At 64.8% G+C, this 56,702-nt stretch carries 51 protein-coding genes and 1 tRNA gene (2 of these 52 cut by a window edge); 9 read left to right on the plus strand and 43 right to left on the minus strand.

Annotation, left to right across the window (positions count from 1 at the left end; translation table 11 throughout):
• The 4 genes from FJ940_RS00570 to FJ940_RS00585 all read right to left on the minus strand — a co-directional run.
• Nucleotides 1-120, minus strand: partial view of a branched-chain amino acid ABC transporter permease LivH gene (locus FJ940_RS00570; RefSeq protein ID WP_140493067.1) — the 5' portion only. The gene continues 783 nt to the left of window position 1, outside the view; 120 of the gene's 903 nt are visible here — the first part of the coding sequence; its start codon is at nt 118-120; its stop codon lies beyond the left edge, outside the window.
• A 335-nt stretch (nt 121-455) separates the two neighbouring features.
• Complete coding sequence (locus FJ940_RS00575; protein WP_140654830.1) at nt 456-1,457, minus strand: 4-hydroxyproline epimerase; 1,002 nt, start codon at nt 1,455-1,457, stop codon at nt 456-458.
• Nucleotides 1,458-1,473: 16 nt separating this feature from the next.
• Nucleotides 1,474-2,787, minus strand: a complete 1,314-nt coding sequence (locus tag FJ940_RS00580) for an FAD-binding oxidoreductase (protein WP_246670970.1) — start codon at nt 2,785-2,787, stop codon at nt 1,474-1,476.
• Between the two features lie 27 nt (nt 2,788-2,814).
• On the minus strand, nt 2,815-3,708 hold the full coding sequence (locus tag FJ940_RS00585) for a dihydrodipicolinate synthase family protein (protein WP_140654832.1): 894 nt from the start codon (nt 3,706-3,708) through the stop codon (nt 2,815-2,817).
• Nucleotides 3,709-3,824: 116 nt separating this feature from the next.
• Between FJ940_RS00585 and FJ940_RS00590 the strand changes: the two genes are divergently transcribed.
• Entirely contained in the window at nt 3,825-4,469 is a 645-nt protein-coding gene (locus tag FJ940_RS00590; RefSeq protein WP_224518934.1) for a GntR family transcriptional regulator, read from the plus strand.
• 85 nt (nt 4,470-4,554) lie between these two features.
• Here the strand turns inward: FJ940_RS00590 and FJ940_RS00595 are convergent, their stop codons facing one another.
• Together FJ940_RS00595 and FJ940_RS00600 are read right to left on the minus strand one after the other, a co-directional pair.
• The gene (locus FJ940_RS00595; RefSeq protein WP_140517526.1) at nt 4,555-4,854 is read right to left on the minus strand and encodes a hypothetical protein; all 300 of its coding nucleotides are present in this window, start codon (nt 4,852-4,854) and stop codon (nt 4,555-4,557) included.
• A gap of 346 nt (nt 4,855-5,200) precedes the next feature.
• On the minus strand, nt 5,201-6,697 hold the full coding sequence (locus tag FJ940_RS00600; protein WP_140654835.1) for a CoA-acylating methylmalonate-semialdehyde dehydrogenase: 1,497 nt from the start codon (nt 6,695-6,697) through the stop codon (nt 5,201-5,203).
• 351 nt (nt 6,698-7,048) lie between these two features.
• Here FJ940_RS00600 and FJ940_RS00605 point away from each other — a divergent pair, with 351 nt between their 5' ends.
• Entirely contained in the window at nt 7,049-7,930 is an 882-nt protein-coding gene (locus FJ940_RS00605; RefSeq protein WP_140525022.1) for a LysR family transcriptional regulator, read from the plus strand.
• A 224-nt stretch (nt 7,931-8,154) separates the two neighbouring features.
• On the opposite strand, the gene FJ940_RS00610 is transcribed toward FJ940_RS00605, so the two are convergent.
• From FJ940_RS00610 to rsfS, 10 genes are all read right to left on the minus strand, one after another.
• A complete protein-coding gene (locus FJ940_RS00610; RefSeq protein WP_140525021.1) occupies nt 8,155-9,411 on the minus strand; it encodes a D-amino acid dehydrogenase in 1,257 nt (418 codons plus the stop codon).
• Between the two features lie 123 nt (nt 9,412-9,534).
• Nucleotides 9,535-10,122 carry a nucleoside-diphosphate kinase gene (locus tag FJ940_RS00615; RefSeq protein ID WP_224704299.1) on the minus strand — a complete coding sequence of 196 codons (588 nt, stop codon included), beginning with the start codon at nt 10,120-10,122 and terminating at the stop codon, nt 9,535-9,537.
• Nucleotides 10,091-10,513, minus strand: a complete 423-nt coding sequence (rnk, locus tag FJ940_RS00620) for a nucleoside diphosphate kinase regulator (RefSeq protein WP_140493045.1) — start codon at nt 10,511-10,513, stop codon at nt 10,091-10,093. Before rnk ends, FJ940_RS00615 begins: the two co-directional genes overlap by 32 nt.
• Before the next feature lie 275 nt (nt 10,514-10,788).
• Nucleotides 10,789-11,928: an alanine racemase gene (gene alr, locus FJ940_RS00625; RefSeq protein ID WP_140628077.1), complete on the minus strand. Its 1,140-nt coding sequence runs from the start codon at nt 11,926-11,928 to the stop codon at nt 10,789-10,791.
• A 92-nt stretch (nt 11,929-12,020) separates the two neighbouring features.
• A complete protein-coding gene (locus tag FJ940_RS00630; protein WP_140493512.1) occupies nt 12,021-12,542 on the minus strand; it encodes an RNA pyrophosphohydrolase in 522 nt (173 codons plus the stop codon).
• A 30-nt stretch (nt 12,543-12,572) separates the two neighbouring features.
• Nucleotides 12,573-13,748, minus strand: coding sequence for a divergent polysaccharide deacetylase family protein (locus FJ940_RS00635; RefSeq protein ID WP_140525019.1), 1,176 nt, complete (start codon nt 13,746-13,748; stop codon nt 12,573-12,575).
• A gap of 198 nt (nt 13,749-13,946) precedes the next feature.
• Nucleotides 13,947-15,278 (minus strand): S41 family peptidase, encoded by a 1,332-nt coding sequence (locus FJ940_RS00640; protein WP_181165202.1) that lies wholly within the window; start codon nt 15,276-15,278, stop codon nt 13,947-13,949.
• A gap of 1 nt (nt 15,279) precedes the next feature.
• On the minus strand, nt 15,280-16,659 hold the full coding sequence (locus FJ940_RS00645; RefSeq protein ID WP_140654837.1) for a murein hydrolase activator EnvC: 1,380 nt from the start codon (nt 16,657-16,659) through the stop codon (nt 15,280-15,282).
• 167 nt (nt 16,660-16,826) lie between these two features.
• Entirely contained in the window at nt 16,827-17,309 is a 483-nt protein-coding gene (gene rlmH, locus FJ940_RS00650) for a 23S rRNA (pseudouridine(1915)-N(3))-methyltransferase RlmH (RefSeq protein WP_140517517.1), read from the minus strand.
• 84 nt (nt 17,310-17,393) lie between these two features.
• Nucleotides 17,394-17,771: a ribosome silencing factor gene (rsfS, locus tag FJ940_RS00655; RefSeq protein ID WP_135902362.1), complete on the minus strand. Its 378-nt coding sequence runs from the start codon at nt 17,769-17,771 to the stop codon at nt 17,394-17,396.
• Between the two features lie 242 nt (nt 17,772-18,013).
• Here rsfS and FJ940_RS00660 point away from each other — a divergent pair, with 242 nt between their 5' ends.
• Nucleotides 18,014-18,865 carry a mechanosensitive ion channel domain-containing protein gene (locus tag FJ940_RS00660; RefSeq protein ID WP_140525015.1) on the plus strand — a complete coding sequence of 284 codons (852 nt, stop codon included), beginning with the start codon at nt 18,014-18,016 and terminating at the stop codon, nt 18,863-18,865.
• Here FJ940_RS00660 and FJ940_RS00665 read toward each other — a convergent pair whose 3' ends face one another.
• The 5 genes from FJ940_RS00665 to obgE form a co-directional block, all read right to left on the minus strand.
• Nucleotides 18,866-20,164 carry an MFS transporter gene (locus FJ940_RS00665; RefSeq protein WP_140654840.1) on the minus strand — a complete coding sequence of 433 codons (1,299 nt, stop codon included), beginning with the start codon at nt 20,162-20,164 and terminating at the stop codon, nt 18,866-18,868.
• A 101-nt stretch (nt 20,165-20,265) separates the two neighbouring features.
• Nucleotides 20,266-20,853 (minus strand): nicotinate-nucleotide adenylyltransferase, encoded by a 588-nt coding sequence (locus FJ940_RS00670; protein WP_140493506.1) that lies wholly within the window; start codon nt 20,851-20,853, stop codon nt 20,266-20,268.
• Between the two features lie 248 nt (nt 20,854-21,101).
• Nucleotides 21,102-22,388, minus strand: a complete 1,287-nt coding sequence (locus tag FJ940_RS00675) for a glutamate-5-semialdehyde dehydrogenase (RefSeq protein ID WP_140624961.1) — start codon at nt 22,386-22,388, stop codon at nt 21,102-21,104.
• Between the two features lie 3 nt (nt 22,389-22,391).
• Entirely contained in the window at nt 22,392-23,531 is a 1,140-nt protein-coding gene (gene proB / locus FJ940_RS00680) for a glutamate 5-kinase (protein WP_140493503.1), read from the minus strand.
• Nucleotides 23,532-23,538: 7 nt separating this feature from the next.
• Nucleotides 23,539-24,570, minus strand: coding sequence for a GTPase ObgE (obgE, locus tag FJ940_RS00685; protein ID WP_140493021.1), 1,032 nt, complete (start codon nt 24,568-24,570; stop codon nt 23,539-23,541).
• A gap of 129 nt (nt 24,571-24,699) precedes the next feature.
• Between obgE and FJ940_RS00690 the strand changes: the two genes are divergently transcribed.
• Nucleotides 24,700-25,569 (plus strand): endonuclease/exonuclease/phosphatase family protein, encoded by an 870-nt coding sequence (locus FJ940_RS00690; RefSeq protein ID WP_140525012.1) that lies wholly within the window; start codon nt 24,700-24,702, stop codon nt 25,567-25,569.
• Between the two features lie 194 nt (nt 25,570-25,763).
• Here the strand turns inward: FJ940_RS00690 and FJ940_RS00695 are convergent, their stop codons facing one another.
• From FJ940_RS00695 to FJ940_RS00705, 3 genes are all read right to left on the minus strand, one after another.
• Nucleotides 25,764-26,351, minus strand: a complete 588-nt coding sequence (locus FJ940_RS00695; protein WP_181171730.1) for a GNAT family protein — start codon at nt 26,349-26,351, stop codon at nt 25,764-25,766.
• Nucleotides 26,352-26,488: 137 nt separating this feature from the next.
• Nucleotides 26,489-26,758, minus strand: a complete 270-nt coding sequence (rpmA, locus tag FJ940_RS00700; protein ID WP_140493012.1) for a 50S ribosomal protein L27 — start codon at nt 26,756-26,758, stop codon at nt 26,489-26,491.
• A gap of 100 nt (nt 26,759-26,858) precedes the next feature.
• A complete protein-coding gene (locus FJ940_RS00705) occupies nt 26,859-27,515 on the minus strand; it encodes a 50S ribosomal protein L21 (RefSeq protein WP_140566774.1) in 657 nt (218 codons plus the stop codon).
• Nucleotides 27,516-28,089: 574 nt separating this feature from the next.
• Between FJ940_RS00705 and FJ940_RS00710 the strand changes: the two genes are divergently transcribed.
• Nucleotides 28,090-28,179, plus strand: a tRNA-Ser gene (locus FJ940_RS00710).
• 1,384 nt (nt 28,180-29,563) lie between these two features.
• On the opposite strand, the gene recQ is transcribed toward FJ940_RS00710, so the two are convergent.
• Nucleotides 29,564-31,405: a DNA helicase RecQ gene (recQ, locus tag FJ940_RS00715; protein WP_140654845.1), complete on the minus strand. Its 1,842-nt coding sequence runs from the start codon at nt 31,403-31,405 to the stop codon at nt 29,564-29,566.
• Between the two features lie 189 nt (nt 31,406-31,594).
• On the opposite strand from recQ, the gene FJ940_RS00720 reads away from it, so the two are divergent.
• Nucleotides 31,595-33,016: a coniferyl aldehyde dehydrogenase gene (locus tag FJ940_RS00720; RefSeq protein ID WP_140654847.1), complete on the plus strand. Its 1,422-nt coding sequence runs from the start codon at nt 31,595-31,597 to the stop codon at nt 33,014-33,016.
• A 230-nt stretch (nt 33,017-33,246) separates the two neighbouring features.
• Here FJ940_RS00720 and FJ940_RS00725 read toward each other — a convergent pair whose 3' ends face one another.
• The 7 genes from FJ940_RS00725 to FJ940_RS00755 all read right to left on the minus strand — a co-directional run bounded on the left by FJ940_RS00725 (nt 33,247) and on the right by FJ940_RS00755 (nt 38,918).
• Nucleotides 33,247-33,585 carry a cupin domain-containing protein gene (locus tag FJ940_RS00725; protein ID WP_140654850.1) on the minus strand — a complete coding sequence of 113 codons (339 nt, stop codon included), beginning with the start codon at nt 33,583-33,585 and terminating at the stop codon, nt 33,247-33,249.
• 26 nt (nt 33,586-33,611) lie between these two features.
• Nucleotides 33,612-34,376, minus strand: coding sequence for a 2-dehydro-3-deoxy-D-gluconate 5-dehydrogenase KduD (kduD, locus tag FJ940_RS00730; protein ID WP_140649929.1), 765 nt, complete (start codon nt 34,374-34,376; stop codon nt 33,612-33,614).
• Nucleotides 34,373-35,224, minus strand: coding sequence for a 5-dehydro-4-deoxy-D-glucuronate isomerase (kduI, locus tag FJ940_RS00735; protein ID WP_140649928.1), 852 nt, complete (start codon nt 35,222-35,224; stop codon nt 34,373-34,375). Before kduI ends, kduD begins: the two co-directional genes overlap by 4 nt.
• A 22-nt stretch (nt 35,225-35,246) precedes the next feature.
• Complete coding sequence (locus FJ940_RS00740; RefSeq protein WP_140649927.1) at nt 35,247-36,020, minus strand: FadR/GntR family transcriptional regulator; 774 nt, start codon at nt 36,018-36,020, stop codon at nt 35,247-35,249.
• Nucleotides 36,021-36,028: 8 nt separating this feature from the next.
• Nucleotides 36,029-37,309, minus strand: a complete 1,281-nt coding sequence (locus tag FJ940_RS00745; RefSeq protein ID WP_140560745.1) for a TRAP transporter large permease — start codon at nt 37,307-37,309, stop codon at nt 36,029-36,031.
• On the minus strand, nt 37,310-37,861 hold the full coding sequence (locus FJ940_RS00750) for a TRAP transporter small permease (protein WP_140550947.1): 552 nt from the start codon (nt 37,859-37,861) through the stop codon (nt 37,310-37,312).
• 79 nt (nt 37,862-37,940) lie between these two features.
• Entirely contained in the window at nt 37,941-38,918 is a 978-nt protein-coding gene (locus tag FJ940_RS00755; protein ID WP_140654851.1) for a TRAP transporter substrate-binding protein, read from the minus strand.
• 364 nt (nt 38,919-39,282) lie between these two features.
• Here FJ940_RS00755 and FJ940_RS00760 point away from each other — a divergent pair, with 364 nt between their 5' ends.
• Nucleotides 39,283-40,773: a mannitol dehydrogenase family protein gene (locus FJ940_RS00760; protein ID WP_140654854.1), complete on the plus strand. Its 1,491-nt coding sequence runs from the start codon at nt 39,283-39,285 to the stop codon at nt 40,771-40,773.
• Between the two features lie 53 nt (nt 40,774-40,826).
• Here the strand turns inward: FJ940_RS00760 and FJ940_RS00765 are convergent, their stop codons facing one another.
• The 7 genes from FJ940_RS00765 to FJ940_RS00795 form a co-directional block, all read right to left on the minus strand.
• Nucleotides 40,827-41,234: a F0F1 ATP synthase subunit epsilon gene (locus FJ940_RS00765; protein WP_140492977.1), complete on the minus strand. Its 408-nt coding sequence runs from the start codon at nt 41,232-41,234 to the stop codon at nt 40,827-40,829.
• A gap of 112 nt (nt 41,235-41,346) precedes the next feature.
• Entirely contained in the window at nt 41,347-42,933 is a 1,587-nt protein-coding gene (atpD, locus tag FJ940_RS00770) for a F0F1 ATP synthase subunit beta (RefSeq protein WP_181165201.1), read from the minus strand.
• Between the two features lie 70 nt (nt 42,934-43,003).
• Entirely contained in the window at nt 43,004-43,888 is an 885-nt protein-coding gene (locus FJ940_RS00775) for a F0F1 ATP synthase subunit gamma (protein ID WP_140492974.1), read from the minus strand.
• A 46-nt stretch (nt 43,889-43,934) separates the two neighbouring features.
• The gene (gene atpA, locus FJ940_RS00780; protein ID WP_140492971.1) at nt 43,935-45,464 is read right to left on the minus strand and encodes a F0F1 ATP synthase subunit alpha; all 1,530 of its coding nucleotides are present in this window, start codon (nt 45,462-45,464) and stop codon (nt 43,935-43,937) included.
• Nucleotides 45,464-46,024: a F0F1 ATP synthase subunit delta gene (locus FJ940_RS00785; protein ID WP_140654857.1), complete on the minus strand. Its 561-nt coding sequence runs from the start codon at nt 46,022-46,024 to the stop codon at nt 45,464-45,466. Before FJ940_RS00785 ends, atpA begins: the two co-directional genes overlap by 1 nt.
• A gap of 235 nt (nt 46,025-46,259) precedes the next feature.
• On the minus strand, nt 46,260-46,655 hold the full coding sequence (locus FJ940_RS00790) for a DUF4345 family protein (RefSeq protein WP_140518245.1): 396 nt from the start codon (nt 46,653-46,655) through the stop codon (nt 46,260-46,262).
• Nucleotides 46,656-46,750: 95 nt separating this feature from the next.
• Nucleotides 46,751-47,446, minus strand: coding sequence for an aspartate/glutamate racemase family protein (locus tag FJ940_RS00795; protein ID WP_140525000.1), 696 nt, complete (start codon nt 47,444-47,446; stop codon nt 46,751-46,753).
• Nucleotides 47,447-47,508: 62 nt separating this feature from the next.
• On the opposite strand from FJ940_RS00795, the gene FJ940_RS00800 reads away from it, so the two are divergent.
• Nucleotides 47,509-47,715 (plus strand): type II toxin-antitoxin system prevent-host-death family antitoxin, encoded by a 207-nt coding sequence (locus tag FJ940_RS00800; protein WP_140492958.1) that lies wholly within the window; start codon nt 47,509-47,511, stop codon nt 47,713-47,715.
• A 6-nt stretch (nt 47,716-47,721) separates the two neighbouring features.
• Here FJ940_RS00800 and FJ940_RS00805 read toward each other — a convergent pair whose 3' ends face one another.
• Complete coding sequence (locus FJ940_RS00805) at nt 47,722-49,905, minus strand: primosomal protein N' (RefSeq protein WP_140654860.1); 2,184 nt, start codon at nt 49,903-49,905, stop codon at nt 47,722-47,724.
• Between the two features lie 90 nt (nt 49,906-49,995).
• On the opposite strand from FJ940_RS00805, the gene fsa reads away from it, so the two are divergent.
• The gene (gene fsa, locus FJ940_RS00810; RefSeq protein WP_140518241.1) at nt 49,996-50,652 is read left to right on the plus strand and encodes a fructose-6-phosphate aldolase; all 657 of its coding nucleotides are present in this window, start codon (nt 49,996-49,998) and stop codon (nt 50,650-50,652) included.
• A gap of 73 nt (nt 50,653-50,725) precedes the next feature.
• On the opposite strand, the gene FJ940_RS00815 is transcribed toward fsa, so the two are convergent.
• The 3 genes from FJ940_RS00815 to leuS form a co-directional block, all read right to left on the minus strand.
• Entirely contained in the window at nt 50,726-53,287 is a 2,562-nt protein-coding gene (locus FJ940_RS00815) for a DNA translocase FtsK (protein ID WP_140654863.1), read from the minus strand.
• Nucleotides 53,288-53,550: 263 nt separating this feature from the next.
• The gene (gene lptE / locus FJ940_RS00820) at nt 53,551-54,129 is read right to left on the minus strand and encodes an LPS assembly lipoprotein LptE (protein WP_140628125.1); all 579 of its coding nucleotides are present in this window, start codon (nt 54,127-54,129) and stop codon (nt 53,551-53,553) included.
• On the minus strand, nt 54,116-56,702 hold the 3' portion of the coding sequence (leuS, locus tag FJ940_RS00825; RefSeq protein ID WP_140518238.1) for a leucine--tRNA ligase. The gene runs 38 nt beyond the window's last position; 2,587 of the gene's 2,625 nt are visible here — the last part of the coding sequence; its start codon lies off the right edge, out of view; its stop codon occupies nt 54,116-54,118. The genes lptE and leuS overlap by 14 nt, the downstream gene beginning before the upstream one ends.

Consider the following 56,702-nt stretch of genomic DNA (forward strand, 5'->3'; position numbering starts at 1 on the left):
GCCATGAGCAAAGTTGATCATGCCGATAATGCCGTAGACCATCGTGTAGCCGATCGCGATCAGCCCATAGATCGATCCCAGCGTCAGCCCATTGATAAGCTGCTGGACAAAATACTGCATGTGTACATGGCTCCCCTGGAATGTCGCCCATGCAGACGCATTCCTTTTCGTATTTCCCCTAGTCGTAAAGTTTCGAGACGGGATTGCAACGTCATTTTTTGATCGTCATGCGTGTTTCCGACTGCACGCCGTTCGATTGCCCGTTTTTTCGCATCCGCCCCCTGGACTATCGCGGACCCTATCATTGGCATAACGCAATGTCTTTGACGATTAAGCGTCATCATGCGCTCTATTTCGAAGAAATCGCCGTCAAAATAAGTTGATGAGACGATTTGTTGCGCTCGTGACAGCAATCCTTTTTGTCCTTCCCGACCTTCCGCAGCGTGATGAATCGCCTATTTGACGACGAAGCCGTGCGCGAACGGATCGCGGTCATCGATGAAGATCGTGTTGAGCCCGGTCATGCGCGCCCAGCCGCCGATCGAGGGAATGATCGCCGGCTTGCCTGCGACCGTGACGTCGTTTTCAACCTTGCCCTTGAACAGCGAGCCGATGATCGATTCATGGACGAACGCATCGCCGGCCTTGAGCTTGCCCTTGGCATGGAGCTGCGCCATGCGCGCCGAGGTGCCCGTGCCGCACGGTGAGCGGTCGATCGCCTTGTCGCCGTAGAAGACCGCGTTGCGCGCGTCCGCACCCGCCACCGTCGGCTCGCCGGTCCACAGCATGTGCGACAGCCGGTTGATGCTCGGATTCTCCGGATGCACGAAAGAGTATTTCTCGCTAAGCCGCTGCCGCACCACCGGGCTCCAGGCGATGAGGTCGCCCGCCGAATGGTCTGCCATGTCGCGATAGTTTTTCTGCGGCTCGACGATGGCGTAGAAATTGCCGCCATAGGCGACGTCGACGACGATCTCGCCGAGCCCGGGGCATTCGACCGTCAGGCCCTCGGCATGGAGGAAGGAGGGCACGTTGGTGATGCGCACGTCTTCGACATATTCGCCGACCTGTTTGTATTCGGCGATGACCAGGCCGGCCGGTGTGTCGAGCCTGAGCACGCCGGGCGTCGTCGGCTTGATCAGCCCGTGCTCGATGGCCATCGTCACCGTGCCGATGGTGCCGTGGCCGCACATTGGCAGGCAGCCCGAGGTCTCGATGAACAGGATGGCGATGTCGCAATCCTCGCGCGTCGGCGGGTAGAGGATCGAGCCGGACATGACATCGTGGCCGCGCGGCTCGAACATCAGGCCGGTGCGGATCCAGTCATATTCGGCCAGGAAATGCGCGCGCCGCTCCATCATCGTCGAACCCTGGAGCAGCGGGCCGCCGCCGGCGACCAGCCGCACCGGGTTGCCGCAGGTGTGGCCGTCGATGCAGAAGAAGGATTTCCTGGCCATGATGCTCCTCGAAAATTCAAAACCGTTGTGGACTGAAGGGGGCCACGTCGATCGGCGGAGTCTGCCCCAGGACAAGCTCGCGGATCAACCGTCCCGTCGCAGCAGCCTGGGTCAGGCCAAGATGGCCGTGGCCGAAAGCGTAGACCACCGGCCGGCTTCCCGATGCGCGGCCCACGACAGGCAATGAATCCGGCAGCGAGGGACGAAACCCCATCCATTCGCGTCCGCCCGAAGGATCGAGGCCCGGCAGGAAGTCTTGCGCCTTGCGCAGCAGCGCCTTCGAGCGCGCGTAGTTGGGCGGCCGCTCGATGCCGCCGAGCTCAACCGCGCCGCCGATGCGCAGGCCCGTGTCGAGCGGCGTGATCACGAAGCCTTGGCCGGAGAAGATCAGCATCCGCTTCACGTCGAAGGCGGCCTTTGGCAACGTCGTGTTGTAGCCGCGCTCGGTTTCGAGCAGAATGCGGTCGCCGAGCTGCCGCGCCAGCAGATGCGACCAGGCGCCGGCGGTGACGACCAGGTGCCGGGCTTGCCGCGTCGTGCCGTCGGCCAGGGTCAACGTCGCGCCGTTCCCGTCCGCGGCGACGCCGGCGATGCGGGCCTTCTCGAACCGCGCGCCCTTGGATTGCGCATAGTCCCAGATCGCCTTGCCGAGCAGTTTTGGATCGGCGATTGTCTTCCAGCCCGGCACGAACGTGCCTTTGCCGAAGCGCGGCGACAGGCCGGGCTGCAGCTCCGCCAGCTCCTCGCCGCCGACATGGCGGAAGCCGATGCCGAAGCGCTGGCGCGCCGCCCAGCCGGACAGCGAGGCCTGGAATTCGGCCTCGCTTTCGTAGAGTTCGAGCGAGCCATCCTCGCGCAGCATCCGCCTCGTGCCGGAGCGGTCGAGCAGGCCCATCCATTCGGCCTCGGCGAGCGCCATCATTGCGGCCTGCGCCACCAGGCCAGCCTCGTAGTGCTTCGCCGAGCCGGCACGCCAGAAGCGGATCAGCCAGGGCAGCAGCTTCGGCAGGTAGGCGGGCGGGATGGCGAGTGGGCCGAGCGGATCGGCCAGCCATTTCGGCAATTGCCGGAGCATGCCCTTGTGCGCCAGTGGCAGCACGTCGGAAAAGGCGAAGGCGGCGGCATTGCCGGAGCTCGTCTCCTCGCAGATGCCGGTGCGGTCGTAGACCGTGACGTTTCGCCCCGCCTCGGCAAGAAACGCCGCCGCGCAGATGCCGATGATGCCGCCGCCGACGATGGCGATATCTATTTCTTCTCCCTGTTCACGGGGAGAAGACGCCCGCAGGGCGGGGCGCCGCCGCGCTTCCATCGATTTGGAACTTCCTGTCACCTGGGCGCCGCCTCTCGGAAGAAAGCCTCAGAACGCCGGTAGTGTCGGCCGCACCGCCAGTGCGTCCTTGACGATCTTCTCGACCGCCTTGCGGCGCTCGCCCGACAGCGGCTGGCGCGGCATGCGGACGCGGTCGTTGGTTTGAATGGCGAACACCTCGGCAAGCTTGATGTTCTGCACCAGATAGGTCGAGACGTCGAGATCAAGCAGCGGCCGGAACCAGCGATAGATGGCGAGCGCCTCTTCGCGGCGGCCCCGCTGCATCAGCTGGTAGATCGCCACCGTCTCGCGCGGGAAGGCGGTGACGAGACCGGCCACCCAGCCGATGGCGCCCACCGACAGCGCCTCGAAAGCGAGATTGTCGACGCCGGTAAACAGGTCGTAGCGGCTGCCCAGGCGATTGATGATCTCGGTCGAGCGCCTGATGTCGTCGGAGGATTCCTTGATGGCGACGAAGCGCTCGTCCGACGCCAGCTCCTCCATCTGGTCGACGGTGACATCCACGCGGTAGGCGAGCCGGTTGGAATAGATCATGACCGGCAAGTCGCCGGCCTCCGCGACGGCGCGCAGCGCCGCCACCGTCTCTTCCGCATTGGTATGGTAGATCGGGCTGGGCACCACCATCAGGCCGTTGGCGCCTTCCTTGGCGGCGCGGCGGGCGATGCTGGCGGCCTCGCGTGTCCCGGCCTCGTTCACCGTCAGCAGCACCGGTTTCTTGCCAGCCACCTTCTGCGCGGTTTTCAGCACTTCAATCTTTTCGTCATGGGACAGCATCGGCCCTTCGCCGAGCGATCCGCAGACGATGATGCCGTCGCAGCCGGCCTCGATCTGCAAGCCGAAGCAGCGCTCCATCTCGGCATGGTCGAGGCGGTCGTCCGTGGTGAATTTAGTCGTGACGGCTGGGAAAACTCCGGTCCACATGGTCATCGCTCCTCTGATATATCAGCCGTATATCTATTAAGAAAGCCGCTGTCAACACGGATTCTCTTATGATATATGCAAAATATATCAGGAGACCGCCTTTGATATCCATGCAAATGAGCGCTGCGTTCGAGCCGGCTGCGACCAAGGCCTACCGTATGCTCGAGCATATGATTGTCACGCTCGAACTGGCGCCGGCGAGTTTCGTCACTGAAGGCGGCCTGATCGAGAAGCTGGCGCTCGGCCGTACGCCGGTGCGCGAGGCGATCCAGAGGCTGGCTTGGGAAGGACTGCTCGACGTGCGGCCGCGCGCAGGCATCGCCATCGCGCCGCTGCACCCCGGCGACTGGCTGCGAGTCCTCGACGCGCGCCGCGGCGTCGAGGTGGTGCTGGCCCGCTCCGCGGCGCGCTTCGTCACCCGCGACGCAGCCGACCTCTTCCACGATGCCGCGCTTGCCATGCAGAAGGCTGTCATCTCCGGCAACGTGCTTGCCTTCATCCAGGCCGACAAGACGCTGGACGAGGCGCTGGCGCGGGCTGCCGACAACCCGTTCGCGGCCAGGCTGGCTGCCCCGCTGCAGACCCACAGCCGCCGCTTCTGGTTCCGCTACAAGGCCGATACCGGCCTGGCGGAATCGGCCGAGCATCACGTCGCGCTGATCCGCTCGATTGTCGACGGTGACGAGGAAGCCGCCGCGAAGGATGCCAAGCGGCTGATGGCATTGCTGCGCGCCCATGCCGAGGCGGCCGCCACACGTTGAAGCATACCGCCCGACACCGACCTCGGTTCAGGACAGTGCATGCCCAAGACTACGCGTCGCCTGAACCGCTTCGACGCGATGAGGCTCAGGCTCCTGGCAAGGCCGCCTTGATCGTCGGGCTGTCCCAGCCCTCGCCGACGGACAGGATGCAACTCTGGCCCTTGGTGTCGGAGGCGAGGACGGTCCAACTGCCCTGTTCGGAAACGAACACCTCAAGCACCACGTTGGGATTGATCAGGCCACGCCCGGCCTCGCTTTCGTGGAAATTCTCGCCGAGCGCCTTGACGATGTCGGCGCGTGCCGCACATTGGCCGGCTGCATTCGCCGGCCCTATCGATAGCGCCGCCGCGGCGCATAGCAGCATGGACATAAGACGTTGTGCCATCGGACACCTCCTTGCGCCCGACGATGCGATGCTAACGGTCAGCCGTCGGCGCTCTGGTTGCCTGCCATGCCTCCTCCAGGGCAGGATCGTAGCTCTAAGTCCTGGCGCCCTCGCCGGTTCCATCACATTAGCGTTTGCAAAATAAACGGCCCGAGCCAGGGGACTCGGGCCGTAGATTTTTGGGTGGTCCTGCCGGCCCGCGCGGCCGCAGCCGAAGGCGAGGACGCGCAAGCGGACAAGCGTCCGGCTAGTTCATCGTCGGGATGACGAAATCGGCCCCGTCCTTGATGCCGGCCCGCGCGCCCCGCAGCCGAAGGCGAGGACGCGCAAGCAGACAAGCGTCCGGCTAGTTCATCGTCGGGATGACGAACTCGGCCCCGTCCTTGATGCCGGACGGCCAGCGCGAGGTGACCGTCTTGGTCTTGGTGTAGAAGCGGAACGCGTCCGGACCGTGCTGGTTGAGATCGCCGAAGGACGACGCCTTCCAGCCACCGAACGTGTAGTAGGCGATCGGCACCGGGATCGGCACGTTGACGCCGACCATGCCGACCTGCACCCTGGAAGCAAAGTCGCGCGCGGCGTCGCCGTCGCGCGTGTAGATGGCGACGCCATTGCCCATCTCGTGGTCGTTGGCGAGCTTGATGGCGTTCTCGTAAGTCGGCGCGCGCACCACCGACAGCACCGGTCCGAAGATCTCTTCCTTGTAGATGCGCATGTCCGATGTGACGTTGTCGAACAGGCAGCCGCCCATATAGTAGCCGTTCTCGTAGCCCTGCATCTTGAAGCCGCGGCCGTCGACGACCAGCTTGGCGCCTTCCTTGACGCCGATATCGACATAGCCCTTGACCCGCTCCAGCGCCTGAGCGGTGACCAGCGGACCGAAATCGGCGGCGGAATCCGTCGAGGGGCCGACCTTCAGGCTTTCGACGCGCGGCACCAGTTTTTCCATCAGCCGGTTGGCGGTGTCGTGGCCGACCGGGACCGCCACCGAGATCGCCATGCAGCGCTCGCCGGCCGAGCCGTAGCCAGCGCCGATCAGTGCATCGACGGTCTGGTCCATGTCGGCGTCGGGCATGATGATCATGTGGTTCTTGGCGCCGCCGAAGCACTGCACGCGCTTGCCTGACGCAGTGCCGCGCGAATAGATGTAATGAGCGATCGGCGTCGAGCCGACGAAGCCGATAGCCTTGATATCGGGGTCGTCAAGGATGGCGTCGACGACTTCCTTGTCGCCGTTGACGACATTGAGGATACCGGCAGGCAGGCCCGCCTCGATGAACAGTTCGGCGATGCGGATCGGCACGCCCGGGTCGCGTTCGGAGGGCTTCAGGATGAAGGCGTTGCCGCAGGCGATCGCCGGCGCGATCTTCCACAGCGGGATCATCGCCGGAAAGTTGAACGGCGTGATGCCGGCGACGACGCCGAGCGGCTGGCGCATCGAATAGACGTCGATGCCGGGGCCGGCACCGTCGGTGAATTCGCCCTTCATCATGTGCGGCGCGCCGATGCAGACCTCGACCACTTCGAGGCCGCGCTGGATGTCGCCCCTGGCATCGGCGATGGTCTTGCCGTGCTCGCGCGCCAGGATGTCGGCCAGTTCGTCATAGTCGCGGGCGACCAGTTCAAGGAACTTCATAAGGACGCGCACGCGGCGCTGCGGGTTGGTCGCGGCCCATTTCGGCTGCGCCGCCTTGGCGTTCTCGACCGCCGCGCGCAGTTCCGCCTGCGAGGCCAGCGCCACCGTGCCGCGCACGGAGCCGTCCATCGGCTGCATCACGTCCTGCTTGCGGCCGCTGGTGCCGGAGACACGCTTGCCGCCGATGAAATGACCGTATTCGATCATGATGTCTCTCCCTGTGTTTATGATGGTGCATTGTCCGCCTTTGGCACGCCGATGGCAACGCGAGGGAGAACGCAACCGTTGTGCAGAAAATAGACAGCGGTTGACGGGAGAGCATCAATTCTCGCAAATGAGAAGGGTCACAAAGATGACGTTCACGGATTGATAGATTGAGTTCCTTCACGCCCCTCTGTCCTGCCGGACATCTCCCCTGCCTTCACCCTCCCCCTTGTGGGGAGGTCGGCGAGCGGTCGGAGCGGAGCGGAGATCGTTCGACGGGGTGGGGATCAAGCGCCGGCGTCGCCCCTACCCCGCTCCGCTACGCGGATCGACCTCCCACAAAGGGAGGGTAAAATGAACTGGGATGACGTCCGCATCTTTCTCGCCGTGGCGCGCGCCGGGCAAATCCTTGGCGCCGCCAGGCGGCTGGAACTCAACCACGCCACCGTCTCGCGCCGCATCGCCGCACTTGAAGACGCGCTGCGCACGAAACTCTTTCGCCGGCTGACCACCGGCAGCGAGCTGACGCCCGCCGGCGAGCGTTTCCTCGATATTGCCGAGCGCATGGAGGGCGACATGATCGCCGCCCGCTCGACAATATCGGGCGAAGGCGACGACGTTTCGGGCACGGTGCGGATCGGTGCGCCGGACGGGTTTGGCGTCGCATTCCTCGCCCGGCGCCTCGGCGCACTGACCGCGCTGCACCGTGAATTGACGATTCAGCTCGTACCGGTGCCGCGCTCCTTCTCCCTGTCTCGCCGCGAGGCCGACATTGCCATCACCGTCGAGCGCCCGACCGAGGGCCGGCTGGTAGCGGGCAAGCTGGTCGACTACTCGCTCGGCCTGTTTGCCTCGCGTGCCTATGCTGAAGCCCACGGCCTGCCCCAGACCGCTGCCGAGCTGGGACGGCATAAATTGATCGGCTATGTGCCAGACCTCATCGTCAGCCCGTCGCTCGACTACGCCGCCGAATTCAGCGCTGACTGGCGCACCAGCTTCGCCATTTCCTCCGCGCTCGGGCAGGCCGAAGCGGTGCGGTCGGGCGCCGGCATCGGCATCCTGCACACTTTCGTCGCCCGCTCGATGCCGGAATTGGTGGCCGTCGACGTGGTGGCGCCCATCCGCCGGGCCTACTGGCTGGTCTATCACGAATCGGTCAGGCCGCTGCGCCGCGTCCAGATCGTCGCCTCCTTCATTACAAAGGCGGTGGAGCGGGAGAGAAATCTTTTCGTCTGACGCATGTCGGCCATCGCAGCTTCTTCCACGACACGGAGAACGGCATGATGGTGCTCGACCCCGCCTTCTTCGCCAGATGACGAGTATCTCGCCCATTCCAATCGGTCGCCACCGAAGTGACCATCCCGTGGGCTTACCGGCTGCTGTTCGACGAGGGCTGGGTGAAACAGGCGTTCTGACGCGATATCCCCCGGCCGCGCCCGCCGATGGCGAGCGGGCGGCGTCTATTTCAGATAGCGCTCCTGCGCCAGCGCGCGGGCGTCGATATCGGGCACTTTGTTCGAGATGATGTCGGCCAGCACCTTGGCCGAGCCGCAGGCCATGGTCCAGCCGAGCGTTCCATGGCCGGTGTTGAGGTAGAGATTGGAAAGCTCCGTGCGCCCGATCAGCGGCGGCCCGTCCGGCGTCATCGGCCGCAGGCCGCACCAGAACGTCGCCTCCCGCATGGCGCCGGCTCCCGGGAACAGGTCGCCGACCGAGTGTTCGAGCGTGCGCCGTCGCGATTCGTGCAGCCGGAGGTCGAACCCGGAAATCTCGGCCGTGCCGCCGACGCGGATGCGGTCGCCGAGCCTCGTGATCGCGACCTTGTAGGTTTCGTCCATCACCGTCGACACCGGTGCGGCGGCGGCATCCTTGATCGGCACCGTGATCGAATAGCCCTTGACCGGATAGACCGGGATCGGCCGCTTCATCCGGCGCATGAAGTCCGCCGAATAGCTGCCCAGCGCCATCACATAGGCATCGGCGGACAGCCAGCCCTTGCTGGTGCTCATATTGTTGACGCGGTTGCGGCTGCGGATGACGCGCCATATCGTCGTGTCGTATTCGAACTTGACCCCGCGTGCCACGCAAAGCTCGGCCAGCCTGTCGGTGAACATCTTGCAGTCACCGGTCTCGTCGCCCGGCAGCCTCAGGCCGCCGACGAATTTTTCGCGCACCGCGGCCAGAGCCGGTTCCGCCGCGATGCAGCCGTCTTGGTCGAGGATTTCGTAGGGCACGCCATATCTCTTCAGCACCTCGACATCGCCTGATGTGCCGTCGAGCTGCTTTTGCGTGCGAAACAGCTGCAGCGTGCCCTGCGTCCGCTCGTCATAGGCTATGCCGGTCGCCTCGCGCAGCGCCTTCAGCGTGTCGCGGCTGTATTCGGCCAGCGGCACCATGCGCGACTTGTTGACCGCGTAGCGTTCGGCGGTGCAGTTGCGCAGCATCTTGACCAGCCACGTCCACATATGCGGATCGAAGGCCGGCCGCACCACCAGCGGACCATGCTTCATCAGCAGCCATTTGATTGCCTTGAGGGGGATACCGGGCCCGGCCCAAGGCGAGGCATAGCCGGGCGAAATCTCGCCGGCATTGGCGAAGCTGGTTTCCAGTCCCGGCCCTTTCTGGCGGTCGATCACGGTCACCTCGTGGCCAGCCTCGGCGAGATAATAGGCCGTGGTCACCCCGATCACGCCACTGCCCAGCACCATGATTTTCATTCATTCACTCCTTGCCGCGCCGAGCGTCCTCAGGACGCCCGTGGACGCGGCCGTATTTTCGATTTGCGCATGATCCCGAGCGAAAATCGATGTCGATCTTCGAGACCACGCGCCGTTGCCCATTCACGCCGCCGAGGGACCGGGGTCGTCTTCTTCTGTCTGCCGCATTCCGGCCGTCTCGCCAAGAGGCCGCCAATCGGCTGCGGCACTGTAGACGAGCCTGAGCCCGTGCGGTCGGCGCGCGTCAGCCTGGTCTTTCTGCCTGATCGTGCGCCGGGCAGCTTCCGGCTGGTAAAGCACGGCCTTGATCAGGATCGACTCCCGCCTGCCGTCGACGTGTTCGACCGTTGCCGTCTGGCCTTGCGCCATGCCAAGCATGCAGAGCCCGCGCCTCGTTGCGACCGAAAGGCTGGAGCCGACCGGCCCGCGCACCTCGTGTTGCACCAGGGTTCGCGTTTCGGCGGGACCGGCATCGACGCCGAACACCACCCTGCTGTTCAGCGTAACGATGTCGGGGCCGACCGAATCGATCGGCACGACATCGGCGCGTGAAAGCTTGTGTTCGAGCATGCGCACGATCGGATCCGCGAACGCCCGCCGGCGCTCCAGCATGACTTCGAGAACGGCGAAGTCCTTCGTCGTCAGGCAACAATTCGTGCTCGTCATCACCGCCTCGCCATCAAGCTCGTTGCGGGCCGGAAGCCGGCGCATCGACGGCCTCGACGGTCACTGACAGTTCCCGGCCGCCACGACCGTTCCAGCAAACCGCCTGCCCAACACTCGCGCCAATGAGCGCGGTTCCCATCGGCGTCAGCACCGAGATGCGGTTCTCGGCTATGTCGGCCTCACCCGGGTAGACCAGCATGATGCGCTGGGCGTCGCCGCTTTCGCCGCGCACGATCACCGTCGAACCCATTCGCACCACACCGGCCGGCATCGCCGCCGCGTTCGTGACGACGGCCCTGTCCATTTCCGAAAGCAGCTCCTCGGCCGTCTCGGGCGCGCGATCGAGCAAAGCCCTGGCCAGGCCCGTCAGCCTGTCATGGTCGGCGTCGCTGATCAGAAGATGGCTGTTTGGACGCAGTTCTTTCGCGTGTTGCATGGCAAACCTCATGGACCGGCGCATCGAGCGGATGCGCGCCTGCCGGCGCGCTGGCGACGGCGTGATGAAAGGCCGGCAGCCGCGAAGGGCTGTTCGGCTTGATGGCGATTGTGGATGTATGGATGCCCCGGTACGGACGGACGCCGGAAGGCGGCCGCGCCGGGGCTACGATCCCGCGATCGGGCAGACCCTGAAGAAGGTTTTGATATAAGCGAGCTTGCTCATGTGCCAAAGCTTGCCGAATGGCGCCCGCTTGTCAAGCGCGGCCAAACCGCTCAACCGCCCAGATAGCGCCGGTGAAAACGCGTTCCGAGGCTGGCCAGGATTTCATACCCGATGGTGCCGGCATGGTCGGCAGCATCGTCGACGCTCTGTGAGGGCCCTAGCAACTCCACCAGGTCGCCCTCTCCGAGCCGGCCGGGCGGCAAGGCGGAAATGTCGAGAATGATCGAGTCCATCGACACGCGCCCGAGGAAAGGCAGGCGCACCGCCTCGAACCATGCGGCCGAAGCGGAGCGGCGCAGCCAGCCGTCCGCATAGCCGAATGAAATCGTCGCCAGGCTGAGCGGGCCCTGCGCATGGTAGCTGTGGCCATAGCCGACGCCAGTGCCCTTTTGGACACTGCGCGTCTGCGCCACCTTGGCCTGCAGCCCGACCACGGGCAGCATCGGGTTGGCTTGGCCAGGCGTCGGGTTGATGCCGTAGAGGGCGGCACCGGGCCGGGCGAGATCGCAATGATAAAGCGGGCCTAGAAAGATGCCGGAGGAGTTGGCGAGCGAGGCCGGCGCCACGGGTAGCATGGCACGCAACCGCGCGAATGCCAGCCTCTGCTGTTCATTGGCCGGGTGGCGCGGTTCATCGGCGCAGGCCAGGTGGCTCATCACATATCTGACGTCGATGCCATCGAAAGCGCCGACATCCCCGGCCACCGCCTCGACCTCGGCTGGCGCCATTCCAAGCCGCGACATGCCGCTGTCGACCTGGACGGCAGCCGGGAGCCGACGCCCGGCGCGGTGTGTCGCTGCGCGCCAGGCTTGCAACTGTGCGCCACTGTTGATGACAGCGCACAAGCCAGCCGCCACCGCTTCCGGCTCGGAACCCGGCGGCAGCCCGTTCAGCACGTAGATGTCCGGTCCGGCCCCCACCGCCTTGCGCAGCGCGATGCCTTCGGACAGCAGCGCGACGAAGAAGATGTCGCAGCCTTCCTTCATCAGCGCCGATGCCACTTGCGCGGCGCCGAGACCGTAGCCGTCGGCCTTGACCACGCCCGCGCAGCGCACGCCGCCCAGCCGCGCCTTCAGCCGCCGGTAATTTTCGCGGATCGCGCCAAGGTCGATGGTGAGGATGGCCCCGGCAGCAGCCTCGCTTGTGGCGTCGGCTTCCTCGGGCAGCGATCTTTTGGGGGCGTCGTGCATGGCGGCCCTTCTTGTGGCGGATGGACATCAATAAGACGGTCGAACCGGCGCGGCAACCGCTGGCGTTTGAACCGCGGCCGCGGCCCGTCCGGCTATGGCACAAGGTGACGGAACGCCGTCACCACGTCTTCATAGACCTTGCGCTTGAACGGCACGATCAGGTCGGGCAGCTCCTGCATCGGCCGCCACGACCATTTGTCGAATTCGGCGGTGTGGCCGCCGGGCGGCGGATTGATCTGGATCTCGCTGGTATCGCCATGGAAGCGGAAGGCGAACCATCGCTGCGTCTGACCCCGATAGCGCCCCTTGAAGGCGACGCCGACGAGGTGGTCCGGCAGATCATAGTTGATCCAGTCCGGCGCCTCGGCGAGCAGCGAGACGCTGCGCATGCCGGTCTCCTCATAGAGCTCCCGCTCCGCCGCCTGCAGCGGCTCCTCGCCCTTGTCGATGCCGCCTTGCGGCATCTGCCAGAGCTGCGTGGTGCCGGCGAATTCGCTGTCCGGCTCGGCGATACGATGGCCGACCCAGACCAGGCCCTCGGCGTTGAGGATCATCAGCCCGACACAGGGACGGTAGGGCAGCGTCTCGCGGTCGACCTTCTTCGTCTTCGGCATCATTCAGTCTTTCAAGCTGTTTCCCGGTGGCTAGCCCTTTTGCGGATCGATCGCCACCGCTGAAATCGGCACGATCTCGATGCCGCGTTTCTTGGCCTCGGCCGCCCATGACGACACCGTGTCGACCGTCAGGTCGAAAGCGGAGCCGATGCCAACCGCGGTTCCCTTGGCACGGGCGGTCGCCTCCAGGCTGTCCAGTTTCTTCAGGATGGCGCCGCGATCCTGCACGGCGTCGATCGCCGTGTCGCCGGAGACGAAGGGCACGCCGTCCTTCAGCGCCAGATCCGGCGCCAGGCTACGCGCCGACGAGCCGTCGTCGATATAGGCGAGCCCGCGTTTGCCGAGCTCGGCCATGAAGGGTTCCATTGCCGCCGGGTCGGCGGAAAACCGCGCGCCCATATAGTTCATGACACCGGTATAGTTCGTCGTCCGCGACAGTGCCCAGCGCAGGTTCTTCAGGTTCTCTTCCGCGCTCGCCGCCACCGTCAGCGTGTTGCGCCCGGGGTTGACATTGGGATAGTCGAACGGTTCGAGCGGCACCTGCATGACGATCTCGTGGCCGCTCTGCCGGGCGGCCTGCATCCAGCGGCCGATGCTGTTGCCTTGCGGCGCGAACGCCAGCGTCACTTCCGCCGGCAGCTTGGCGATGGCCGCCTGGGTGCCGGTCTGTGAAACCGCGAGCCCGCCGATGACGATCGCCACGCGGGCGCCGCGCGCGCCTGACCACGGCCGCGCGTAGACATCGAAGGGCCGCCGGCCGTCTGCGGCGCGCACCGGCAAGGGGCCGGCATCGCCGGCCTCGATCAGCGCCCTGTCGGGAATATGCGCGATCTTCAGGTTTTGGCCGATGGTCGACGGATCGCGGATGACGATTGCCGCCTTGGGCGGACCATCGCCTTCCTCTGTCTGCACATGGATGATCTGCGGGCCCCCAGCCTTGGCCGGCATTTCCGCCTTTGGCGTCGTGACCGGCGCCAAAGCGGACGGCGCAGCGGTCGGCTCCGGCACCACTTTCGGCGTCGAAACCGCGACTTCCTGCGGCTTGCGAAACGGCTTGTCCCTGAGCGCGATCGCGCCGGAGACGCCGACAACGGCCAGCACGACGAACGCAGCCACGAGCGCACCCACGCTGACCTTGCCGGCGGCGCGCGGCGGACGGACAGTCAGTCCGAGCGGTCGTTCGATGTCCTTGCCGATATCAGCCAAGCCCTGTCCCCGTCCGCATGGCTTCGAACATGGAACCTTTCGAAGAGACATGCGCGAATTCTTCAACCCCGGCGCACCCCTGGCGCCCTGTATCGAGGGATTCGCGTTACCCCCGAATCAAACTGCCGGAACCTTTCGGTCCCGGCAGCATCGCATTGCTTCCATCGGGCGGCCAGACCCGTTGTTGGCCGCCACCTGTTACTGGTTGAGGACAGCCTTCTGCGGATTGGGCGGGAAGGACGGATCGGTCTTCTGGCCGCGCAGAAGCTGCTCGGCATAGATGAGCTGGAGGTCGTTCTTCGGATCCGGCGGCACATAGGCTGCCGAGCCCGAACCGGTCGAGCTCTCGTCGGCACCCTTGATGTGGCCCTTGAGGTCGGATTCGCCGCGCGTCAGGTCCCTGCCCTGCAGTTCCGGCGGCAGCGGCTGGTCGACCTTGATGTCGGGCGTGATGCCCTTGCCCTGGATCGACTTGCCGGACGGCGTGTAATAGAGCGCCGTCGTCAGCCTGAGCGCGCCGTTCTCGCCAAGCGGGATGATGGTCTGCACCGAACCCTTGCCGAAGGACTGCGTTCCGACCACCGTGGCGCGGCGCAGGTCCTGCAGCGCGCCAGCGACGATTTCGGACGCACTGGCCGATCCGCCATTGACCAGCACGATCAGCGGCTTGCCGCCGATATCGTCGACCTGCTTGGACTTGGCGTCGAAGCGGGTAACGTCCTTGGGATCGCGGCCGCGCGTCGAAACGATCTCGCCACGGTTGAGGAAGGCGTCCGATACGCTTACCGCCTGATCGAGCAGACCGCCGGGATTGAGGCGCAGATCGAGCACATAGCCCTTGAGCTTGTCGTTCGGCACCTGCTTCTTGATGGTGTCGATGGCATTCTCGAGGTCGTCATAGGTCTTTTCGGTGAAGGAGGTGATCTTCATGTAGCCGATGTCGTTCTCGACCCGGAACTTGACCGCCTTGACCTTGATGATGTCACGCACCACCGTCAGCTCGATCGGCTTGTCGGCGCCCTGGCGCAGGATGGTGAGCTTGATCGGCGTGTTGACCAGGCCGCGCATCTTGTCGACCGCGTCGTTCAGCGTCAGGCCACGAACCTCCTCACCGTCGATCTTGGCGATGTAATCGCCGGCCAGCACGCCCGCCTTGGCGGCCGGCGTATCGTCGATCGGCGTGATCACCTTGACCAGATCGTTCTCCATGGTGACCTCGATGCCGAGGCCGCCGAACTCACCCTTGGTCTGTACGCGCATGTCCTGCGCCTGCTCGGCGTTCATGTAGGAGGAGTGGGGGTCGAGCGAGGCAAGCATGCCGTTGATGGCGTTCTCGACCAGCGACTTGTCGTCGGGCGGCGTCACATACTGCGCCCGCACCCGCTCGAAGATATCGCCGAAGATCGCCAGTTGCTTGTAGGTCTCCGACCCCGCAGCGTTCGCTGCCGAGCCGGGCGCGCCATAGACCAGGCTCATGGCGGACGCGCCCATCAGCGCACCGGCAAACAGAAGCGACAGTTTCCGCATCATTTCACGTCCTTCCAGAAAAACGGTCCGCCCACCATGGGGCCGGATCGACGGGTTTTCCATCCTTGCGGAACTCGACATAGAGCTCCGGCGTGGCATTTCCATTCTTCGAAGCCGAGGTGCTTGCCACCCGGGCCTCTCCCATCGCACCGACCGGCTCTCCTGCGAGCACTGATTGGCCGGTTGCGACGCTGATTCTGCTCATCCCCGCCAAGACGACATGATAACCGTCGCCGGCATTCAGGATCAAGAGTTGACCGTAGGAGCGAAACGGCCCCGCATAAAGCACATTCCCATCCGCCGGTGCGGTGACGATGGCGCCCGATTGTGTCGCAACCATGTCCCCAAGCATCACCGCGCCGTTACCGTCTTCGGCGCCGAACCGGCGTTTAATGCGGCCGATGACCGGCAGCGCGATCTGTCCTTGCAGCGCCGAGAAGGGTGCCGCAGCGGCAAGCCGGTTGGCCTCGGGAACCGGCAGCGACGCCGTCATGTCGCCGCCCGCCTTACCCCCGCCGGCGTTGTCGCCGCCCGCCTTGTCGCCGCCGGCTTGGCCGGCCTCCGCGGCCTTTGCGGCATCCGCGGCCTTGCGGTTGCGTTCGGCCTGGGCTTCGAGCGAGGCGATCAATTCCTTCAGGCTGCTGGCCTTGGCCGCGAGCGCCTCGGAATGCTGTCGCTCGGCCGACAACTGCGCCTGCGTGTCGGCTTCGAGCTTCTGCTTGGCTTCCAGCAGCATGCCGAGCCGCTTCTTTTCCGCAGTCTGCTCGCCGACTGCCGCCGTCAGCCGTGCCCGCTCGGCCTCGATCGAGGCCGTCACTCGTGTCTGCTCCTTGAGGTCGGCCAGGAGCCTGTCGGTCTGCTGGCGCAATTCAGGCACCACGGCGCCAAGCAAGATGGCGCTGCGCACCGACGACAGCGCGTCCTCCGGCTTGACCAGGATCGCCGGCGGCGGGTTCAGCCCCATGCGCTGCAATGCGCCCAGCACCTCCGCCAGCACGTCGCGCCGCGCCATCAGCGAGGCGCGGATCTTCTGCTGCTGGGTCTTCAGCCCCTCCAGCTTGGCGCCGATGTCCTCGATGTCCTGCCCAAGCTTCTGCTCGGTCATTGCCGACTGGATCAGCGCGGCGGTGATCGAGGCGTGGTCCTTCTTGACCGCGGCGATGTCGGCGGCCAGCTTGGCCAGCCGCTCGGACGACAGGCTTATCTCCTTGGAGATCTGTTCGTATTCGGCGCGGCTCTGGTCCGGATCGGGGGCCATGTCGAGCGTGTTCTCGGCCCACGCGGCATTGAGCGACAGGATGACCACCGCCGCCGCGATGCCGCCGCGCGCGCGCCAGGAGCCCGCTGTCGATGAGCCCGTCGTCGATTTCCAGCCTTCAGCCATGCGGGATGGACTCTATCTGCGGCTTCGTTAACGAACCATCAACCATATTAATGCGCATCGCCCAAAACTGTGCAGCGGTTTCGCACACCGGTGAGCAAAATAGGGAAAGCCGGCCCGAAGCGGTGATCTTGCGCGGCATTGGGGCGGAATTCGGTGCGATGCGACCTTCAGGTTCTGTGATAGGGGTGGCCGGACAGGATCGTCGAGACCCTGTAGAGCTGCTCTGCCAGCATCACCCGCACCAATTGGTGCGGCCATGTCAGCGCACCGAAAGACATCACCAGCTCGGCCTGCGCGCGCAACGACGGATCGTGGCCGTCAGCGCCGCCTATAGCCAGCGCCAGCGCCTTGCGGCCGGCGTCGCGCAACTGGCCGATGCGGCCGGCGAAATCTTCCGAGGACAGGTTCTTGCCGCGCTCGTCGAGCAGGATCAGCGCCGAGCCGGGCTGCAACTGCGCCTGCAGCCTTGCGCCTTCATCGCGCCGGCGTTCATCGGCGTTCTGGGCACGGCCTTCGGCGATCTCGGCGATGCCGGAGAATTCGAGGCCGACAGCCGGGCCGCTCTTGGAGAAACGCTCGAAATAGCGGTCGGCGAGTTCTCTCTCGGGGCCGCTTTTCATCCGGCCCACGGCATGAACGGTAATCTTCATCCTCGCCTCAGAGGGCCGCCGATGCGTGTCGCCCGAAAATCGTCAATGGGCCAGGAACCACGGCACGCATCCAAACCAACCGGCTCAGTGCAAGGTCTCTTCCTCGAGGTCCGGCGCCTGCCACATCTTTTCGAGATTGTAGAATTCGCGGACTTCGGGGCGGAAGACATGGACGATGATGTCGCCTGAATCGATCAGGACCCAGTCGGCGCCGGACAGCCCCTCGACGCGCGCCGTGCCGAGGCCGGCATCCTTCAACGCCTTGAGGAGATGATCGGCAACAGCCGAGACATGACGGTGCGATCGGCCCGACGCGACGACCATGTAGTCGCCGAGGCTCGATTTTCCCTGAATGTCGATTGAGACGATGTTTTCGGCCTTGGAGTCTTCCAGACTGGCAAGGACTGTCTTGATGGCGCGGGACACGGCGTCGTTTACGCTGATCCCGGCCGGCGAAGGCACGATGTCGGCCTTCTTCCGCAGTGCTGTTCTCAGTGTATTTCCTTTCGCAGCAAGAACAACCAAATCACCCCTGAAAGCGGGTGACACCGCTTAGATAGGCAGAGTTCCGTTGCAGTTTCAAGACGGAGCCCCGCTTCCATGCGAACTCATTGAGGCTCCGCTTGTTCCGCGCGACACGCAAAAGATCGGAACCCAGGCGTTCCGCAGGGGTTATCGGCTGATTGATCAACCGGAATCCCATTATGCCGATCGACCCGCAAAATGCCCTCCTGACCGTGCAGGCGGGGCTCTCTCAGCTCAGCGCGCTCATTGTCTCCTATTCCCTTTCGGCGGTCGGCGCCGTCATCCTTCTGGTTGTCGGCTACATCGTCGCCGGCTTTGCCGAGCGTTCGATTTTTGCCGGCCTGGGCCACATCCATGGCTTTGACCAGACGCTGCGGCACTTCTTTTCCAAGATCGTCCGCTATGCCATCCTCGTCCTGGTCGTCATCATGGTGCTCGGCCAGTTCGGCGTGCAGACGGCCTCGATCATCGCCGCGATCGGCGCCATCGGCCTGGCCATCGGCCTGGCGCTGCAAGGCACGCTGCAGAACATTGCCGCCGGGATCATGCTTTTGGCATTGCGGCCGTTCCGCATCGGCGAATCCGTCGAAGTCGGGTCCATTGCCGGCTCGATCGAGGAAATCGGCCTTTTCGCCACCAAGCTCCGGAGCGCCGAAGGCGTCTACATCCTGGCGCCCAACTCGACGCTGTGGAACCAGCCGGTGCGCAATTTTTCGCGCAACGGCGTGCGGCGCGGCGACATCACCCTCTCGATCGGCTCCTGGAACGACATCGACCGCGCCCAGAAGACGCTGCTTGCGATCGCCGCCGCCGAGCGCCGCGTCAAGCGTGAGCCGGCGCCGACCGCCTTTGTCGCGGCATTGGGCGAAAGCACCGTCTCGATCACCTTGCGCTACTGGACATCATCGGCGGATTTCTTCGCCGCCCAGGCCGACCTCACCAAGCGGGCCAAGCAGGAGTTCGACCGCGAACGCATATCGATCCCGCTGCCGCCACCGCAGGTCCCGGCGCCGGAAACCCGCCGGCAATAGTCAATCGCCCCTGTGCCGGTGCTGTTCGTCCGGCGCGAAGGCGAGTTCCACCGGCAATGGCGCTTGCGCCGTCATCGGCGCGAAGCTGCCGGTTTCGGTTGCCGGCACCGGCCGCGCGGTGAACACGCGCAAAAGCACGAACAGGCAGAAGACGCAGGCGATGACCACTGTTACATAGATGAAGGCCTGCGTGCCGAAGACGGCTGACAGCGCGGTCACGATGCCCGGCACGATGAAGCCGGACAGCGACCAGGCAAACAACAAGGAACTCGACAGCGCCACCATGTCGTCCTTGCCGGCGCGGTCGGCGGCGTGGGCACCGGCCAACGAGTAGATCGATTCCGAGGCGCCGTCCCACATCACATAAATCACCAGCAGCACCGCCAGCGTACCGCCGTCGAAGCCGAGCGCAAACATCCCTGCCGCCGCGGCGATCGCGGATGCCGCGACCAGCACATAGCGGCGATCGGTGCGATCGGAAATCCAGCCGAGCGGAACCTGCAGGATCAGCGTGCCGAGCGGCATCACCGAAAGCAGCAGCGCCACGTCGGCCTGGCTGTACCCCTTCGCGGTGGCGTGGATCGGCGCAAAACCGGAAATCGACATGGACAGGCCACCGACCGCCAGCATGCCGGCGACGCCGACCGGCGAAATCCGCCAGGCCCGGCGCAGCGCCACCGATGCCGCCTGCGGCGCCGGCGGCTGGGCCAGCCGGGTCATCCCGACGGGCAGGATGGATAGCGCGGTGAAGGCTATGCCGATCAGCGATGCATCCGCCGTCCTGATGTCGACCAGCGCCAGCGTCGCATAGCCGATGCCGAGCCCGCCGACATAGGCGACGTAGAAGACGGCCATTACCCTGCCGCGTATGGCGTTGGCCACGGCATCGTTGAGCCAGCTCTGCGCGACGATGAAAAGCCCGCATATGGCAAAGCCGTAGAGAGCGCGCGCCGCGATCCACAACAGGGGGTGCGGCCCGGCGCCGATTGCGGCATTCGACAGCGCGATCAGCGCCGACAGCACCATGAAGGCACGGGCATGGCCAACCCTGCGCACCAGCGGTCCGGTCAGGATGCAGCCGGCGAGACCACCCGCCGACAGACCGGTGACGATCAGACCGGCCCAGGTCGGATCGAAGCCTTCCACGCCGAGCCGGACGGGGATGTAAGCGAACATCAGCCCGTTGCCGATGGCGATCAGCGCCATCGACACCACGACGCTGGCAATCGCGATCAGCGGCGTGGGCGTGTCGCCGTGCCTCGGTTCCGTTTCGGTTTGGCTTTTCACGAGAGTGGTCATATCAGCGCAAGATCATCCATTCGATGACGAAAGGCCGCCGCAAAAGCGACATTGCCGGACTTGCCTTCCTCCTTGCGAAGAAAGGGCGCTGTGCGTACCGATCAGCCCTTCGCCTGCTCGCGGATAGCCGTCGACGACAGCGACGAGCGCGGGCCGTGGATGAAGGTCCACGCGGGCGCCTTCATACGGGCGAGCCTTGGCGCATCGCCTTCGTCGATGCGGGCATAGTCGAAGGTCTTGGCCACGACCGACGACAGGAACGACAGCGTCGCGCCCGGACGATCGATGACCGCGATCGGGAAGGTCATGACGATTTCGCGCCAGCGCTGCCAGCGGTGGAAATCGCGCAAGCTGTCGGCGCCCATGATCCAGACGAAGTCGACGCCGGGATTGCGCGCCTTGACCAGCGCCAGCGCGTCGGCGGTGTAGCGCACATGATGCGCCGCTTCGAAGGCGGTGACCTTGATCTTCGGGTTCTTGGCGATCTTCTCGGACAGGCGCAGCCGTTCGGCCAGCGGCGCCAACTCGTGCGTGTTCTTCAGCGGATTGCCCGGGGTGACCATCCACCACAACTGATCGAGCGCCAGCCGCCTGAGCGCGATCTCGGCGACCAGCGCGTGGCCGGCATGCGGCGGATTGAACGAGCCGCCGAACAGGCCGACGGCAAGGCCTTTGCCGGCATGCGGCATTTTGAGGTAGCTGGACGGGATAGGTTGCTCAAGCAGGGAAAGCATTCGCTAGGCACCCCCCTCTGTCCTGCCGGACATCTCCCCCGCAAGGGGGGAGATTAGCAGCTTCGGTGAAGGCACAAATCTTGCAGCATTGAAGATCGGCGAAACCAAAAATGTCAGCCAATCTCCCCCCTTGCGGGGGAGATGTCCGGCAGGACAGAGGGGGGTGGCTGGGCGCAAGCTTCAGGCCCTTTGGACGAAAAGCGTCAAGGCCTCACCTGTCCCGAGCCGCGCACGCGGTATTTGAACGAGGTCAGTTGCTCGACGCCAACGGGCCCGCGCGCGTGCATCTTGCCGGTGGCGATGCCGATCTCGGCGCCCATGCCGAACTCGCCGCCATCGGCGAACTGCGTTGAGGCGTTGTGCAGCAGGATCGCCGAGTCGATCTCGTTGAAGAACCGTTCCACCGCCTGCGCGTCCTCGGCGACGATCGCCTCGGTGTGATGGGAGGAGAAAGTCTCGATATGCTCGATCGCGTCATCAACGCCGTCGACCAGCTTCACCGCGATGATGGCGTCGAGATATTCGGTGACCCAGTCGGCATCGGTCGCCGGCTTGGCGTCGAAGAACAGCTTCATCACCTCGGCATCGGCATGGATCTCGCAGCCGGCGGCGCGCAAGGCGTCGAGGATCGGCACCAGGTGGGTGGAGGCAACCGCACGGTCGACCAGCAGCGTTTCGGCCGCGCCGCAGACGCCGGTGCGCCGCATCTTGGCGTTGACGGCGATGCCGACTGCCATGTCGAGCTTGGCCGAGCGGTCGACATAGAGATGGCAGATGCCTTCGAGATGCGCGAAGACCGGCACCCGGGCCTCGGTCTGCACCCGCTCGACCAGGCTCTTGCCGCCGCGCGGGATGATGACGTCGAGATTGCCGCCGAGGCCTTTCAGCATTTCGCCGACGGCGGCGCGGTCGGCGGTCGGCACAAGCTGGATGGCGTCCTGCGGCAGGCCGGCTGCCTTCAAGCCGTCGACCAGGCAAGCGTGGATCACCGACGACGAGTTCAGCGAATCCGAGCCGCCGCGCAGGATCACCGGGTTGCCGGCCTTGAGGCAGAGCGCGCCGGCATCCGCCGTGACGTTCGGCCGGCTCTCGTAGATGACGCCGATGACGCCGAGCGGCGTGCGCACGCGTTCGATCCTGAGGCCGTTCGGCCGCTCCCAACTGGCGATCACGTCACCGACCGGATCGCCGAGTTCGGCAATTTCGCGAATGCCTTCGGCCATGGCGCGGATGCGGGCGGGATTGAGTTTCAGCCGGTCCATGGAGGACGCCGAGAGGCCGGCTTCATGCCCGTTCGCGATGTCGTTGGCGTTGGCGTCGAGTATGGCTCGCTCGCGGGCGATGATCGCCTGCGCCATGGCGGCAAGTGCCGCGTTCTTGGCGGCTGTCGTGGCGATGGCCAGCGGTCGTGCGGCGGCGCGGGCACGGCGGCCGAGGTCGGCCATGGTCGCCACTGTATCGTTCCGGGATTTTTCATGCAGCTTCAGCATGGCTCATCCTCCGCCCGTTACTTGGTCGCCCGCGAGGCTGACCACAAGGTCGTCGCGGTGGATCATCGCCGAACGCGCCTCGTAGCCGAGCACGGTCTCGATTTCGGTTGTCTTCAGGCCTGCGATCCTTACGGCATCCGCGGCATCATAGGCAACCAGCCCGCGGGCGATCTCGCGACCCTCGGGCGACAGGATCGCCACCGTATCGCCGCGCGAGAAATTGCCGCTGACCAGCTTGACACCGGCCGGCAGCAGCGACTTGCCCGATGTCAGCGCCCCGACGGCGCCGGCATCGACGGTGAGCCTTCCCGCCGGTTCGAGCTGGCCGGCGATCCAGCTCTTGTAGCCTTTCACCGGGTTGGCGCTCGGCCGGAAGAAGGTGGCGCGCTCGCCGCGCTCGATCGCCATCAGCGGCGAAAGCCGCGTGCCGGCGGTAATGATCATGGCCGTGCCGGCCGCGGTGGCGATCTTGCCGGCGTCGAGCTTCGTGCGCATGCCGCCGCGCGACAGTTCGGAAGCCGCGGCACCCGCCATCGCTTCGATCTCAGGCGTGATGCGATCGACCACCGCGACGAATTTGGCCTCCGGGTCACGCGCCGGCGGCGCGGTGTAGAGACCGTCTATATCCGAGAGCAGCACCAAAAGGTCGGCGCCCATCATCGTCGCCACCCGCGCGGCCAGCCGGTCATTGTCGCCATAGCGGATCTCGGAGGTCGCCACGGTGTCGTTCTCGTTGATGACCGGCACCGCCTTCATCTTCAAGAGCGTCGAGATCGTCGCCCGGGCGTTGAGGTAGCGGCGGCGCTCCTCGGTGTCGCCAAGCGTGAGCAGGATCTGGCCCGATTTCAACCCGCCCTTGCCAAGCGCATCCGACCAGGCGCCGGCCAGCGCGATCTGGCCGACGGCTGCGGCCGCCTGGCTCTCCTCGAGCTTCAGCGCCCTTTTTCCAAGATCCAGAATGGTACGGCCCAGCGCGATGGCGCCCGACGACACGACCAGGATTTCCGCGCCGCCTTGAGCCAGCACGGCGATGTCGTCGGCCAGCGACGCCAGCCAGTCGCGCTTCAGCCCAGCGGTGCGGTCGACCAGAAGCGCCGAACCGATCTTGACGGTGATGCGTCGGTATTTCTTCAGCGACTGCACGGTCATGCTATTTTTCCCAGCGCGTGTCGACCGGCGCCGCGATCGCGTCGCGCGCTTCGGCCACCACCGCCATCAGCGCGCGCAGCACCGCTTCGACCCCTTCGCCGGTGACCGCCGACAGAAGCATCGGCGCACGGCCGGCGGCGCGCTTCAGCGACGCGACCTTCTTCTTGCGCTCATCCGCATCAAGCGTGTCGACCTGCGAAAGGGCCAGTATCTCGGCCTTGTCGGTCAAGCCATGGCCATAGGCTTCGAGTTCGGCGCGCACGGTCTTGTAGGCCTTGCCGGGGTTCTCCTCCTGCGCCGACACCAGGTGCAGCAGCACGCGCGTGCGCTCGACATGGCCAAGGAAGCGATCGCCGATGCCGACGCCCTCATGCGCGCCTTCGATGAGGCCGGGAATGTCGGCGATGACGAATTCGCGCGCATCGATGCGTGCCACCCCCAGGCCGGGATGCAGCGTGGTGAAGGGATAGTCGGCGATCTTCGGCTTGGCGGCGGTGACGGAGGCGAGAAAGGTCGATTTGCCGGCATTGGGCAACCCGACCAGCCCGGCATCGGCGATCAGCTTCAGCCTGAGCCAGATGTTGAGCTCCTCGCCGGGCTGACCCGGATTGGCGCGGCGCGGCGCCTGGTTGGTCGAGGTCTTGAAATGCTGGTTGCCGAAGCCGCCATTGCCGCCCTTGGCCAGCAGGAAGCGCTGGCCGACCACGGTGAGGTCGCAGATCAGCGTCTCGTTGTCCTCTTCGAACACCTGCGTTCCAGCCGGCACTTTCAGCGTGACGTCGGCGCCCTTGGCGCCGGTCATGTTGCGGCCCATGCCATGAGTGCCGGTCTTGGCCTTGAAATGCTGCTGGTAGCGGTAGTCGATCAGCGTGTTCAGCCCGTCGACCGCTTCCAGCCAGACGTCGCCGCCGCGGCCGCCATCGCCGCCGTCCGGTCCGCCGAACTCGATGAATTTCTCGCGCCGGAACGACACGGAACCCGCGCCCCCGTCGCCGGAGCGGACATAGACCTTGGCTTGATCGAGAAATTTCATCGGACAGCAGTTTCTTTATTGGCCTTGCGGCATTGCTCTAAACCTTGCGCCTTGCTCTAAACCAAGGCGCGGCGAAGGGCGAGGCCGTTTTGTGACAGTGGCCGCGTGGGGTTGGCCGGAGATGTCGGCATGAAGCTTGTAACCTACAACATCCAGTACGGCATCGGCCTCGATGGGCAGTACGATGTCGGGCGTATCGCCGACGCCGTGCGCGGCGCCGATGTCATCGCGCTGCAGGAGGTCACCCGCAACAATCCCAGGAACGGCGGACGCGACATGGTCGCCGAGATCGGCGAGGCGCTGCCCGACTATTTCGCCGTCTATGGCAGCAATTTCGAGGCCAATATCGGCTCGCGCATCGAAAACGGCCGCGCCATCACCACCACCTTCCAGCTCGGCAACATGGTGCTGTCGAAGACGCCCATTCATCTGTCGCGCAACCTGCTCCTGCCGCGAAGCCGCAGCTTCGAGATGATGAACTTCCAGCGCGGCGCGCTGGAGGCGCTGATCGAGACGCCGCTTGGTTTCATCCGCTTCTATTCCATCCATCTCGATCACCGCAGCCCGGTCGAGCGCGCCAGCCAGATCCAGTTCCTGCGCCGGCGCCTGTTGAACTATGCGCTTGAAGGCGGCGCGCTGTCCGGCGTCGCCGAGATCGGCCTGCCGGAACTGCCGCACCCCGAGGCCTTCGTCGGCATGGGCGACTTCAACATGCTGGCCGGATCGCCCGAATATGTCGAACTCGCCGGCCGGCCGGACCACGAATTCGGCATGCCGCTGACCGCCGACTTCGCCGTCGATGCCGCCCTGCGCCTCAATGTCGCCGGCGACGATCTCGTCAGCTGGGTCGACCCCAAGGACCCCGGCAATACCGACCGCCACAAGCGTATCGACTATATCTTCACCAGCGCCTCGCTTGCCCGGTCGCTGAAGCGCCTGTGGGTCGACCGAAAGGCTGTTGGCTCGGACCATCTGCCGGTATGGGCCGAACTGGGCTGAGCCCAAATCGATGCACGTTTCTTTCCGAACCTTTGACCAGAGGCCCAGCGCCGATGTGTGCTGAGATTCAGGTCAGGCCGAGCCGAAAACGTTGGTTTTCGAGAACCGGAGCGGAGCGTACTTAAGGTACGCGAGCACCGGAAGCGCAGAAAATCAGCGTTTGCAGGCCGGCCTCACCTGAATATCGGCACACATCAAAAATGTACCCAGTTGCGCAGGCTGGTCCATGTCTTCCGGTCGAGGCGGTAACGCTCGACGGGCACCTGGCCGGCGACGATCGAGTTCAGCATGCCCTGGCCCGCATACTGGAAGCCGCATTTGTGGATCACCCGGCGCGAGGCCGGATTGATGACCCGCGTCGAGGCATGAAGCACCTGGATGTTTGTCCGCTGGAACGCGAGATCGACCAGGGCGTGCGACGCCTCGGTGGCGAAGCCGCGCTTCCAATAGGACTCACCGATCCAGTAGCCGAGCTCCAGTCCGCGGTCGGTGGTATTCAATCCGGCGCAGCCAACGAAGGTTTCGGTGCCCGCCAGCGTCAGCGCATAGGCGATACCGGCGCGGCGCGACTTGGCCATGGCCAGGAAAGCGCGTGCCTCGGCCTCGCCATAGGGATGCGGCATGCGCGCCAGCATCTCGGCGACATGACGGTTGTCGGCGAGCTCGACCAGTTGCGCGATGTCGCTTTCGCGCGGAGCCCGCATCACCAGCCGCTCGGTGACCAGCACCGGGCAATCGATCGCATAACTTTCGTCTTCTGAGTCTTCCGCTTCGGCAACCATGTCAAAGTCCTCCAGGCACAAGAAAAAAGGGAGATGGAAACCCATCTCCCCTGATCCTTTTCCTGGCTTTGCCAAACCTTCTGGCTTCCAGACACCGGTTCCCGAGATGGGCTGCCGGTGTTGTGGCGCGGAACCGGCTACTCCGCTGCTTTGGTAATCGGGTTGACCGATACGTAGGTTCGGCCGTTGGCTTTTTTGTTGAACGTCACGGCGCCGGCTTCGAGCGCGAAAAGCGTATGGTCGGTACCCATGCCGACATTGACGCCGGGATGCCAGGTGGTGCCGCGTTGACGAATGATGATGTTGCCCGGGATGACGGCTTCGCCGCCGAACTTCTTCACGCCCAGACGCTTGGAATGCGAGTCGCGACCGTTGCGCGACGAGCCGCCAGCTTTCTTGTGTGCCATCTAACTAACTCCGATGCGCCCAGGGGCGCTTGAATGGTCTTATGAACGCGTTCGCGTTCCGTTTCAAGTCCGATCCGGCGACGTTTCGCGCCGGTTCGCCTTACTTCTTCGCCAGTTCCTTGGCCTGCTCGCGCCAGTCCTTGATCTGGTCGGCGCTGAACGGCATGTTCTCGTCGATCTTGGCCACATCCTTCTCGGTCAGCTTGGCGAGCTGCGCGAAGGTGATGATGCCCTGTTCGTTGAGATCCTTGGCGGCGACCGGGCCGATGCCCTTGATCACGGTCAGATCGTCCGGCTCGCCCTTCGGCGCCTTGAACAGCGGCGCTGCCGCGGTCTCGGCCTTTGCCTCTTCCTTCGGGGCGTCCTTCTTGGCCTTGGCTTCCTTCGGCGCCGCGTCGGCGGCTACCTCGGCCTTGGCAGCGGCCTTCTTGGCCGGCTTGGCGCCACCCAGCAGGATCTCGGAGATCCTGACCGTGGTCAGCAACTGGCGATGGCCGATCTTGCGGCGCGAATTCTGGCGGCGGCGCTTCTTGAAGGCGATGACCGTGCGGTTCTTGCCCTGCTCGACGACCTCGGCGGTGACAACCGCGCCGTCGACGAACGGTGCGCCGAACGTGACATTCTCGCCCTCGCCATGCGCGAGCACGTGGCCGATCTCGACGATATCGCCGACATTGGCTTCGACTTTTTCGATCTTCAGGAGATCGTTGGCGGCGACGCGATACTGCTTGCCGCCCGTTTTGATGACTGCGAACATTTTTTGCCTTTCGCTGTTCGGTCGGCCTCGATGAACCGCCTGTGGCGGTTCGGCCGTCTTTTTGTCAGTCTGCGGGTTCAAAAAACAAGCGGCGCGGAAGAACCCTCCACGCCGATTGCGCGCTGTCCCTAACCGAAGGTTTGTTGCGAGTCAAGGCAAACGGCCAGATTCTCAGGGCAACGAATCCGGGCTAACGGGTTCCTTCGGAGCTTTCGTCGGCGCGCTGTTGATGGAGCCTTGAACGGAAAAACCCGCCTGTGCGGCGGGTCCCTGGCGCAACTCAGCACCATAACCAGATCTCTACCATAGTTGCCTTCACCCCGTCAAGAAAAAATTCCTATCAGGAGGTCGCCGGCACCGCCGGACCGGCGTCCTCAGGCCTCGTTAACCCGAGTTCGAAATCTTGGCCGGATTGCTGGCCGGCGAAGTGGCTGGCATCGTCTACCGCGGTCGGGACCGCGTCGCTCCGGGCCAGCCTCTGACGCAAGCTGACTTTCCGGCGGATTTGGCCTTGTAACCTGCCCGTTCAGCCGTTATCTAGTGCGCCGCGCCGGCAACGGCCGACCATGACCGCGGAGAGGTGGCAGAGTGGTCGAATGCACCGCACTCGAAATGCGGCATGGGTGCAAGCCCATCGGGGGTTCGAATCCCTCCCTCTCCGCCAGTCCGAATTGATTTCCTTACCTTATTTGGCTTTTCCCGCCCAGCCATAAACGTTTGCTAAAGCGAAGCAGCCGCACCGGGGGAGTGCGTGCAGCCCTGAGCTCCTGCGGCGCTGTAATTGTCTGGCATCGGGATTGCCGTGTAATCATCTGACGATAAGCTTCGCCAGCGAGCCCGGTGCCGAAACCCACGGGTCATCGAGGCACGAAATAGCGGGCGCGGCCACCAGCTGCGTCCTCTCTCGCCAGTCCGGTCGCAACCAGCGTTTCCAAAACCTGGGCCACACGTCCGCTGCGCTTGCTGGTGTTCCTGCCATCGAACGATAAGGAAACATCATCCAAATGCGCCGGCGCCGGGAGCTTGGCGAACAGGTCACGCACGAGCCTAATTTGTTCCAACCGTCGGACGGCCATTTGGCCAGTCCGAAATCTCGATAACGGTTGCGTCCGCCTCGATTTGTTCTTCCCTCGCGCCGGGCCGACCAGCTAAAGCCGGGATCAAGTCCTCCCACCCATAGGCTGCAAGCACAGCCAGGACTGATTGAACGATTTCGGACCTGGTCGACACGAAAAGCGCCGTCCAAGCGGCGATGCAGGTCTATAGGGCGGGCACGGCGACGGCCGTTGCGCACTGCGCACTGACTGCCCCCATTTCGACGGTCTCGCCGCGTCTGGTAGGCTCGGCGGCTTACGGTACTGGCAAGCTCGCCAAGCAGTTGACAGGCTGACGCCGACACAGCGTCGCCTACTCAGTCGTCTGCTCGTCCAGGCGGGCCGCGTGACAGCGCCAGTCAGCGACGAGCAACGGAGGCAGCGCGGGTACTGATCGAAGCAACCCCGCTGTTAGGGCAGCGTAGCTGGGGCGTAGCAGCTCACAAAAGGCGCTTTTCCAGTGCCTGATATCATTGCGCAATGATAGGCTTTCCTCGACGCGGAATTGAACACCATCATACCGTCGCCGGGTGCCACTAACCAATCGGCTGGCGACGCCGCCAGCGGAGCTTGCGTCCTGGCGAGCATTCCACTGCCCAACAGAATAGCCGCTGCTATTATCAAGGTATCGGCTCGGATTTGCATTGGTTGTTGCCTCCCTTTCGTCGTTCGTCAGGGCGGTGCCTGCCTTGACGACTGCCAATCTAGCACCAGTGTCAAGGCATGGAAGACAGTCGAGAGGATGGTTATCGTTCTGGCGCACGGTCTTCCGTGATCTCGCCGGAACGAAGGAAGTCGATCATTGACGCGACGAACGCACCAGCCGCCACGGCAAGCGGCACCGAAAAGCAGACGGTGCCATATTGATCAGCTCAGACAGCGAGGTGACGTCACGAAGGCACTTCTGTCTGGATGGCCGCTGTAGCCTGTGCGTGACGCGTCGACCGGTTCAGCTCAATTCGGATGATGCCCGGCAATCGCGGCGAGAAAAATCTCCCCGAATTCCCTAAGCTTCGCCGCTCCCACGCCATTCACCTCGGCGAAGGCGTCGAGGTCGCGCGGGCGGCGTTCGGCCATGTCGATCAGCGTGCGGTCCGAGAACACGACATAGGCCGGCACCTGCCGCTCCTTGGCCAGCCGCAGCCGCAGCGCCTTGAGCGCGCCCAGCAGCGATGCATCCACACCCTCGGCGCTGGCGGCGGAGCTTTCCCCGGAACGCTTCCTGCCGCGCGCGAGAGGGTCCCGCATCTCGACGCGATAATGGAACGCAACCTCGCCGCGCCCGAGGGCGCGGCCGCTTTCGGAAATGGCGAGGCCGCCATGGCCGTCCGGATCCGGCACAAGGAACCCGCCGGCGACCAGTTGCCGGATAAGCGACAGCCAGACCGTTTTCCTATACGCCGCGCCGGCCCGGAAACTGGTCAGCGTTTGATGGCCTCTCGCCAGTACTTTCTCGGTCTCGTGGCCGAGCAGGATGTCAATGACATGGGCGGCGCCGAAGCGCTCGCCGGTCTGCGCGACTGCCGTCAGGATGATCCGCGCTTCCGCTCCGCCATCGGCGCGCGGCGCCTGGTCGAGGCAGTTGTCGCAATTGCCGCAGGGCGCTGCCTGTTCGCCGAAATAGCCGAGCAGGATCTGCCGGCGGCACTGTACCGCCTCGCAATAGCCGATCAACGTATCGAGCCGGCGATGCCCGCGCTTCTTGTGTTCAGGTGATGATTCTTCGTCGTCGATGAACAGGCGCCGCATGCGGATATCGCCGAGCCCGTAAAGCATATGCGCCTCGGCTGCCCGCCCGTCGCGGCCGGCGCGGCCGATCTCCTGATAGTAGGCTTCGAGGCTGCCCGGCAGGTCGGTGTGGAAGACATAGGCGACGTCGGGCTTGTCGATGCCCATGCCGAAGGCGATGGTCGCCACCATGACGACGCCGGAGAGCGTCATGAAAGCGTTTTGGTTCGCCTCACGCGCCTCCTTGCTCATCCCGGCGTGATAGGCGAGCGCGGTCACGCCGTTCTTCTCGAGAAAAGCCGCCATCTCCTCGGTCTTCTTGCGCGACAGGCAGTAGACGATGCCGCTTTTGCCCGCGTGACGCTGGACGAAGCGCAGCAACTGGCGCTTGCTGTCCTGCTTGGCCTCGAGGGCAAGCTTGATGTTCGGCCGGTCGAAACCCAGCACCACGGTTTCGGCGCGCCCGGCAAACAGACGCGCTTCGATATCGGTGCGGGTAGCCTCGTCCGCCGTCGCCGTCAGCGCGATGATCGGCACTCGCGGGAAGATGGAGCGCAGCCGCGACAGATCCTCATATTCGCGCCGGAACGCCGGGCCCCATTGCGAGATGCAATGCGCCTCGTCGACGGCGATCAGGCTGACGTCGAGCTTGGCCAGCGCCTCGAGCATCCGCTCCGTCATCAGCCGCTCCGGCGCGAGGTAGAGCAGGCGCGTCTGGCCGGAGGCGACACGGCGCCATGCCGCCACATTGGCCTCGCGCTCGATCGAGGAGTTGATCGTATCGGCTGCCACGCCGGCAAGGCGCAACGCCGCGACCTGATCCTGCATCAGCGCCACCAGCGGCGAGACGACGATCGCAAGGCCGCCCAGGACCAGCGCCGGAACCTGGTAGCAGAGCGATTTGCCCGCACCCGTCGGCATGACGGCCAGCACATGGCGTCCGCCCAGCAGCGCGTCCATGATTTCGGCCTGGCCGGGACGAAAATCGTCGAAGCCGAACACGTCCTTCAGCACGCGTTGCTTGCGGTCTGGTGCATCCGGCGGAACGCTCGCCGTCGATATTGGCATCTCGCAATGGTCCCCGTTTGGCTGAGGCAACGTTCTTAAAGCGAAGATCGCCGGAACGCTATCCGCGGATGCGCGGGGTGGCATGTCCACCGGCTCCAATTCGTACCTTCCCCTGCGACATCAGCACCCCTGCTGGATTCCCTCACGCGCTGCGATGTAAGCTTGCCCGGGACGACCAGGGAGGGAGCGATGCTGCAGACCAGACAGGATGCTCTCGGCGAACGCTTCAAGCAGCAGCGCGCCGCATTCGAGGCGCAGCCCTTTCCGGGCCTCGATCTCCGCAAGGATCGCCTCGCCCGGCTGCTGGCGCTCACGGAAAAGCATGAGGCCGACATCTGCGCGGCAATCGACACCGACTTCGGCGGCCGCTCGGCTCATGAGACCCGCCTTGCCGAACTGTTCGTGGTGCGGGCCGGCATCCGCCACGCACTGTCTCACCTGAAAGGCTGGATGCGGGAACGCCGCGTCGCCACCACCTTGCCGTTCCTGCCGGGCAGGAACCGGCTCGTCGCGCAGCCGCTCGGTGTCGTCGGCATCGTATCGCCCTGGAATTATCCTTTCCAGCTCGCCGTCGCGCCGGTCACCGCGGCGCTCGCCGCCGGCAATCGCGTGCTGGTCAAACCCTCCGAATTTACGCCCGCCTTTTCAGCGCTGCTGGCGCGCCTGGCCGCCGAGCATTTCGCACCGGACGAACTCGGCGTCATCACCGGCGACGCGGAGGTCGGCAAGGCTTTCGTGTCGATGCCTTTCGATCACCTGCTGTTCACCGGTTCGACGGCCGTCGGCCGCCAGGTCGCACTGGCCGCCGCGGCCAACCTGACCCCGGTTACGCTGGAACTCGGCGGCAAGTCGCCGGCGATCTTCGACCCCTCATGCGACCTCGATGCGGCGGCGGCCAGCGTCGCCTATGGCAAGCTCCTCAATGCCGGGCAGACCTGCATCGCGCCGGACTACCTGCTGGTGCCCAAGGGACAGTCAGGCATCGTGGCAGAGAAACTCGCGGCGGCTATGGCGAAGCTCTACCCCAGCCTGCGCGACAATCCGGACTATACCGCCATCGTCAGCGACCGACATTATCAGCGCCTGCGGGCCATGATCGCGGAAGCCCGCGACGCCGGCGCCGATGTCACCGAAATCAACCCGGCCGGCGAGGCGTTCGGCGCCACAGGCCGCAAATTGCCGCCGACCCTGGTCAGGAACGCCGATCCCGACCTGCGGCTGATGCGCGAGGAGATTTTCGGGCCGGTGCTGCCGATCCTCGAATATGCCGGGATCGACGACGCCATCGCCCATGTCAACCGGGCCGACCGGCCGCTGGCGCTCTACTGGTTCGGGCGAGACGGCGGCAACCGGCAACGCATCCTGCACGAGACCATCGCCGGCGGCGTCACCATCAACGATTGCATGCTGCATCTGGTGCAGGAGAACCAACCCTTCGGCGGCGTCGGCGCCAGCGGCATGGGCGCCTATCACGGGGAATGGGGCTTTCGCACCTTCAGCAAGGAGAAGCCGGTTTTCCTGCAGTCGCGCTTGAGCGCGGGAAGCCTTCTGCGTCCGCCCTACGGCAAGACCTTCGAACGGCTTTTCGGCCTGCTCAGGCACATGACTTGAACGCCGTGCACCGCCCCCGCCGCCAGCGACGCGATCACATGCCGGCGCAATCACATGGTCCGCGCGTTAAGCCTATCTTCACCATGATTCGGCAGGCTCCATCTCCTGCGGCCACGTTTCGAGTACCGCGGCGCGCAAGCGCCCAGGCAACAGACCCGCGGAGGCGCGGGTTTTTCATTTGGAAACAGCGCGCCGAAACGAGCGTCCATCGCTCATCGCATGGCCGGCCCTCAGGCGAGGAAATCGGCGCGGTGCGGCGTAAAGCTGTCGACCAGCCGGCCGGCTTCGAGCGCCTTGACGCCATGCACCAGGCCGGACGGCACGATGAAGCTGCCGCCTGTCTCGATGATTTCGGTCCGGCCGTCGATGGTCACCTCGAAGCGGCCTTCGGCGACGTAGCTTGCCTGTACATGCGGATGCGAATGCAGGGCGCCGACGCCGCCCTTGTCGAAGGCGAACTCGACCATCATCAGTTCATCCGTGTGCAGGAGAACGCGCCGCCCGTTGCCGTCCGGCGTCGCCGTCCAGGCGCCCGCGCCGGCCTGCGAGAAGATTTTCGTTTCGCTCATCCCAATATCCTCGTCGAGACAGATACTCACCGCGCCAGCCAGCCGCCGTCCACCGGCACCATCGCGCCATGCATATAGTCCGACGCCGGCGCCAGCAGGAAGGCCGCCGCATCGCCAATATCTTCCGGCCGGCCCCAGCGGCCGGCCGGGATGCGCGCCAGGATCGAGGCGCTACGGTCGGGATCGGCGCGCAGCGCCTGCGTATTGTTGGTTTCGATATAGCCCGGCGCGATGCCGTTGACGTTGATGCCTTTCGCTGCCCATTCGCAGGCGAGCAGCCGGGTGATGCCGAGCACGCCGTGCTTCGAGGCGGCGTAGGACGCGACGCGAATGCCGCCCTGGAAACTCAGCACCGAGGCGATGTTGACGATCTTGCCTTTGCGTCCGCCGGCAAGGACGCGCCTGGCAAAGCCTTGGCAGAGCAGAAAAGCCGTTTTCAGGTTGAGGTCGAGCACCTCGTCCCAATCGGCCTCAGAAAGGTCGATTGCATCGGCGCGCCGGATGATGCCGGCATTGTTGACCAGCCCGTCGAGCGGCCCGCTTTCGTCCCACACGCGCTCCAGCATCGGACCTGCGGCAGATGTGTCGGCAAGGTCGGCCGCGACCGCCTCGAACCGCCCGCCCGCCGCGGCGATCCTTGCGGCCGTCTCATCCATCGAGGAACGGCCGACACCGACGACCGTGCCGCCGGCGCGCGCGATCGAGACGGCAATGCCCTGGCCGATGCCGGTGTTGGCGCCGGTGACGAGGATGCGCCGGCCGGTCAGGCTGAAGGCGGAAAGATCGCTCACCGCAGATCTTCCATCGCCACCGGATCGACATCGGTATAGTCGACATTGTCGCCGGCCATCGCCCAGATGAAGGCATAGCTGGAGGTGCCGGCGCCTGAATGGATAGACCAGCCCGGCGACAGCACGGCCTCCTCGTTGCGCATGACGATGTGTCGGGTCTCGTCCGGCTCGCCCATGAAATGGAAGACGCGCGCCGCCTCCGGCAGGTCGAAATAGAGATAGGCCTCCATGCGCCGGTCGTGCACATGGCACGGCATGGTGTTCCAGATGGAGCCCGGCGCGAGTTGCGTCATCCCGACGACGAGCTGGCAGGTCCTGGCCCCGTCGGCATGGATGAACTGGAAGATCGAGCGTTCATTGCAGGCCTCCTTGCTGCCGAGATCGAGACGCCTGGCGTCACCGATGCGGATCAGCCGGTTGGGAAAGGTTTGATGCGCCGGCGCGCTGAGCAGATAGAACTTCGCCGGCGCCGCCTTGTCGACTGAGGCGAATGACACATCCTGCGTGCCCATGCCGAGATAGAGCATGTCTCGCGCCTGCAGCTCATGGAACTGGCCGCCGGCTTCGATCGTGCCGGCGCCGCCGATATTGACGGCGATCAACTCGCGGCGCTCGAGAAAGCCTTTCGTTCCGGTCGGCTTGATTGCCTCCAGCCGAAGCGGCGCGCCGGCCGGCATCGCGCCGCCGACGATCATGCGGTCGTAATGTGTGTAGGTCAGGCCGACGCGGCCGGGCTGGAACAGGTCTTCGATGTGGAAATTGTGGCGCAACTCGTCGGTCCCCATGGCCGCGGCGGCGGCAGGGTCGATGGCGAAGCGCGATGTGTAGTCGGTATGGTTCTGGCTCATTGCTGTCCTGACTTGAGATGGATCATTCGCCGGCCGCCTTGACCGAGTCGGAATAATAGACCTGCCGCGCGTGCAGGCGCTCGCGATAGCGCTGCTGGCTGGCCGAGAGATGCGTGCGCATCGCCTCGCGCGCGGCTTCGGCATCGCCCGATGTGATCGCGTTCAGGATCACCAGGTGCTCACGCTGCAGCCCGCGCTGATAGCTGTCGGACTGCACAAGCTCGGTCGACCAGGGCGAGGTCACATCGCACGGAATGGCGCGCCGGCCGAGCACGTCGAGCATCTCGACATAGAACGGGTTATTGGTGGCGCTGGCGATGGCGCGATGGAAGGCGAGATCGGCCGGACCGGTCGGCTCGCTGGCGAGCAACAGCCGCTCGAACTCGAAGAAGGCTTCCTGGATCGCCGCCTCCTGGGCCGCGTTGCGGCGGATAGCGGCGAGCCCGGCCGATTCGATCTCGATGGCGAGCCGCACTTCGAGCACGTTGAGTGCGATCGAATCCTTGCTGCCCATATCGGCCGCGAGCGCCCCGAACATCGTCGAGATGTGCTCTGTGACGAAGACGCCGGCGCCCTGCCGCGGCTCGACCAGGCCATCGGCGGCGAGCTTGGCCAGGGCTTCGCGGATGACGGTGCGGCTGACGCCGAAGGTTTCGGTCAACTGGCCCTCGGTCGGCAGTTTGTGGCCGGGCAGGATCTCGCCTGCCTGAAGCTGCCTGCGAATTGCCGCGACGACGGTTTCCGACAGTTTGGGTTTTCTCTCGACCCTGAGGTCGGTTGCGCTATCCAATGCCATGTCGTCCTCTACTTGAACACGCTCGGCAACCAGAGCGAGATGGCCGGAATATACGTCACCAGCCCGAGAACGACGATACCGGCGCCATAGAACGGCCAGATCGAGCGCATCGCTTCCCAGACCGTGATCTTGCCGACGGCGCAGGCGACGAACTGCACCGTGCCGACCGGCGGCGTGTTCAGCCCGATGCCGAGATTGAGGATGGTGATGACGCCGAAATGCACGGGATCCACGCCATAATGTGTGACCAGCGGCAGGAAGATCGGCGTGCAGATGATGATCATCGGTCCCATGTCCATGAAGGTGCCGAGCACCAGCATCAGGACATTGAGCAGCAGCAGCACGACGAGCGGATCGGTGGAGATCGCATTCATGCCGGCGATCAGCAGCACCGGCACTTTGAGATAGGCCATCAGCCAGCTGAAAGAAGCCGCCGTACCGATGATCAACAGCACCATCGAAGTGGTGCGCACGGCGCCCTTGGTGGCGTGGACGAAATCGCTCCAGCCCATCGAACGGTAAACGAGGACGGTAACAAGCAAGGCGTAGAGAATGGCGATGCACGAACTCTCCGTCGCTGTGAAGATTCCGGAGCGGACGCCGCCGAAGATGATGCCGATCAAGAGCAGTCCCGGAATAGCGATGAGCGCCAGCTGCCCGACACGCGAAAAACCGGGGAAGGCCTCGACCGGGTAGCCGCGGCTGCGGGCGACGAAATAGGCGGTGACCATCAGCGAGGCGGCGAACAAAAGGCCCGGTAGTATGCCGGCGGTGAACAGGTCGGCGATCGAAATCTTGCCGCCCCCTGCGATCGAATAGATGATCATGTTCTGCGATGGCGGCAAAAGCAGCGCGATCAGCGCCGCCATCGAGGTGACGTTGACGGCATAGTCGGCGCCGTAGCCGCGTGCCTTCATCTGCGGGATCATCAGCCCGCCGACGGCCGCGGCCTCGGCCACGGCCGAGCCGGAAATGCCGCCGAACAGCGTGCCGGCGATGATGTTGACCTGACCGAGGCCGCCCCGGACATGGCCGACCAGGGAGCCGGCAAAGGAAACGATGCGCTGCGCGATGCCGCCGCGCACCATCAGATCGCCGGCATAGATGAAGAACGGGATCGCCATCAGGGAGAACGCGCTCATGCCCGATTTCATCTGCTGGAACACGACCAGGGGCGGCAGGCCGAGATAGAGGACGGTGGCGAAGGAGGCCGCACCAAGACAGAACGCGATCGGCGTGCCGCCGAACATCAGCAGTGTGAAGACGCCGAACAGGATCCAGAGCTCCATCTAGGCCTCCTGCACCGCCGGCATCTCCGGCACGTCCTCGAGATTGATGTCCTTGTCGATATCGACGCCCGACCAGCGCAGCGCGATGCGCTCGGCCGAGAACAGGCAGATCAGCACGCCGCCGGCGACCAGCGGCAGATAGTCGAAGCCACCCGGCAGCTCGAGCGCCGGGATGATGGTGTGCCAGGTCAGGCCGACAAGCTTGCAGCCGTACCAGACCATGCCGAACCCGAAGCCGAGCACGATCAGGTCGGACAGCGTGCGCAACGCTCCCTTGCTGCCTTTCGGCAGGATATAAAGCAGCACGTCGAACCCCATATGGTAGTTCTCCCGCACGCCGACGGCGGCGCCAAGGAAGATGAACCAGTTCATCAGCATGATGGCGCTGGTTTCGGTCCAGCTCGGCGACGAATTGAGCACGAAGCGGAAGAAGACCTGATAGGCGACGAGCGCGGTCATGGCGACCAGCCCGATGCCGGCCAGATAGAGCGCTCCGTCGCAAATCCTCGAAAGCACGACGCTGAACCGCGGCGGCGCCGCGCTGCTTGTCATTATCGCCATCTGATCCTCCCGATCGCCGGCCGGTCACGAAGGCGCGGGACGGCATGCATTGCCCGCCCCGCGGCCGACTTCACTTGGTCGCCTGGATGCGGGCGGCGAGGTCCTTCAGCGCCGGCGTCGACAGGTATTTGTCGTAGACCGGCTTCATCGCGTCGATCAGCGGCTGCTTGTCGATCTCGCTGACCTTGACGCCTGCCTTTTCGACGATATCGCGGGATTTCTTCTCCTGCGCGTCCCACAGTTCGCGCATCTTGACGACGCTGTCCTTGGCCGCCTGGCGCACGATCGCCTGGTCTTCCGGCGAGAGCTTGTCCCAGCTCGCCTTCGCCATCACCAGCACCTCCGGAACGATCTGGTGCTGGTCGAGCGTGTAGTGCTTGGCGACCTCATAGTGCTTGGCGGATTCGAAGCTCGGCCAGTTGTTTTCCGCGCCGTCGATGACGCCGGTCTCAAGTGCCGAATAGACTTCGCCATAAGCCATTGGCGTGGCGTTGGCGCCCAGTGCGTTGACCATGTCGACGAACACGTCCGACTGGATGACGCGGAATTTCATGCCCTTCAGATCGGCGATCGAGGCGATGTCCTTCTTGGTGTTGTAGAAGGAGCGCGCGCCGGAATCGTAGAAGGCCAGACCGACCAGGTCATGTGCCTCGAAAGCTTTCAGGATGTCGTCGCCGATCGGCCCGTCCATGACATGGCGCATATGTTCGACCGAGCGGAATATGTAGGGCAGCGACGGCACCGCGGTTTCCGGCACGATGCCGTTGAACGGCCCCATCGAGACACGGTTGAGGTCGATGACGCCGGTCTGGGTCTGCTCGATCGTGTCCTTCTCCTCGCCGAGCTGCGCCGAATGATAGACCTCGACCGAATAGCGGCCATCGGTGCGCTGCTTGATCAACTCGCCCATGTATTTCACCGCCTCGACCGTCGGATAGCCGTCGGGGTGCGTGTCGGCCGACCGCAGCACGGTTTGCGCGTTGGCGATGCCAATCAGCAGCGAGCCGAACGCGAATGTAGCCGCCGTCAATTTCGAAAAATGCAACATGACTTTCCTCCCTTTTTCAAAAATCAAGGCGCCGGCTCAGAGCCGGCGCATCACCAGCCCGTCATCCCTGCTCAATCTTGGCCATTTCGGTCAGCATCCGGTGCGGGCGAGCGAGCGTGGACGCGCGTCGGTGCTAAGCAGCAAATCCGCATCTGTCACTGCCACGGTGATCCTCCCCATGAGGGGTTATCGGTAGGGTCGCAAGGAAATAATGTCAACATACAAAAAATTGATTGTTGTATGATGACTTTGACCCGGGAACCGGCCATTGTGCCGGACGGCAGTGGATGTTACGCCGCTGCCGTTTTCCTTCGCCGACCCTACGGGGCGGCTCCCAAAGGCCAATCGGGGACTTCGCACAGCAATGAACAGGCGTCTTTCGAAGGATACGATCGCGACGTTGCCGGCCAGGATCGCCGTGCCGCGTTTTGATCGCGCATCGGTCACGCAAGGCATCGTGCATCTGGGGGTCGGCGCCTTTCATCGCGCCCACCAGGCAGCCTATGTCGACGATTGCCTGGCTGCCGGAGAGACGGATTGGGGCATCGTCGGCGTGTCGCTGCGCAGTGCCGACACGCGCGATGCGCTTGCGCCGCAGGACGGGCTCTACACGCTGGCGATCCGCAGCGGGGGCGAGGAAAGTCTTCATGTCATCGGCTCCATCGGCGCGATGCTGGTGGCGCCGGAAGATCCCGCCGCCGTGCTGGCCGCGCTGACCGATCCGCGCACCCGCATCGTGACGCTGACCATCACCGAGAAAGCCTATCTGCGGGCCGCCGGCGGCGGGCTCGACGCAGCCCACCCTGACATCGCCCATGATCTGGCGAACCCGCATCTGCCGAAGACCGCGCACGGCTTTCTGGCCGAGGCGCTTGCACGCCGTGGCGCGGCCGGCTTGCAGCCCTTCACCGTGCTCTGCTGCGACAACCTGCCTGCCAACGGGGCGACCTTACACAGGCTGCTGGTGGAATTCGCCGCGCTGCGCGATGCCAGCCTCGGTGAGAAGGGCGCTACCAGGCTTGCCGGCCATATCGCCGACGAGGTCGCGTTTCCCTCGAGCATGGTCGATCGCATCGTGCCGGCCACGACCGATGCCGACCGGGCGCGGATCGCTCTCGAGCTCGGCGTCGACGACGCCTGGCCGGTCATGACCGAGCCGTTCCGCCAGTGGGTGGTCGAGGACAATTTTCCGGCAGGCCGCCCGGCCTGGGAAAAGTTCGGCGTCACCATGGTCGGGGATGTCAGGCCCTTCGAGGACATGAAGCTGAGACTGCTCAACGGTGCGCATTCGGCCATTGCCTATCTCGGCCTGCTCAGCGGACACGCCACCGTCGACCGCGCCTTCGCCGATCCGGCGATCAGGCGCTTTGTCGATGCGCTGTGGGCCGAGGCAATCCCGACGCTGCCCACCGATGCCGGGCTGGACACCGCGAGCTATACGGCAGAGCTTGCCCAGCGTTTCTCCAACACAGCACTTGCCCACCGCACCGCGCAGATCGCCAATGACGGCAGCCAGAAACTGCCGCAGCGCATCATGGCCTCCGCGATCGAGCGCCTCCATTCAGGCGCCGCGCCCGGACATCTCATGCTGGCGGTTGCCGCCTGGATCACCGCCTGCGAAGCGCGCGGCAAATCCCTGCCCGACGGCCATTTTACCGACCCGCTCGACATGCCGATGACGGCGATCATTGACCGGAATCTGCCCGCTGCCGAAACCGTCGCGGCAGTGTTCGATCTCGCCGGCTTCGCGACCGGGGCGCCTGAACGGCCAGGATTGATGGACCTTGCGGCCGTCCATCTCGAGCAGTTGCGCCGTGGCGGACCGGCTCAGGCCTTCGCGGCATTGGGCATTTAAAAACAAAAAAGCGAGGCAAGGCCCCGCTTTTCAGTCGACTACTGGTGCCAGCCTTAAGCCGGCAGGATGGCGCCTTCCAGCGTGGTGAGCTGGCTGAGGAATTGTTCGGCCTTCGTGCGCGACCGATCGTCCTTGGCGTCGGCGGCGTCTTCCCTGGCTTCCTGGATGCGGCGCGCGAGATCGGCGCGGTCGACATCCTTCACCGCGACAGCCGATTCCGCCAGCAGCGTGCAGCCGGCCGGAACGATGTCGGCGAAACCGCCGAAGACGACGTAACGCTCTTCACCGCCCGATGCGGCCTTCACCGTGACGACGCCCGGCTTGATCGTGGTCATGACCGGTGCGTGATGCGCCATGACAGTCATCTCGCCTTCCGCACCCGGAATGACGACTGCCTCGACCTCTGCGGAAACCAGCAGGCGCTCCGGCGAGACCAGTTCGAACTTGAAAGCTTCTGCCATGTCGATTTAGCGAGTAGGGAATAGTGAGTAGGGAAGTAGGGGAAAGGGCAATTGCGCCCGGTCACCTGCCTGCCATTCACTACCGACTACTGACTACTCCCTATTCCCTTGATTAAGCCGCTTCAGCCGCGAGACGCTGTGCCTTCTCGACCGCTTCCTCGATGCCGCCGACCATGTAGAAGGCGGCTTCCGGCAGGTGGTCGTAGTCGCCGTTGCAGAGGCCCTTGAAGCCCTTGATGGTGTCGGCGAGGTCGACCAGCTTGCCCGGCGCGCCGGTGAACACTTCGGCGACGAAGAAGGGCTGCGACAGGAAGCGCTCGATCTTGCGGGCGCGAGCCACCGTCTGCTTGTCCTCTTCCGACAACTCGTCCATGCCCAAGATGGCGATGATGTCCTGCAGCGACTTGTAGCGCTGGAGGATCGACTGCACCTGGCGCGCGACGGCATAATGCTCTTCGCCGACCACCAGCGGGTCGAGCATGCGCGAGGTCGAGTCCAGCGGATCGACGGCCGGATAGATGCCCTTTTCGGCGATCGAGCGGTTGAGCGTCGTCGTCGCGTCAAGGTGGGCGAACGAGGTCGCCGGCGCCGGGTCGGTCAAGTCGTCGGCCGGCACGTAGATGGCCTGCACCGAGGTGATCGAGCCCTTGGTGGTGGTGGTGATGCGTTCCTGCAGGGCGCCCATGTCGGTGGCGAGCGTGGGCTGGTAGCCCACGGCCGACGGGATACGGCCAAGCAGCGCCGACACTTCCGAACCGGCCTGCGTGAAGCGGAAGATGTTATCGACGAAGAACAGCACGTCCTGGCCCTGATCGCGGAAATATTCGGCGACCGTCAGGCCGGTCAGGCCGACGCGGGCACGCGCGCCCGGCGGTTCGTTCATCTGGCCATAGACCAGCGCCGCCTTGGAGCCTTCGCCGCCGCCCTTCTTGTTGACGCCGGATTCGATGAACTCGTGATAGAGGTCGTTGCCCTCGCGAGTGCGCTCGCCGACGCCGGCGAACACCGAATAGCCGCCGTGCGCCTTGGCGATGTTGTTGATCAGTTCCTGGATCAGCACCGTCTTGCCGACGCCGGCGCCGCCGAACAGGCCGATCTTGCCGCCCTTGGCGTAAGGTGCGAGCAGGTCGAGCACCTTGATACCGGTGATCAGGATCTGTGCTTCCGTCGACTGTTCGATATAGGCCGGGGCCGGCTGGTGGATCGAGCGCAACTCGACCGCGTCGACCGGGCCTGCTTCGTCGACCGGCTCGCCGATGACGTTGATGATGCGGCCGAGCATGCCCGGACCGACCGGCACGGCGATCGGGCCGCCGGTGTCGCGCACTTCCTGGCCGCGCACCAGGCCTTCGGTGGAATCCATGGCGATGCAGCGCACGGTGTTTTCACCCAGATGCTGGGCAACTTCGAGAACCAGGCGGTTGCCGACATTGGTGGTCTCGAGCGCATTCAGGATCGGCGGCAGGTGATCGCCGAACTGCACGTCGACCACGGCGCCGATGACCTGCCGGACCTTGCCGACGATGCCGGTGGCTTTGCTGGCCACGGCCGGGGTTTTTACCGCGGCGGCCCTGGTCGGCGCTGCCGCTTTCTTGGCCGGAGCCGCCTTAGCTGCTGCGGCCGGAGCCTTTGCCGGTGCCGCCTTGGCCGGGGCTGCTGCCTTGGGAGCCGCCGTTTTGGGGGTCGCTGCTTTCGCCATCGTCTTTACCCTTTTCGTCCTTTGTTTCTCGCGCGGTCGGATCGAGGTCGTTGACCCCGGGAAACCGTGCCTAGAGCGCCTCGGCGCCCGAAATGATTTCGATCAGTTCCTTGGTGATCTGCGCCTGGCGCTGGCGGTTGTAGGTGATCGACAGCTTGTTGATCATCTCGCCGGCGTTGCGCGTGGCGTTGTCCATCGCGCTCATCTTGGCGCCCATTTCGCCAGCCGCGTTTTCGAGCAGCGCGCGGAAAATCTGCACCGCGATGTTGCGCGGAATGAGCTCGGACAGGATTTCACCCGGCTCGGGTTCGTATTCGTAGACGGCGCTGGCGCCGTCAGCAGCCTCGGCCGGAGCTGACGAAGCAGCGGCCGGAATGATCTGCTGCGCGGTCGGAACCTGGCTGATCACCGACTTGAACTGCGAATAGAACAGCGTGCAGATGTCGAAGCCGCCCTCGTTGAACAGGTGGATGACCTTGCGGGCGATCGTGTCGGCATTGACGAAGCCGAGCGTCTTGACCTCGCGCAGGTCGATCCGGTCGAGGATCATCGAGGCATAGTCGCGGCGCAGGATATCGAAACCCTTCTTGCCGACGCAGATGATCTTGACCTGCTTGCCGTCGGCGAGGAGCCTGCGGATGTGGTCACGGGCAAGACGGGCGATCTGCGAATTGAAGCCGCCGCACAGGCCGCGCTCGGCCGTGCAGACAACGAGCAGGTGCACGTCGTCCTTGCCGGTGCCGGTCATCAGCGCCGGGGCATCGCCGCCGCCGCCGATCGCCTGGGTGATGTTGGCCAGCACGGAACCCATGCGCTCCGAATAGGGGCGCGCCGCTTCCGCGGCCTCCTGTGCACGGCGCAGCTTCGCCGCGGCGACCATCTGCATCGCTTTGGTGATCTTCTGCGTCGCCTTGACCGAGGCGATACGGTTACGAAGGTCTTTTAATGAAGGCATGCTTCAAACCTGATCCCGTCTTGTCTCATCCGGACTGGCGCTTCGCTCAGGCGAAGGTCTTGGCGAAAGCGTCGATCTCGGCCTTCAGCTTGCCGCGCAGATCGTCCGACAGCGCCTTTTCCTTGCGGATGGCGTCGAGGACGTCCTTGCCGGCCGAACGCATGTGGCTGAGCAGGCCATGCTCGAACTTGCCGACCTGGTTGACCGGCAGCTTGTCAAGATAGCCGTTGACGCCGGCGAAGATCACCGCGACCTGCTCTTCCGTCTTCAGCGGCGAGAACTGCGGCTGCTTCAGGAGCTCGGTCAGGCGCGAACCGCGGTTGAGCAGGCGCTGCGTGGCGGCATCGAGATCCGAGCCGAACTGCGCGAAGGCCGCCATTTCGCGGTACTGCGCGAGCTCGCCCTTGATCGAGCCGGCAACCTGCTTCATCGCCTTGATCTGCGCCGAGGAGCCGACGCGCGACACCGACAGGCCAACATTGACGGCCGGACGGATGCCCTGGAAGAACAGGTTGGTTTCGAGGAAGATCTGGCCGTCGGTGATCGAGATCACGTTGGTCGGGATATAGGCCGACACGTCGTTGGCTTGGGTTTCGATGACCGGCAACGCCGTCAGCGAACCGTTGCCCATGTCGTCATTGAGCTTGGCGGCGCGCTCGAGCAGGCGCGAGTGCAGGTAGAAGACGTCGCCCGGATAGGCTTCGCGGCCCGGCGGGCGGCGCAACAGCAGCGACATCTGGCGATAAGCGACGGCCTGCTTCGACAGATCGTCGTAGCTGATCAGCGCATGCATGCCGTTGTCGCGGAAATACTCGCCCATGGTGCAGCCGGCGAACGGCGCCAGGAACTGCATCGGCGCCGGATCGGAAGCGGTGGCGGCGACGATGATCGAATATTCGAGCGCGCCGCGCTCTTCCAGCACCTTGACGAACTGCGCCACGGTCGAGCGCTTCTGGCCGACGGCGACATAAACGCAGTAGAGCTTTTCCTTCTCGGGGCCGTTGTCGTGCACCGACTTCTGGTTGAGCATCGTGTCGAGGATGATGGCGGTCTTGCCGGTCTGGCGATCGCCGATGACCAGCTCGCGCTGGCCGCGGCCGACCGGGATCAGCGCGTCGATGGCCTTGAGGCCCGTCGACATCGGCTCATGCACCGACTTGCGCGGAATGATGCCGGGCGCCTTGACGTCGACGCGCTTGCGTTCGGTCGCCTTGATCGGGCCCTTGCCGTCGATCGGGTTGCCGAGCGCGTCGACGACGCGGCCGAGCAGGCCCGGACCGACCGGAACGTCGACGATCGCGCCGGTGCGCTTGACGGTGTCGCCTTCCTTGATGTCGCGGTCGGCGCCGAAGATGACGACGCCGACATTGTCGGCTTCGAGATTGAGCGCCATGCCGCGGATGCCGCCGGGGAATTCGACCATCTCGCCGGCCTGGACATTGTCGAGGCCGTAGACGCGGGCGATACCGTCACCGACGGACAGCACCTGTCCGACTTCGGAGACCTCGGCCTCCTTGCCGAAATTCTTGATCTGGTCTTTCAGAATTGCGGAAATTTCCGCGGCGCGGATGTCCATCAGCCGACCTCTTTCAGTGCAAGCTTGAGCGAATTGAGTTTGGTTTTGAGCGACGTATCGATCTGGCGCGAGCCCATCCTGACCACCAGCCCGCCGAGCAGCGACGGATCGACGGTGACGGAGATGGAAACGTCCTTGCCGGCAACGCTCTTCAGCGCCGCCTTGAGTTCAGTCTGCTGGGCAGCGCTCAATTGGTGAGCCGACGTTACCTCGGCGGTCGTCTCGCCACGATGTTCGGCGGCGATCTGGCGGAATGCCCTGATCATGCCGGGCACGGCGAACAGCCGGCGGTTCTTGGCGACGACGCGCATGAAATTGCCGGTCAGGCCGGTGATCCCGGCCTTGTCGGCGATCGCCGCGATGGCCTTGGCCTGGTCCTCGCTGGAGAACACCGGGCTGTTGATCAGCCGGGTCAAGTCGGCGCTGCCCGCGAGCATCGCCTCGAAACTGTTGAGGTCGGCTTCGACCTTGGCGACGGAATTCGCCTGCGATGCCAGTTCGAACAGCGAACCCGCATAGCGTTCTGCGACACCTGAGATTGGCGATGACGATTGGGCCACGGACCGTCTCTTCTCTTGTCTGACAGGCCGCAGATTGTTGGCGCGAGCGAAAACTCTGGCTAAATCTTTGACCTTACTGCATTTTTTCAAGCACGGAGGCGCGGCTTCCGCTATCCCCGGCCGAAAGTCGATTGCCGTCTAGCACAGGCCTTTTAAGACCGCAATGCGTCGTTCCGCATGGTTTTCAGGCACTATTGTCGCATCCGGGGACGAAGTCCCTGGATTGCCTGCGGATTCAGGGCAGGAAGCCGAAGGCAAAGGCAAGCGGCAACGCCGCCAGCGCCAGTTCCACGACGATGGAAACCCAGTTGAAGGGCGTGTTGGCGCCATCCGACATCATCGACAGCAACCGGCCGAAGGCGGTGAACAGCCAGGAGAAGCCGAGCGCCATGTAGATCAGCGGCTGCGCCAGCAGGATGCAGCACAGGCCGACGCCGAGATAGAAGCCCGACATGCGGCCGCGCCCTTCGGCGATCGCCGCCGCCTTCTCCGGCTTGACCTGCAAGCGCAGAATGCGGAAGGCAAGCCCCGGCGCCAGGAAAAGCACCAGGCCGAGCAGCACCGTGACGACGGCGCTCGACCAGGCCAGCCATTCGCCCTGGCTCACCGGCCATGGAAACGCAAAATCCATAGTGTCCCCTCGTAAATGCCGCTCTGAAATCGCGGGCATTCTAGCGGAGGAAAAGCCGCGCGCCAGATGGCGGCCAGCACTTTAGGCCAAACGCATCAGGAGAGCGCGAAGGCGACCGCCGCTTCAGCATGGATGCGCGTCGTGTCGAAGACCGGAATGTCGAAATCCTGCTGGCCGATCAACATCGTGATTTCGGTGCAGCCCATGATCACGCAGTCGACATTTTCATCGCGCCGCAGGCGGTTGATCTCGGCGATATAGGCGGTTTTCGATGGCTCGGTGACGATGCCCTGGCAGAGCTCGTCATAGATGATGCGATGGACCATGTCGCGTCCTGCCTGGTCCGGCACGATCGGCTGCAATCCATATGTGTCGGCAAGCCGGCGCTTGTAGAAATCCTGCTCCATGGTGAACCGTGTTGCCAGCAGCGCCGGGCGCCGCATGCCGGCCGCCTTGACAGCGGCTGCGGTGGCGTCGGCGATGTGGGTCAGCGGGACCGATACCGAGGCCTGCACCTGGTCGGCGAGCTTGTGCATGGTGTTGGTGCACAAAAGCAGGCCTTCCGCGCCAGCTGACTCGAGCTTGCGCGCGGCATCGACCAGAAGCGCGCCGGCGCCGTCCCAGTCCCCGTGATGCTGCAGCTCGGCGATCTCGGCGAAGTCGAAGGACCACAGCAGCAATTTCGCCGAATGCAGCCCGCCGAGACGCTGCCTCACGAGATCGTTGAGCAGGCGATAATAGATCGCCGTCGATTCCCAGCTCATGCCGCCCAGAAGGCCAAGGGTTTTCAAAACGGTTTCCTTTCCTTGCAGCGACTTATGATACAGTCCAAGGCGATGTTGAGGGCTACTCGATGAAAACAAAATCCAGCAGCAAAGCACGCAGCGAACTGTGCGCCGTGGTCGCTGAAGCCAGCAAAGGCAGCCCGACAACAATCACCAAGCGGGGACGCCCCGTGGCCATAGTGATATCGATCGAGGACGCCCGTCGACTCTATCCTGAAGAGTTTAGGCAACGTCCCGAACTGAAGGACACGACCAGCAATCCGCGCGAACGCTGAGCGACCTTACAAAAAGCTCTGCGGATCGATGTCGACCTGCACCCGGACCGAGCCGCGCTGCTTCGGCCCGTTGGCGAGCATGGTCCGGATAAACCTTTGCATGTCGGCGCGGCGCTCGCCCTGGATCAGCAGGCGGAAACGGTGACGGCCGCCGAGCAACGACAGCGGCGCTTCGGCCGGCCCGAGCACGAACAGGTCGGATGCCTCGGGCGCGGCACGGCGCAGGGCGCGGGCATGGCCCTCGGCTTCCGCCCGCGTCACCGCGCTGACGATGACGCCGGCGAGCCGGCCGAAGGGTGGCAGAGCCGCCCGCTCGCGCTCGGAAATCTCGCGCTCGTAGAACGCATCGGCATCGCCGGAGACGATCGCCCGCATCACCGGATGGTCGGGCTGGAAGGTCTGCAACAGGCCGAGGCTCTTCTTGCCGGTGCGCCCGGCGCGGCCGGTCACCTGGCTGAGCAGCTGGAAGGTGCGCTCGGCGGCGCGCGGATCGCCATTGGCAAGGCCGAGATCGGCATCGACGACACCAACCAAGGTCATGTTGGGGAAATTGTGCCCCTTGGCGACGAGCTGCGTGCCGATGACGATGTCGGCCTCGCCATTGGCGATGGCTTCCAGCTCCAGCCGCAGCCGCCGCACGCCGCCCATCAGATCCGACGACAAAACGATGGTGCGCGCATCCGGGAAATGGGTGACGACTTCCTCGGCGATGCGCTCGACGCCCGGCCCGCAGGCGACCAGATGATCGAGCGTGCCGCATTCCGGACAGGCTTCCGGACGGCGCTCATTGTGCCCGCAATGGTGGCAGACGAGCTGGCCGCGAAAGCGGTGCTCGACGAGCCAGGCCGAGCAGACCGGGCAACCAAAGCGGTGACCGCAGACGCGGCACAGCGTCAGCGGCGCATAGCCGCGCCGGTTGAGGAACAAAAGCGATTGTTCCTTCCTCTCCAGCGTCCGGCGCATATGGTCGAGCAGCACCGGCGACAGGAAGCCGCCGCGCGCCGGCGGCGCGCGCCGCATGTCGATCGCTTTCAGGTCGGGAAGTGCCGCCTCGGCGAAGCGGGCGGACAGCACCGCCCTGGCGTAGCGGCCCTGGCTGGCATTGACGCGGCTCTCGACCGATGGCGTCGCCGATGCCAGCACCACGGGGAAGCCACCTATATGGCCGCGCACGACAGCCATGTCGCGGGCATTGTAGAAGACGCGGTCTTCCTGCTTGTAGGCGGGGTCATGTTCCTCGTCGACGACGATCAGGCCAAGCTCCTTGAACGGCAGGAACAGCGCCGAGCGCGCGCCGGCCACGACCCGCACGCCGCCTTCCGCCACCTGCCGCCAGACGCGTTCGCGCATCCTCGGCGGCAGGTCGGAGTGCCATTCGGCGGGCTTGGCGCCAAAACGCTGCTGAAAACGTTCGAGGAAAGCGTGGGTCAATGCGATTTCGGGCAGCAGGATCAGCACCTGCTTGGTGCGGTCCAGTGCCGCCGCCACCGCCTCGAAATAAACCTCCGTCTTGCCCGAACCGGTGACGCCGTCGAGCAGTGCGACGTTGAAGCCGCCGCCCGCGACATTGGCGCGCAGCAGCCTTGCGGCTTCGTTCTGGTCGGGCATCAATTCCGGCGCGGCGTAGGCTGGATCAGGCTCCGCCACCACGGGCCGCGGCGGGATCATCACCGTTTCGAACACGCCTTGCGCCTTCAGCCCCTCGATTACCGTCGACGATACGCCGGCCGCATGGGCAAGGCCGGATCGCGTCCAGGCCAGTCCGCCCTCGGCCGTCTCCAGCACGCGGGCCCGCGCATCCGTCATCCGGTCCGGAACGGCCGCGGTTCGCTGCAATCCCTCGATCCACGGTTCCGGATCGAAGGCCTCCGGCGCCCTCAGCAGCATGCGCGCCACCATGCCCGGCGCCGACAGCGTATACTGCGCCACCCAGTCGACGAAACGGCGCATCGCCCGATCGATCGGCGGGCAATCGAAGACCTGTTCGATCGGGCGCAGCTTTTTCGCGTCTACCGTCTCGACCGCGCCGTCCCAGACGATGCCGGCGACCTGGCGAGGCCCGAGCGGCACGCGCACGATCGAGCCCGGCACCACCCGCATGCCGGCGGGCACGGCATAGGTGTAGGGGCGTTCGGCCGGCATCGGCACCAGCACCGGTGCGGCTGCGACAAAGGGCGAATCTTCGATCATGAGGCGTGACCTTGCCCCGACTTTGCTCTAGATCAAAGGGCAACGCTGAACGTGCCTTCCCAAGCACGACGAAATCGTCAGGAGACCGCCATGAAATTTTTTGCCGACACAGCCGACATCAAGGAAATCCGCGAACTGATCGATCTGGGGCTGCTCGATGGCGTCACCACCAATCCTTCTCTGATTCTCAAATCGGGCGGCAAGATCTCCGAGGTTACCAAGCAGATCTGCGACATCGTCGAAGGCCCGGTCTCCGCGGAGGTCGTGGCGACCGAATACAAGCAGATGATGGCGGAGGCCGAGGTGCTGGCCAAGATCGCGCCGAATGTCGCCATCAAGGTGCCGTTGACGCTGGATGGATTGAAGGCCTGCAAGACGATCCGCACCCAGATGAACCGCATGGTCAATGTCACGCTGTGCTTCTCGGCCAACCAGGCGCTGCTCGCCGCCAAGGCAGGCGCCTCCTTCATCTCGCCCTTCGTCGGCCGGATCGACGATACCGGCTCGGACGGCATGGAAGTGATCCAGGAGATCCGTCAGATCTACGACAATTACGATTTCCAGACCGAGATCCTGACGGCTTCCGTGCGCACCGTGAACCACGTCAAGCAGGCGGCGCTCATCGGCGCCGATATCGTCACCGCGCCGCCCGCGACACTGAAGGCGCTGGTCAACCACCCGCTGACTGACAAGGGCCTTGCCGCCTTCCTCGCCGACTGGGCCAAGACCGGCCAGAAAATCGGCTGAGCGAGCTTACATCCGACACGAAAAAAGGCCGGGCAACCGGCCTTTTTCATGCGCTGCGGATCAAGAGGCCCGGTCAATCCGTGCCGTCATCCTCAGCTGCGGTTACCGGCGGGCGCCGGCCCATGATGATCTCGCGCTTGCCGACATGGTTTGGTGCACCGACCAGACCCTCCTTCTCCATGCGCTCGACCAGGGACGCGGCGCGGTTATAGCCGATGCCGAGGCGACGCTGAATGTAGGACGTCGAACACTTCTTGTCGCGCAACACCACCTTGACCGCCTCGTCATAGCTGGAATCGCCGTCCTCCGCCGCAACGGCGCCCTTGTCGAAGACCGCGCCCTCATCGCCTTCGTCTTCTTCTTCATCCGCGTCGGCCGTCACGGTTTCCAGGTATTCGGGGCGACCCTGCGCCTTCAGATGCGCCACGACATGCTCGACCTCCACGTCGGAGACGAAGGGGCCGTGCACGCGGGCGATGCGCCCGCCGCCCATCATGTGCAGCATGTCGCCCTGGCCGAGCAGCTGCTCGGCGCCCTGCTCGCCAAGGATGGTGCGGCTGTCGATCTTGGAGGTGACCTGGAAAGAAATCCGGGTCGGGAAGTTGGCCTTGATCGTGCCCGTGATGACATCGACCGAGGGGCGCTGCGTCGCCATGATCAGGTGGATGCCGGCCGCGCGCGCCATCTGCGCCAGGCGCTGGATGGCGCCTTCGATCTCCTTGCCGGCGACCATCATCAGGTCGGCCATCTCGTCGACGATGACGACGATGTAAGGCATTGGCGCGAGGTCGATTTCCTGCTGCTCGAAGAGCGGCTCGCCGGTGCCTTTTTCGAAGCCCGCCTGCACGGTCATGACGACCGTCTCGCCGTTTTCGCGGGCAGCGGCGGCGCGCTGATTGTAGCCGTCGATATTGCGCACGCCGAGCCGCGCCATCTTGCGATAGCGGTCCTCCATCTCGCGCACCGCCCATTTGAGCGCGGTAACGGCCTTTTTTGGATCGGTGACGACCGGGGTCAGAAGATGCGGGATGCCGTCATAGACGGAGAGTTCGAGCATCTTGGGATCGACCATGATCAGCCGGCATTCCTCCGGCTTCAGCCGGTAGAGCAGCGACAGGATCATCGTGTTGATGGCAACCGACTTGCCGGAACCGGTGGTGCCGGCAACGAGCAAGTGGGGCATCTTTGCCAGTTCGGCGATGACAGGCTCACCGCCGATCGTCTTGCCGAGGCAGAGCGCCAGCTTGCAGCCGGTCTTGCGGAAGCCCTCCGATTCGATCAGCTCGCGGAAATAGACGGTTTCGCGCGCCTCGTTCGGAAGCTCGATGCCGATGACGTTGCGGCCCGGCACGACGGCGACGCGCGCCGAGATCGCCGACATGGAGCGGGCGATGTCGTCGGCGAGACCGATGACGCGGGAGGATTTGACGCCCGGCGCCGGCTCGAATTCATAGAGAGTGACGACCGGACCGGGGCGAACATGGATGATCTCGCCGCGCACGCCGAAATCCTCGAGCACGCTTTCCAGAAGATCGGCATTCTGCTCGAGCCGCTCCTGCGACATGTAGAAGCCTTGTCCCTCCGGCGGCTGCTGCAACAATTCTTCTGAGGGGAGTTCGTACGTCTCGCCCGTCGCGGTCGGCACGATCCTGCCGACCAGTGGCGCTCGCGACGATGCGCGCGCAGCCGGAGCCGGTACGGCTTGCTCCAAACTTTGCGTGACCAGTGCCGGAACGGCATTGCTTGCGACGGCGGGAATTGCGGCCGGAGCCCGGGCTTGCTGCGGCACGCGGTTCGCCGCCGGCTGAACCGCGGCCTGGTTGGAGTTGGCCGGACGGACATCCGGCACGGCGGACGGAGCTGGCGACCCGGGAAGGCATTCGATGACACGGAACAACGCGGTCGGATCGGCCGTTGGCGCGGGGCGGTTGTCGATCCGCTCGGTGACCACAGGCGCGGTCGTGCGTGCAACCGAAACGGCCCGAGGCGCGGGTGACGGGCCTTCGACCAAATAGGGCGCCATGATCTCGAAAAAGACGTGATCCGACAGATAGGGCCAGCGCACATTTTCGCGCCCCGTCGTCTTGACCGGGGCTGTCGCTGCTTGGGCGGACGCTGCCGGTGCGGATGCCCGCGCCGCCGCAGTCATCCTGTGGCCCGCAGGCGTAGCGGCGGCCCGCGCCTTTTCGCCGGCATGCCCTGACGGAACCGGCGCCGGGGCCGGTTGCACCACGGCTCTGTTGCCGACGGGCGGCCTGGCGGCGCCCGAAGAAAGGTTTCGGCTTGGTATTGGCACCGATGAAGACGTCCCAGCCGCGGTGGATTGGCCAGGTGCCTGCGGTACTGGTGATTCGCTTTGCTCGACGGCAATCGCCTCGTCCCGCGGACGGCGCGTGCTGGCTTCATAGTCCGGCGTGCGCGTAAACCGCACATTGGGCGCCAGGAAGAAATAGTCTTGCCAGGCAGGGCTTTCGTTGCCGCCGAGATCGACAGGGGATGGGGAAGGGCCGGCTCCTGCTGCTCTCGCCCGCTGGCTGTCCGCCTTGTTGTCCACACCCGTGAAACGCTTCACCCCAGGGTCATCGGGCGACGCTGCCTTCAATGAACTGACCCGAGGAAAACGCTTGGATTCCATGCTCAAGACTCACGCTGAAATGTCTGCTGAGCAATAGAGAGCGAGTGGTTAACAGTTGCTTCCCGTCGGCCCCCCAAGAGCGGCGAAGCGTGACTTTCACAGCGGTGTCGGACGATCGGACCCGTGCGGCCGATCGTCATCCCACGATCGTCAACACACCCGCGTGCTTCGGCTAAAGGCGAACGGAGAACCGGCTCCGGAGCCGTGGCAAAGGCGGCCTTCAGGCACCAGATTGTTATGCCACCATGAAACGGAGAGCGGCGCTAACCGGCCGTCTTGCCGTGCCGTGCGAGATCCTGGGCGATGGACAGTTGCAGCGCGTTGGCAAGCTCGCGCGCGGCGCGGTTCTCGGCATCGATCTGTGCCCGGTACGCGGCGAATTCCTGGCGCGGCCTGTCGAAGGACGAAGTGATCGCCCGCTTGCCGGTCGCGATCACCGCCCCGGTTTTGGCATCGGTCAGCCTGTAGCCGGCGGTCAGCGTCACCGAACCGGCGGTCGGCTCGTCCTGGTCGGTTCCGACCTGCACGAGCGCCGAGGATTCAACGGCTTCGGTCACGCCGAGGTCGAGCGAGTAGGCCGGCGATGCCGGTTCGCCGGCGCCGCGCCCAAATCCGAAGATCAAATTGTTGCGCACCTGCTGGCCGTAACGCGTCCTGACCGGTTTGATGGCGATCGACGCCAGTTCGGCATTGGCGCTCGAGCCGGTCGACAGCGGCGCGCTCGAGTAGAGCGGCCGCACCTGGCAGGCCGAAACGAGCGCAAGCGAGCCGACAAGGCCGGCAAGCGCGACACGGCGCAGCAAACGGCTCAGCTCTGTCTTCTCCCGATCAGGCAACGACATTGACGATCCTCTGCGGCACGATGATCACCTTGCGCGGAGCCTTGCCTTCGAGCGCCTTCTGCACGAAGTCGAGAGCGAGCACGGCTTTTTCGACCGCACCTTGGTCCGCGTCGCGGGCAATTGTCAAATCCCCGCGCTTCTTGCCGTTGACCTGGACCGGGTAGGTGACCTCATTGTCGACGACCAGCGCCGGGTCGAAGATCGGCCACGGCCGTTCGGCGACCAGATCGGCACCGCCGAGCGCCTCCCAGCATTCCTCGGCCAGATGCGGCATGATCGGCGCGATCAGGTGCACGAGCACCTCCACGGCCTCCCGGCAGGCGCCTTTGAGCGCGGCATCGGCCTTGCCTTCGGCCACCTCATTGAGCGGCGTGGTCAGCGCGTTGGCGAGTTCGTAGATGCGGGCGATGGCGCGGTTGAATGCGAGTTTCTCGATGTCCTCGCCGACCGCTTTCAGGATCTTGTGCGTGGCCTTGGAAACCGCCCCGGCTTCACCGCCACCGCCCGCTATGGGTGCGATGCCGGCCAGCGATTCGGCCGCGGTCGAGACCAGGCGCCAGATGCGCTGCATGAAGCGATGCGCGCCGGCGGCGCCATCGTCGGTCCATTCGACGTCGCGTTCGGGCGGCGAATCCGACAGCATGAACCAGCGCGCGGTGTCGGCGCCGTAGCCGTCGGTGATGTCTTCCGGGCTGACCGTGTTCTTCTTCGACTTCGACATCTTTTCCAGGGAGCCGATCTCCGCCGTCTCGCCCGTGGCGATTTCGACGGCGCGGCGCTTGCCGTCGACGTCCTCCAGCCGCACCTCGGTCGGCGCCAGCCAGCGCCCGTTCGATGCCGATCCCACGCGATAGGTCTCGTGCACCACCATGCCTTGCGTGAACAGGCCCTTGAACGGCTCGGCTAGGTCGAGATGGCCGGTCTCGCGCATGGCCCGGGTGAAGAAGCGCGAATAGAGCAGATGCAGGATCGCGTGCTCGATGCCGCCGATATACTGGTCGACGGCCAGCCACTCGTTCGCCGCCTTCGGGTCGGTCGGCTCGTTCGCCCAGGGCGCGGTGAAGCGGGCGAAATACCAGGACGAATCGACGAACGTGTCCATCGTGTCGGTTTCGCGCCGCGCATCCTTGCCGCATTGCGGGCATTTGACATGCCGCCAGGTCGGGTGGCGGTCCAGCGGGTTGCCTGGGCGGTCGAACTCGACATCGTCGGGCAGCTTCACCGGCAGGTCTGCCTTCGGCACCGGCACCACGCCGCAATCCTCGCAATGGATCATCGGGATCGGGCAGCCCCAGTAGCGCTGGCGCGAAATGCCCCAGTCGCGCAGGCGGAAGTTGACCTTGCGCTCGGCCATCGGCCGGTTGCCGATCGTCTTCTGCTCCAGCAGCTTCGCCACCTCGTCGAACGCCCGCTCTGGCTTCATGCCATCGAGGAAGCGCGAATTGATCATCACGCCGTCGTCGACATAGGCTTCGTCGATGACCTGGAAGGTCTTGGGATCAGCACCTTCCGGCATCACCACCGGGATCACCGGCAGGCCGTATTTGTTGGCGAAGTCGAGGTCGCGCTGGTCGCCGGACGGGCAGCCGAAGATGGCGCCGGTGCCGTAGTCCATCAGCACGAAATTGGCGACGTAGACCGGCAGCGTCCAGTTCTCGTCGAACGGATGCACGACACGGATGCCGGTGTCGAAGCCCTTCTTCTCGGCCGTCTCCAGCGCCGCCACCGAAGTGCCCATATGGCGGACTTCGTCGATGAAGCTCGCCAGCGCCGGATTGGTCTCGGCGGCCTTCCTGGCCAGCGGATGGTCGGCGGCGACCGCCATGAAGGAGGCGCCGAAGATGGTGTCGGGCCTGGTCGTATAGACTTCCAGCTCCTGCTCGCCGGCGACGGGAGCCGCCAGCGGCCAGCGGATCAGCAGACCTTCCGAACGGCCGATCCAATTGTGCTGCATCAGCTTGACCTTCTCGGGCCATTCGTCGAGGCGATCGAGCGAATCCAGGAGATCCTGCGCAAAATCGGTTATCCTGAAGAACCATTGCGTCAGCTCGCGTTGTTCGACCAGCGCGCCCGAGCGCCAGCCGCGCCCGTCGATGACCTGCTCGTTGGCGAGCACCGTCATGTCCTCCGGATCCCAATTGACCTTCGAGGATTTGCGCGTCACCAGGCCTTTCTCGACAAAGTCGAGGAACAGCATCTGCTGGCGGTGGTAGTAGTCGACATCGCAGGTCGCGAATTCGCGCGCCCAGTCCAGCGACAGGCCCATGACCTTGAGCTGCTCGCGCATGGTGGCGATGTTCTGGTAGGTCCATTCCTTGGGATGGACCTTGTTCTGCATCGCCGCGTTCTCGGCCGGCATGCCGAAGGCGTCCCAGCCCATCGGATGCAGCACGTTGAAACCCTTGGCCCGCTTGTAGCGCGCCACCACATCGCCCATCGTGTAGTTGCGCGTATGCCCGATATGGATGCGTCCCGATGGATAGGGGAACATCTCCAGCACGTAGTATTTCGGGCGCGGATCATCGTTGTGCGCCTCGAACAGCTTCCTGTCGGCCCAGGCCTTCTGCCATTTG

Origin of the sequence: Mesorhizobium sp. B2-3-7 (assembly GCF_006442695.1) — a bacterium.
Taxonomy (GTDB): domain Bacteria; phylum Pseudomonadota; class Alphaproteobacteria; order Rhizobiales; family Rhizobiaceae; genus Mesorhizobium.

Coding starts and splice junctions, on each gene's coding strand:
- FJ940_RS00585 (WP_140654832.1), bottom strand. CDS start 3,708: ATGTGGACCGGAGTTTTCCCAGCCGTCACGACTAAATTCACCACGGAC.
- FJ940_RS00790 (WP_140518245.1), bottom strand. CDS start 46,655: ATGGATTTTGCGTTTCCATGGCCGGTGAGCCAGGGCGAATGGCTGGCC.
- FJ940_RS00800 (WP_140492958.1), top strand. CDS start 47,509: ATGAAAACAAAATCCAGCAGCAAAGCACGCAGCGAACTGTGCGCCGTG.
- FJ940_RS00805 (WP_140654860.1), bottom strand. CDS start 49,905: ATGATCGAAGATTCGCCCTTTGTCGCAGCCGCACCGGTGCTGGTGCCG.
- obgE (WP_140493021.1), bottom strand. CDS start 24,570: ATGAAATTTCTCGATCAAGCCAAGGTCTATGTCCGCTCCGGCGACGGG.
- FJ940_RS00750 (WP_140550947.1), bottom strand. CDS start 37,861: ATGACAAGCAGCGCGGCGCCGCCGCGGTTCAGCGTCGTGCTTTCGAGG.
- FJ940_RS00720 (WP_140654847.1), top strand. CDS start 31,595: ATGCTGCAGACCAGACAGGATGCTCTCGGCGAACGCTTCAAGCAGCAG.
- FJ940_RS00775 (WP_140492974.1), bottom strand. CDS start 43,888: ATGCCTTCATTAAAAGACCTTCGTAACCGTATCGCCTCGGTCAAGGCG.
- rlmH (WP_140517517.1), bottom strand. CDS start 17,309: ATGAAGATTACCGTTCATGCCGTGGGCCGGATGAAAAGCGGCCCCGAG.
- FJ940_RS00665 (WP_140654840.1), bottom strand. CDS start 20,164: ATGACCACTCTCGTGAAAAGCCAAACCGAAACGGAACCGAGGCACGGC.
- FJ940_RS00670 (WP_140493506.1), bottom strand. CDS start 20,853: ATGCCGCATGCCGGCAAAGGCCTTGCCGTCGGCCTGTTCGGCGGCTCG.
- FJ940_RS00725 (WP_140654850.1), bottom strand. CDS start 33,585: ATGAGCGAAACGAAAATCTTCTCGCAGGCCGGCGCGGGCGCCTGGACG.
- FJ940_RS00645 (WP_140654837.1), bottom strand. CDS start 16,659: ATGGCTGAAGGCTGGAAATCGACGACGGGCTCATCGACAGCGGGCTCC.
- FJ940_RS00610 (WP_140525021.1), bottom strand. CDS start 9,411: ATGAAAATCATGGTGCTGGGCAGTGGCGTGATCGGGGTGACCACGGCC.
- FJ940_RS00675 (WP_140624961.1), bottom strand. CDS start 22,388: ATGCTGAAGCTGCATGAAAAATCCCGGAACGATACAGTGGCGACCATG.
- alr (WP_140628077.1), bottom strand. CDS start 11,928: ATGCACGACGCCCCCAAAAGATCGCTGCCCGAGGAAGCCGACGCCACA.
- atpA (WP_140492971.1), bottom strand. CDS start 45,464: ATGGACATCCGCGCCGCGGAAATTTCCGCAATTCTGAAAGACCAGATC.
- FJ940_RS00640 (WP_181165202.1), bottom strand. CDS start 15,278: ATGATGCGGAAACTGTCGCTTCTGTTTGCCGGTGCGCTGATGGGCGCG.
- FJ940_RS00695 (WP_181171730.1), bottom strand. CDS start 26,351: ATGGTTGCCGAAGCGGAAGACTCAGAAGACGAAAGTTATGCGATCGAT.
- FJ940_RS00605 (WP_140525022.1), top strand. CDS start 7,049: ATGAACTGGGATGACGTCCGCATCTTTCTCGCCGTGGCGCGCGCCGGG.
- rnk (WP_140493045.1), bottom strand. CDS start 10,513: ATGCAACACGCGAAAGAACTGCGTCCAAACAGCCATCTTCTGATCAGC.
- FJ940_RS00600 (WP_140654835.1), bottom strand. CDS start 6,697: ATGATCGAATACGGTCATTTCATCGGCGGCAAGCGTGTCTCCGGCACC.
- FJ940_RS00705 (WP_140566774.1), bottom strand. CDS start 27,515: ATGTTCGCAGTCATCAAAACGGGCGGCAAGCAGTATCGCGTCGCCGCC.
- FJ940_RS00595 (WP_140517526.1), bottom strand. CDS start 4,854: ATGGCACAACGTCTTATGTCCATGCTGCTATGCGCCGCGGCGGCGCTA.
- FJ940_RS00660 (WP_140525015.1), top strand. CDS start 18,014: ATGCCGATCGACCCGCAAAATGCCCTCCTGACCGTGCAGGCGGGGCTC.
- FJ940_RS00740 (WP_140649927.1), bottom strand. CDS start 36,020: ATGGCATTGGATAGCGCAACCGACCTCAGGGTCGAGAGAAAACCCAAA.
- FJ940_RS00630 (WP_140493512.1), bottom strand. CDS start 12,542: ATGCCGAAGACGAAGAAGGTCGACCGCGAGACGCTGCCCTACCGTCCC.
- FJ940_RS00765 (WP_140492977.1), bottom strand. CDS start 41,234: ATGGCAGAAGCTTTCAAGTTCGAACTGGTCTCGCCGGAGCGCCTGCTG.
- FJ940_RS00755 (WP_140654851.1), bottom strand. CDS start 38,918: ATGTTGCATTTTTCGAAATTGACGGCGGCTACATTCGCGTTCGGCTCG.
- recQ (WP_140654845.1), bottom strand. CDS start 31,405: ATGCCAATATCGACGGCGAGCGTTCCGCCGGATGCACCAGACCGCAAG.
- fsa (WP_140518241.1), top strand. CDS start 49,996: ATGAAATTTTTTGCCGACACAGCCGACATCAAGGAAATCCGCGAACTG.
- rpmA (WP_140493012.1), bottom strand. CDS start 26,758: ATGGCACACAAGAAAGCTGGCGGCTCGTCGCGCAACGGTCGCGACTCG.
- kduI (WP_140649928.1), bottom strand. CDS start 35,224: ATGAGCCAGAACCATACCGACTACACATCGCGCTTCGCCATCGACCCT.
- lptE (WP_140628125.1), bottom strand. CDS start 54,129: ATGTCGTTGCCTGATCGGGAGAAGACAGAGCTGAGCCGTTTGCTGCGC.
- FJ940_RS00690 (WP_140525012.1), top strand. CDS start 24,700: ATGAAGCTTGTAACCTACAACATCCAGTACGGCATCGGCCTCGATGGG.
- FJ940_RS00615 (WP_224704299.1), bottom strand. CDS start 10,122: ATGCGCCGGCTTCCGGCCCGCAACGAGCTTGATGGCGAGGCGGTGATG.
- FJ940_RS00590 (WP_224518934.1), top strand. CDS start 3,825: ATGAGCGCTGCGTTCGAGCCGGCTGCGACCAAGGCCTACCGTATGCTC.
- FJ940_RS00760 (WP_140654854.1), top strand. CDS start 39,283: ATGAACAGGCGTCTTTCGAAGGATACGATCGCGACGTTGCCGGCCAGG.
- FJ940_RS00575 (WP_140654830.1), bottom strand. CDS start 1,457: ATGGCCAGGAAATCCTTCTTCTGCATCGACGGCCACACCTGCGGCAAC.
- FJ940_RS00815 (WP_140654863.1), bottom strand. CDS start 53,287: ATGGAATCCAAGCGTTTTCCTCGGGTCAGTTCATTGAAGGCAGCGTCG.
- FJ940_RS00745 (WP_140560745.1), bottom strand. CDS start 37,309: ATGGAGCTCTGGATCCTGTTCGGCGTCTTCACACTGCTGATGTTCGGC.
- atpD (WP_181165201.1), bottom strand. CDS start 42,933: ATGGCGAAAGCAGCGACCCCCAAAACGGCGGCTCCCAAGGCAGCAGCC.